Origin of the sequence: Vibrio sp. YMD68 (assembly GCF_029958905.1) — a bacterium.
Taxonomy (GTDB): Bacteria; Pseudomonadota; Gammaproteobacteria; order Enterobacterales; family Vibrionaceae; genus Vibrio.
The window spans coordinates 1,268,774-1,326,444 of the sequence record NZ_CP124613.1; the positions used below are offsets into that span (position 1 = coordinate 1,268,774).

The window sequence follows — 57,671 nt, forward strand, 5'->3', positions numbered from 1 at the left end:
GCACGAGAAAAATAGAGGTAGCAGGCCATGAAATTGAACTTTAATCTAGAAGATGCCAGCCAGATTTTTGTTGGCGCATTCGCGCTTGCTGTCCCGATTTCTTTTTCCGAAGAAGCGTGGCGACTAGGTGAAATCCTACCTTTCAAAAACTTACTGATGCTCTTTTCATTGTCGGTAATATTTTTAGCCTTATATACCTATGAAAGCGTATTTCAGCGAGATATCAAGAACAGAAAGATCGTCTTTCTTTTCCGTATTGTGACCGCCTATGTCATGGCGGCTTTCGTTGTTGCCTTAGTGCTGTATTGTATTGATAAGTTGCCTCTGTTCGTCGACCCTGGCATTGCTATAAATCGGATCATTGTGATTACAATGCCAGCATCAATGGGAGCTATTATCGTCGACAGCTTTGACAAAGAATGATCATGAGTAAGTCGGCGGAATCCATTTTAATACTACGTGCACATTCGTTGGCCGTTGACTTCTATAATGTTGAACGGTGTTTCGTATATATCCGCGAGCATATCCACCTGAATCACTTCTTTCACTAAGCCATTCGCGACGACTTTACCCTTCTTCAACGCAATAATACTGGAATAGCAGGCGGCAAAGTTAATGCCGTGAATAACGACTACCACCGCTTTATTCATCTCTCGAGCAAGCTTTTGAACATTACGCATGATATGTAACGAATGTTTAATGTCCAGATTATTAAGCAGTGAATACTGATTACTTACTAGCTTAATACTCACCAGTTTATAACTCACTAGCTTATAGTTCGCTAGCTTGTGATTCACGGCTAGCACCCTAAGCATACCAATACATTAAGCACTAACTTTATTGCACGCTAACTGTATTACGCACTAATGGTTAAGTTGTTTACCCATGTGCGTCGTAAGTATCGGTGGAAACACAAACCAAACTTCACGACTTCTTCCACCAGCATCAACGCAAACACAGATGCAAACGGCAGATCAAACACAAAAGCACCGATCGTGGTTAACGGAATACCGATCATCCACATCGAAATAAAGTCCATTCTTAAGCAAAACTGGTTTTCACCACCCGCACGTAATATACCGTTGATGATCACCATGTTTAGCATTCTCAGCCAGATGATCATCGCAAACAAACCCAGTGCCGGAGAAGCCAATGCGTATAACGTCGGATCATCTAGGTTCAACCACAGTATGACCTGTTCTTTTCCTAGAGTGATGGCCAAACTCACCGCCAAACCGACACTCAGAACAAACTTGATAAAAAACTGAGTCATGGCTATCGCTTGTTGAAAGTCATCACGCCCAAGGCTCTGACCTAAAAGTACCGAGCAAGCAGTAGAAATCCCAAAAAACGCCGAGTAACAAAGCAGTTCAAAAGGCCCCAACATACTGAACACTGCCAATTCCGTGGTGCCCATGTGCCCAAAAATCATTTGGTAGCTTAGCGTCCCCATTGCCCACAGTACGGCGTTGTACATAGTCGGAACCGCTAATGACTTGAACGAATTCATCAGTCGAGCGCCACAATCAAGTGTCTTTGCTGTTAATAACCAATGACGGCGACGATATAAGATGAAAACAAACATCGCGACTTGTAGAGCTCTGGATATACTGGTCGCCAACGCCGCACCTGCGACTCCCAACGCTGGTATACCAAAGCCGCCGTTAATCAATAAATAATTCAATGCAATGTTAATCGCAATCGTGATCGCCGCCAGTATCAGCGGTAGCATCGCATTTCCACTAGAACGTAAGCTTGATTCGATCACAATGATGATGTGAGTGAGCAGTAACACGGGCAATGCATACCATAAATATTCAGAGCCCAATTCAATCACACTCACATCCGTCGTTTGCAACAGCATAATTGAGCTTGAAAACAGAGTTATGATCACCGTCGCGGGCACAATCAGCTTTGCACCATATTTGAGCGCCATCACGGTCACGGTTTTAGCCGAAGAACGGTCACTTCTTCCCCAATATTGCGCCACTAATATTCCATTCGCCGAGCCAACGCCCGCTGCGATCATAATCGCGACAAACAACCATTTTGAGGCAATTCCCACAGCGGCTGTCGCTTCCATACCCAGATCACTCACCATCAAAACGTCAGCTAACGACAAAACAGCAACAAGTGCGCTTTGGATTGCTACCGGAAAAGCAAGCTTCGCCATGGTAGACATCATGTTGCTTGGTAATGAAGTGGAGTGATTTGTGTTGGTCGTGGTATGGTTCATAGTTATTCCTCATTCTGAGTAAGGAATATACAGTTCTAAGGAAAAATAAAACATGTTAGAAAGTAGCCAAAACCTGTTTGAATCCGTCATTGATCAAGATCACACTAAAAACAGTTGGCAGGATCAGGTTTATCTCTCAGATAAATGCCGAGAGCGTTTTCTGGGTCTTTCCGAAGTTCCTGAATTTGAGCCTATCGGTTTTTTCATGGCGGGTATGGCTAAGTTAGTGGATGGTTATATCGTTGAAAGAGAGCGTGTGGACGTGCACACACTCCTGTTCACGCTTGAAGGTGAAGGGCTGCTTACCTTGGCTAACCAGCGCCAAACCATCCCACCGAATTCATTGGTTATTTTACCGGCAGGGTTACCCTACCGTTTTGAACTCAGTAACAAGAGTAATGATTGGAAAATGGTGTGGCTATTGCTCTCTCCCAACGACAAATGGAAGTCGGTCATTGCTGGCGGTCAGGCCGTTGTGCCATTTCATCAATGTGAACAGGTGTGGTCGCTAATGAGCTTACTTCACCATGAAATATCCGGTCGTTCGAGTTACCGAAAGTTGCTCAGCAGTGAAATTGCTCGATTGTTGAGTCGAATGGAAGCGTCACCCTCGAACTCGACACTGCGTGTGCAAAGTGTGTTTAACCTGATCGAATCTCAACTTCACCTCGCATGGAGCGTGAAACAGATAGCGAAACAGTGCTTTTTAAGTGAAGAGCAGCTTAATCGTTTAACCAAAGCGTTGTTTGGTCAAACACCGCAAGAACGCCTGATTCATTTACGGATGGAAAAAGCCGCTGAGCTACTCCACCACAAAGAGTGGAGTATCAGTATGATTGCTCAACGGTTAGGGTATAAAGACCCGTACGCGTTTAGCCATCGCTTTAAGCGGTACTTTGGAGAGTCGCCGCGTGCGTACCGAAAACAACGCATTGCTAAACTCAACCCATAGCGGATGTTACTCAGTTACCATCACTTACACCTATTCTGATTCCGCCTATTTCGATTCCAGCGCTTATTTCGACTTCGGCTTACAGTGTCCAGTTCAACGTCTGCCAATTTGGGCGTCCAGCGTGCGCGAATAACTGAGTGCATGGATTCACCAGATATACCCTATCGGCACGCTCACATAACGGTAGATCGTTGATAGAATCAGTATAGAAATGGATGTCATCATAAGATGTCTCTTGTTCTAGAAGCCATTGGTTGAGACGTTCAACCTTACCTTCACGATAGGTAGGAATGCCTTCAATCTCGCTGGTGTAACACGGCCCCTTTACCACTAAATCAATGCCCATCGCCGTATCCACACCAATTCGTTTCGCCACCGCTTTAACGATGAAGTTGACCGTGGCAGAAATGACCATGGTTTTTATCCCATTGTCATTCAGCTGTTCAATAAGCGCTTTCGCTTGAGGATAAAAGCGCGGCATAATTTGCTGGGTCACACATTTCTCAACCAATTCATTCACTTTCGATTTATCCATATTGAGTAGTGGCGACATAGCAAAGGCGAGGTAGTCTTCCATGTCCAGTTCCCCTGCCGAATAGAGCGCCATCAAACGCTGATCTTCTTTAATAAAATCATCCGAGGAAACAATCCCTTGCTCTACAAGAAACGCATTCCACAACATAGAACAATCTGCAGCAAATAGCGTCTCATCCATATCAAACACATACAAAGATTTCGACACGTTAAGCCCTCACAGGTTGAATCTCATTGAGATTAAACAGTAGCTCTAACTGGCTTCCATCGGCAAATAATCGTTCCGATGACCGGTTAAGAAGATCGACCGTCAGCTCACAACGATTAATATCAACTTGGTAACGGATAATGTTGCCAAGCAACTGATGATTTTTGACCGTCGCTCGTTGCGGGGCTGAAATATGCGAGCCATATTTTCTTCCCAATTCTTTGACGTAAATCGATTCAGGACGAATCGCGACTTTCTGTTCTACGTCTAAATCGAAGAGGCTTTTGGCCGTCGTCGCATCGACCAAGTTGTAGTGCCCCATAAATCCGGCCACAAATTCGTTGGCTGGATGAGTATAGATCGACTCAGGTGCGCCTTGCTGAACAATTTCACCTTGATTCATCAAGAAAATTCGATCGGACATGATCATCGCTTCTTCTTGATCGTGTGTGACAAAGATCGTGGTCAAGTTTAACTCTTTTTGAATGTCTCTTATCTGCTGTCTTAAGTGCTTGCGGATTTTTGCATCGAGCGCAGATAAAGGCTCATCCAATAGCAATATTCTCGGTTTAACTACTAAGGCTCTTGCTAAAGCAACACGCTGACGTTGCCCCCCTGAAAGCTGGTGAGGATACTGCTTTTCTTTGCCTTTTAGTTCTACAAGCTCAATGACATGAGCAACTTCTTTGGTGATATCGGCTTTTCCCATGTGTTTCATCTTTAAACCAAAAGCGATATTGCCTTCAACCGTCATGTTCGGGAACAGGGCATAAGACTGAAACACCATACCGATGCCACGTTGCTGAGGAGCAAGATCGGTTATATTTTCACCCTCAACCCATATCTCTCCCCCTTCCACCGAATTAAGACCGGCTAGGCTTCGTAACAATGTCGATTTCCCACAGCCACTTGGGCCAAGCAATGTGATGAACTCCCCTTTTTCGACTGAGAAATCAATCCCTTCAAAGACAGTAGTGTCTCCAAATCGCTTTGTAAGTTGCTTAACGCCGACATAACTCATTGCTGTTCCTCACCCTGTTTTCTGTTCAATCGGCTCGCGAGCCATGTCAGTAAAAAAATAAATAAAAAGTAAGTCATCACTAATGCTGAAGTGAAATGTCCACTGGTTTGGCGCATGTTATAGAGATAGATTTGTAACGTTTCAAAACGTGTTCCTACAAGAATATTGGCAAAGACAAATTCACCGAGTAAGAACGAGAACGAGAGAAACAATGACGCAAGTAACCCCTTTTTAAGATTGGGGACAACCACCAACAAAAACGCTTGGGGGGTACTGGCACCTAGCAAGTGAGCGGCGTCCATCAAATCATTGAGGTTTATCGCTTCAAAGCTATTCGCAATCGCTCGATACATGAAAGGCAGAGCAATAGTGAAATAGGTGCCAATCAGAATCCACGGTGTTCCAACAAGAGGCACACTGCTGTCAGCATAGAGTTGTAAAAGCCCAACCGATGACACCACAGGTGGTACAGCGAATGGTAATAAAATCAGAATATTGAGTAGCTTATCCAGCTTAGGGAAATAGTAAAAGACCACAAAAATCGTTGGCAAGACCAACACCACACTCAAGGCCAACGCAGAGAAACACACAAACAGAGATCGACCGAATGCCGCCAAAAAACGAGGATCTGAGATCAGCTTGAAATACCAATCTAACGTAAAGCCATCAGGTAAAATGGTGGCGCCCCAACTCGATGATAGTGAGTACACAAGTGTCGCTAAGATCGGGATCAGCATAATGCCGACAATGGAATAAACTACAGTCTTGTGGTAGAGCATATTTGAATTACTTTGCAGCATGATAGCTCCTTGAAAGTAACCACTGATTGATCACCGTGATAAACGCTAGAATAGCAATGAGTATGGCCGAGATTGCCGCGGCGAGATTGGGTTCGAGGAAGAGATCACCAGACACCAGGCTCGCTATTCGTACCGTGATGACATTGTAATTACCGCCAGTCAGAGCATACACGCTGGCATACGCCCCCATGGCATTGGCAATCAGAATGATCAAGGTGCCTAACAACGCAGGAGAAAGAACAGGTAACGCAACTTGAACCCAGTACTGCCATGTCTTCGCCCCAAGAAGCGCCGATGCAGCTTGCCAATCATCACTTAAAGCATCGAAAGCAGGATAAAGCAACAGCACGCCCAACGGGATTTGAAAATAGACATAGATAACCAGTAACCCCCATTGGCCATAAAGATTGAAATCATCAATCAAGCCGTATTGCTTTAGCAGCAAAGTGACTGCGCCATTCACACCTAAAATAATGATGAATGAAAAAGCAAGGGGGACACCAGAAAAGTTGCTGCTCATATTAGTAAAAGCAATGACACCATCGCGAATTTTGCTATCCACTCTTCTTAATGATGTCACCAAAAGCGCAGAAACAGCTAACCCAATGATACTCGACCAGATAGATAACCAAAGACTGTTACCAAACGCTTGCAGCATGAAACTTGAATCCAACACATCAAGATAGTTTTCAAGGCCAAACGACTCTTCATAGATAAAGCTATTGATGAGTACCCAAACCATGGGTGCCAATTGAAACAAGTAAAAGAACAGTGCAAACGGGGCAAACCACAACGCAGGTTTTAATTTGCGCCATAATGTTGTTTTTCTTGTTGTTACTTTAATCTCTGTAGAATCAGGCTGATGGGGTAGGACGGTGTGACTCATAATGCGAATACTTCCGGTGAAAATGATTGGAGCAGCTCTTGGCAATAAGTTCTTAACGATAAGTGCTTAACGATAGGTTTTTAAAAAATAGCTTCTTAACAATAGTTTCTTAACAAGAATTTCTTAACAATAGGTTGTTGCTGTAGGCAGTCGAGGAGAAAATTAAGCACCAATACAAACCTTGGCAACAAACCATGGCACTTCACGCTTTGCAGGTAAAATACCACCATGAGAACAACAAGGAACACCTTGTTGTTCATGATGATTGTTTGCTGTTTCATTAAGGCTTACTGCTGGTGAATTAGGACATTTTCTTGCCATTGACGTGGCAATTTACGTGCGGATTTTTCCCACGCAGTAAAGTCGCTGACTGGGTGCACATTGCTGTACTGATCATTCGGTATCAGCTTGTCTTGTACCGATTGAGGAAGAACAACCGATGAACGAATAGGACGTGCATAGCCTTCAGCAAGGTTAATTTGTCCTTTGTCACTGAAGATATGTTCACGTGCTAATTTCGCAGCATTGGGGTTTTTCGCAAATTTGTTGATGATGGTGGTATAGCCAGAAATGACAGAACCATCTTGTGGAATATTTACCGAGAATCGTTCACGGTTGATTTGATCACGGTAATTGAGTGCGTTGAAATCCCATAAAATCGCCACTTCAACTTCCCCTTTCTCTAGATTAGCAATGCTTGGGTTGGTAAAAGACAGTCGGCCTTGTTTAGCCAGCTTAGAGAAAAACTCTAACGCGGGTTCCAAATTCGTCTCATCACCACCATTGGCAAATGCCGCCGCGAGTACTGCGTTATTTGCTTGCGCTGCAACACCCACATCACCAACAGTGACTTTGTAATCTCCTTTGAGAATATCGTCCCAAGACGTTGGCGCATTTTTCACAAGGTTGTTGTTTGAAATGAAAGAGATCGTACCGGTATAAGCCAAAGCCCAGTGCCCTTCTTTGTCCTTAGCCCAATCAGGAATGTCATTCCATGTTGTTGGTTTATAAGGCTGTGTCACCCCTTTCTTAACCGCAACGCGAGCAAAGGCAAAACCAACATCACCGATATCCGCAGTTGCGTTTTTCTTCTCTGCATCAAACTTTGCGATTTCCTGCGCTGAACTCATGTCTGTATCTTGGTGTTTAAGCCCGTAGTTAGCACTGATATCTTGCCAGGTATCTTTCCAGTTTGCCCAGCTATCAGGCATGCCGACACTGTACACCGCGCCTTCTTTTTGTGCGGCTTTGATAAGCTGTTGTACATCAGAGTCGCTTGCTAAAGCGGGTACAGAAACAAGCGTTGTCGCTAGTGCTAATGTCGTTGCGGAGGTAAACATCGTGTTCATTGTCGCTATCCTTATGGACTAGGTCAGTAAATTCGTTTTCATACTATTAAGTGAATGTTACAAATTCGCTTAGTTATAAAGACGCTTTTGTTGAGCTTATATGACGTTTTAATTTCACAGAAAGAAACGTAGGATAGGAACATTAATGGACTATTAGGAAATATTCTATGACATACAATGACGTTCTATTATTTTGGTTTGATGAATTAGGCCCATCTAAATGGTGGGTAAAAGATACGCAAATCGATACTCTGATCACGAGTCGATTTTTGTCTCTTCATGAACAAGCGGTCAAAGGAGAACTGTTCGAATGGCGATCCTCAGCAAAAGGACGTTTGGCTGAAATCATTGTGTTAGACCAGTTTTCTAGAAACATGTTTCGAGACACCGCTAGATCGTTTGCCTCTGACTCACAAGCCCTAGCATTGGCACAAACCGCCATTGAACTTGGTCAAGATCGTGAACTAAACGCGATCGAGCGAAGCTTTCTCTATATGCCCTACATGCACAGCGAGTCACTGGCGATTCATGATATTGCCGTTGAGTTATACAAAGAAAATGGTATTGAAGCGAATTTTGAATTCGAAATAAAGCATCGCGATATTATTGAAAAGTATGGCCGCTATCCGCATAGGAATGCCATTGTCGGTCGAGCATCAACCGAGGCAGAAGTCGAGTTTCTTACCCAGCCTAACTCTTCTTTTTAGTACGTTCTTTTTAGTGCATTAGTTTCGTTCGCGTTCCGTTTAATGTCGTTCCAGCTTAGTGCGGTTGACTCGATGTGTCAGATCTCATCAGAACGAATACAGATTAGCATTGAAAACCAAGCCTATTTTTGAAGTCATAGGCTTGGCATTTTCAATACTTAGAAGAAATCGATAGAGTGTCGACCACTTTTGTCGTCTTTGGTTTGCGTTGGTTGCTCTGCTTTTTGGCTTTCCGTTTTTTTACTGCCTGCTTTTTTGCTATCAGCTTGTCCACTGACCGAACGATTGCTCATTGACAGACTGCTACTGGTCTCTTTCTTCGCTGGCTTAGGCGATTTTTTCTTAGCTTGGGCCTTGTTCTTATTTGAACTGTGACTCGCTTTTGACTCTGCGGCTTTCTCTTTTTTGTCTTTTTTCTCTTGAGGTTCAGTGACTGGCGCATCACACACCACCACATAATACTCTTGGTTGAATTCGAAAAAATCACCGTTGTACATTTTACGACGTTTACGGGTTTCTAATTCACCATTAACGGCCACATAACCTTCCGAGATATAGTGCTTTGCTTCACCACCACCACCGACTAAGTTAGCAATTTTGAACACTTTATATAGCTCTATTGGATGAGAAGAGACATCAATCCCGATCGCTTCTATTTCAATTTCCTCACCGTCATACTCTTCTTCGTAAGAAGCATCATCTTCGTAATCAGGTTCTTGATAGTTTGGAGCTTGGTCGTGTTGGTCATGATTCATAGTGTGATCGCTAAATTAATCTGGTTGTCTTTAAATGATATGATCGGCAGTGTATACGTTCGCTTTGAACAAATAAACTAAAGTTACTTTCAGCGCTATTCAAGCCGTCTTATGGAATCATTTTATGCTTACTCCCATCGCAGTTAGGTTGACTCAAGGAACCGACTTAAAACACGCCGTTAAGCAGCTTATCACCCAACACAACATTCAAGCTGGTAGCATCGCTTCGTGTGTGGGTTGCTTGTCGTCTATTCATCTTCGTTTGGCTGGTGCAACAGAAACACTCCAAATGACAGCACCGTTTGAAATCGTGTCTCTTATGGGGACACTGACGCCCGACCACCAACATATTCATATTTCAGTCTCGGATAACACAGGGCAAGTGTTAGGTGGGCACTTACTCGATGGAAACATAATTGACACAACCGCTGAGCTCATCATTCATCACTATCCGAACCTTTCATTCACACGGGAAGAAGATGCCAACACAGGCTTCACTGAATTGGTGGTTCATAACCGAAAATGAAGAACTGAAAGCGACAGACTGAAAATGAATAGCTGAAAACGAATAACCCAAAGAGAATAACCCAAAGCGATTGATCTAAAACTGAGCGTGGGACGTACTAATAACAAACCTACCGCCATATGAGTGATCACAGTGAAACACATTAATACGCAGCAACTTACCGAAATGAACAACCGGTACAGAGCCCATTTAATCAACAGTTTATCGGGTTTTAAAAGTGCAAACCTCATTGGCTCGGTCAACGCACAGGGGCAAACCAATGTTGCTATGTTTAGTTCAGTGATTCACCTTGGTGCTTCGCCTGCGTTAGTGGGCTTCATTATTCGACCAGCCAGTGTTTCTCGCCATACGCTTGATAATATTTTGGAAACCCAGCAATACACCATCAATCAGGTCAGCGAAGAGTTTTACATACAAGCGCACCAAACCTCGGCTCGGTATTCTAGAGAACACAGTGAATTCCAACAAACAGGATTACAAGAGCAATACATCAACGGCTATGACGCCCCATTCGTTAAAGAGAGCATGCTGAAATATGCGCTAACGTTAAGAGAGATAGTGCCCATTACGCTGAATGATACGCAACTTGTGATTGGAGAAATTACCGACATTTTGTGCCCAGAAACCGTCATTAAAGAAGATGGTTACATCGACATAGAGTCACTTAAAACCACCAGCATATCCGGGTTAGATAACTACCATACCAGTCAGCGACTCTCTCGTTTGAGTTACGCGAAGAAAGACAGTATACCTCGATCCATTGCGCTCGATGGCGCCAAAATAGCAACCACGAGTTAGAATAATTCGACCGGTGACACCGATTAGGGAAGCGAACATGTTAACGATTTTTTATGACGGGCACTGTCCGATGTGTACCACAGAAATGCGCCATCTGAAACAACACGATACGGATGATCTCATCGAGCTTGTCAATATCCACCAAGACAATTTTGCATCTTGTTATCCCAATATTGAATTTTCAAAAGCAATGAAGATTTTGCATGGTACGTACCAAGGCGAACTTTTACTCGGTCTCCAAGTCACCCACCGCGCATGGACGCTAGTGGGGAAAGGATTTTGGGTCGCTCCGTTGAACTGGCCTGTCATCAAAACAGTCAGTCACTGGGTATATTTGGCTATTGCAAAATACCGTCATCAGGTGTCTGCTGTTTTGTCGAGACTGCCTGGCGTAACCGCTGAACAATGCTCAACGAACACCTGTTACGGTAAGTCGCCAAATCGTAAGGAAAGCCATCATAAAGAGCAGTAAGCAAAAGTCACGAACCATTAACTCGTTACTTTTCTAAATAGCCACTCAAGTGGGCCGGCATCAAAGCGTTTTAACCAAACCACGCTAAACAGAATGCTAAAGTCGATAAAGAGTAATGTACTGAAAAACACAACCGTCAGGGATGGGTTATCAAATAACCCCAGTATGTCTAATAACCCTAAACCCAAAACAATATGCCCAATATAGAGTGACAATGCTAGGCGTCCGGTTTTCGCTATCCATTCAACGACTATGCTATTTCTTCCTGAGTCAGCAAGCTGTAAACATGCCACTAATACTATTAATGCGCTGGCGCTGCTTGAGATAATGTATTGCGGCATCGGAGGTATCATTTCCCTACTGAGCAGCAGCAAGAGTTCTTGAATTTCTAATTCGGATAAATGTTCACCCGCCCCCATCACGAGTTCACGTAGCATGAAGAAACCGACTTCAACTGCGATTAATAGCGATAATGAAATAAACAGTATCTTCTTTCTTAGGGTCTTATCAAATAAATCGAATCGCCCTAAGTACATACCGAGTAAAAGAAAAGAAAACCAAGGAAAAACCGGATGAAAACCGTTAAAAAACAGTTGTTTTAGAAACCCATCGAAGGACCAAAAATTCACATAGGTTAAACTCGACCAATCCCAACCCTCGTCATAGTTGAACACCATCAATAAAACTGGAAACAAGACAATACAGACAACACTCATAGAGACTAACTGCCTGTTCGTTAAGGTAAAACATAAAGCAGAAAAAATAAAATAAGCACCATAAAAATGCAAAATGTCGGCAGGCCAAACTAGGCTAAACATAAGTCCAAGCACTATTAACGCCATGCCTCTTTTTACTATACGTATTCGGGCTTGTTTTAGTGCATGACCGTCCTTTGATTTGCGGGCCTTATTGGTCGCGACAGTGATACCAATACCCGCCAAAATGACAAATAAAGCCGCGGCTCGACCTTCAAAAAGAGCACTCAATGACAGCATGAATGGATGTCCGAACTCTACCTCCATGGCCACTTTATAGTTAACAAAAATCATCACAAAAACAGCCACTGCCCTAGCTAAATCTAACCCTGTATTCCTGGCTTTCATGCTCACTCCGTTGATCAGTCAATTCGATAACAAATAGAGTAATACAAAGCATCCACCGATTTTGTAAGGCTCTGTAAGTGACGGCTTACAGAGCCTTACTGAACAATTGAATTGGACTGCCTAAGATAATTCACATTATTTAAGGAGCCAGCGATGAAGATGAAAAATTGGATTATGACAGTGGGGATGACCGGTTGCGTTTTATGTTCCGCAATACTTAATGCAGCAGAGAAAAAGCAACAAAATGCAGGGACAGGGGAACTCATCGTGATCATCAATAGCGCCCGAAACGATCAAGGCCATATTGAACTGCACTTAATGAACAGTGCTGACCAATTTAACAATAAATCCCCTTCCTATTCGGTTTGCCATACAGTAATTAATAACCTAAAAGCGCAGTGTTCTTTTCAGTCATTACCCTACGGTGACTACGCTATTTTTGCCTTTCACGACCAAAATTCAGACCAAACATTAAATTATAACTTTCTAGGTTCTCCCACAGAAAAACTAGCGTTCAGTGCGGTCGACCTCGCAGACAATAACCAACCTACCTATTTACAAAGCCGATTTGAATTTAGCAGCCCCAAAGCTCAGCTGTTTCTCAATCTGCAATAGGAGTGATCAGCATGTTCAAATATCTCTTTCATGTAAGAGTCCGACAAGTTCTGGCTTTTTTAGGGGCACTGTTCATATTACTGATGGTATTGGATGACCTCGAAAAGTCGGTTGCGGCTCCTGCGCCCGCGCAAAACACAACCATCACTCCTTTGGTTTCACCAGTGGCGATTGAACCTGTTACTGATATGCCAACATTGCAACGCTTGGCGTTTGTTGAACCGGTAAAAGTCAGCCAAATTACCCCGCAAGTCTCGGGTACCATCATCGAAATATCAGAAGCGTTTAGAAAAGGCATGGTGTTACCGAAAGGCAAGACGCTGTTAAAAATTGATCCACTGCCTTACCAAATCACGTTGGCACAAGCTCAATCTGGCCTAATTGACGCAGAGATCGCGTTAAAAAATGCGGGCACACGTTTTGTCCCTGGTAGCTTAATGATCAAACAAGCGGAAGCACAACTAGAACTCGCCAAAATACGCTTTAAACACGCCCAGAAAAATCTGAACGCCACCTCGGTACGGTTGCCTTTTTCTGGTGAAATAAATGAAATTTCAGCTCGATTAGGGGAATTCATCAGTGTTGGTAGTAGTGTCGCCAGCGTATTAGCCGCCAAAGATAAAGAGATAAAAGTCCAAATAAGCAGTGATGACTTTGCTTTGTTAAGTCATGAGCTAAGACAACAAACGATCACCTTAGACAGTTTAGACGGCCAGCAACAATGGTTGGCAAAAATCATTGGCGTTAGCCAACACGCGAATAACTTGCAAAGAACACTCTACTTACAGGTCGCTAACGCGACATCGCCCATTTATGGCCAGTATTTATACGCCCATTTACCCATTCAAGGTTGGCACCACACCGTTAGCCTGCCAGAAAGTGCATTGACGCTAAAAGGTGAAGTCTGGTGGATTGATCAACATCAGCGCCTGAGTAAATCCTCATTAGAAAACTACTTAATTAATAACAAACGCGTGTACTTCTCTGCTGCTGAAGGTGTTGCTAAACATGCTTTGCTGTACCCAAGCCGTTCTTATACTAAGGGCATGCAAGTGCGCCTCAATGCAAAATTATAGGAGGTCATCGTGATCACTTGGTTTACACGTCACCCGATCGCTGCAAATTTATTGATGATTATATTATTAGTCGGTGGTGTCTTGTCTGCGAATAATATGCGTAAAGAGATCATCCCTAAATTACCCGCCAGTGAAATTAGTGTTACCGCATTTTATGAAGGACGCAATGCACAACAAGTTGATGTTGAAATAACCCAAAAAATTGAACAAAGCTTACAAGGTATCGCGGGTATTAAAGATATTCGGTCTTCGTCATCACAAAGTAGCGCTTACGTTACCATTAAAAAGCAGCTGGATTACCCCATGCAAGTGTTACTCGATGATATCAAGTCTGCCGTGGATAACCTCTATGACTGGCCTGAGCTTGCAGAAAAACCCCAGGTGCAAAGGAAAGAAGACAGTTTTGATGCCTTAATTGTGCAGTTATCAGGGGATAGCGATAAAGACAGCTTAATTAAAGTGGGGAAAGAGCTTAAACGAGCCCTCCTAGCCAACCCCAAGATCCATAAAATTGAGGAATATGGCGCGAACCAGTATGCCATTTCAATCAATATCAACCCACACAAAGTCCGTGAATTAGGGCTTACTTTCGATCAAATAGCACATGCCATTCGCCAGCAATCGACTCGAAATAAAGATGGGTTATTAAAAACAGACAATGGACAGATTTTACTCTACACCAGTCATCTAGCAACCCATCAACGAGAGTTATCCGAGCTCATCATTAAAACCTTTGATCCTGAAAAAGAAGATAATGGACAAAAAATTCGCCTCGAAGATGTCGCAACCATTAACGATGGTTTTGTTGAGCATGACAGTAAACTGCGTTTTAACAACCAATTAAGCCGTGCGTTTGCCATCAAGATGTCGGCAAAAAGCGATGTATTGGAAATATCGGAGCAGGCACACCTTGTTGTCGAACAATTTAAAAAAAGTTTACCCAATAATCTGCACATTACCCTTTGGTTTGATGCCAGCCAATACGTTGAACAACGCTTAGACCTGCTTGAAAACAGCGCCCTACAAGGGTTTATTTTAGTGTTCATTATTCTTAGCTTGTTTTTACAAATACGCTTAGCACTTTGGGTGGCATTAGGCTTACCCATTGCCATTTCTGGCGCTTTTATCGTGCTTGGGCCTCTCGGTTTTCAATACACGATTAATGAAGTCACCACCTTTGGGTTTATTTTAGTGTTAGGCATTTTAGTTGACGATGCTGTCATTGTCGGTGAAAGCATCTATTCCCAGAAACAAAAAAGTACAGACTTCTCACCAGCGACGAATGATTGGCAAGCGACCATCGATGGCGCTAAAAAGGTCGCGCTACCCACTATTTTTGGCGTCTTGACCACAATTGCAGCGCTGGTTCCTATGACCTTTTTCCCTTCAGAAACGGGACGTCTCTTTGCAGGTTTTGCATGGGTAATGATCATCGCATTGCTTTTTTCATTACTGGAATCAAAGCTTATCCTACCGGCTCATTTACGTAACATTACCGTCCCTAAAACGGTCAATAACAGCCAGATAAAAACACATCTTCAGCGACTCCGGTGGTTACCGCAAACGCTCTTAACTACGTTTAATCATCGTATTTATTCTCGGCTTCTCACCCTAAGTTTACGCTATCGTTATGCCTGGCTAACCGGCTTCATTGCACTGTGCATCGCTGTGTTAGGTGCACTCTATCAAGGAAAAATCCGTAGCGTACTGTTTCCCGATGTGCCTGGAGACCTCATTATTTTCTCTGTTGAATTAGAGAACAATGCTCCCCTTACTTTAATCCAACAAGCGCAATACAACATTGAAGCGGTTAGAGACCAGATTAATCAGAATTACCAGTCTGACTATGACCTTCAGGGTAACGTGATCGATAAAAGCTTATTAGTGATGGACGAACAAGGCAGCATCACTGTTTTTGCACAGCCTTTAGACAGAGAACAACGGCCAGGAACCAGCCTCAAAAGTATTGCAGAGGCTTGGCGAGCCCCTATTCGTTTGTTAGAAGGGGTAAAAAGCAGTGAAGTTATGATTTCTTTAAGTGGATCAGGCGATAGTGCTACCTCAATCGTTCTACAACACCCCAATAAAGACATACTCAAAGAAATATCAACACAAGCCAAACATTGGTTTAAACAACAACTGGGGATGACCAATGTCAAAGAGCAACAAGCTAAGCACATGCCACAGCTTATGTTTTCTCTCAAAGAACAAGCACTCACCTTAGGTTTCACGCACAAATCACTGGCCGACCAGTTAGCCGCGGCTTATGGCGGCTTGGAAGCGGATCGTTTTTACCGAGATGGTCATAACATCAAAGTGACTCTGCAGTTAGATCGCGCCTTAAGAGACTCTCGCAGTGATTTTTCACAGATGCTCGTTTTCAATGATCAAGGAGAAAGCTTCCCACTTCTTGCGGTAGCAGAGATAACACCTCACTACATTAACAACTCTATTCAACGTGTTAATGGGTTGCTAAGCCGCAGCCTTTTATTGGAAATCGATAAATCAGTGACGTCGCCAGAGCTGATTTACCAACGTTTTGAGGAACAATTTGTTCAAAGAATAAAAACGTCATACCCACAATTCAACAGTAAACGTTCGGGGCAATTAGCCGAGACACAAAGCGCGAACAAAGGTCTCACCCAGGCTTTCATTATTGCTCTACTGGCCATTTATGTTCTGTTAGCTTTGCCGCTAAAGCGTTATGGTCAGCCTCTGATCATCATGGCCGCCATTCCCTTTGGACTTGTGGGCGCGATTCTTGGTCACCAGTACCTCGGTTTAAGCGTTAGTCTCTACTCTTGGCTAGGCATGCTTGCTCTATCCGGTGTTGTGGTTAACGACAGCCTGCTTATTGTTAACGCTTATAACCAGCACCGCCTGCGCAATGATGTCCAAGATAATGCTCAAGATAACACTCTAGCCCATCACTTGTGTTCTGCTTGTCAAGAACGCTTTCGAGCCATTTTTTTAACGACGTTGACCACATTTGCAGGTTTGTACCCGTTACTGAGCGCTCAATCTGAACAAGCTCAGTATCTCATTCCCGCCGCTGCATCAATGGCTTACGGATTGCTATTTTCTACGCTCATCTCGTTATTTCTTATTCCGATTCTATTGCTTATCAGCAGTGATCTTAAACATTTTCTAATCGGCCCAACTGTTCGCAAAGTACCACTTGGCAGAACACCTCTTCCAAAAGCAGCACTTAGCAAGTCACCACTTCGAAAAGCACCATTAAACCATAAGGAAACCCAATGAAACTAAGCGTACAAAATAGCGGTCAATGGTTACTCGTTGCCGTACTCAGTAGCCCAGTAACAACGCAAGCTGAAGGCGTCTTCAGTCTTGGTCTAGGCGCCTTTAAAGGCGCCAGCGAATACAAGCAAACAAAAGGTAAAATTTATACGATTCCTTTTGTTTCTTATGACAGCGAGGCATTCTCAGCCAGTACTCTCTCTGCCAGCTATCACATGCCTTTGTCACACTCCTTTTGGTTTGATGCAACCGCTGCCCTGCGTTTGCAAGGGTTTGACGAAACATTAAGCGCTTATACCAAAGGATTGGCGGAACGAGACTCTAGTATTGATGCGGGTTTTGCCGCAAACTACCTAAGCCAACACTTAGGGCTTGTTCGGCTCCATGTTATGCATGATATTAGTGATACTCACCAAGGGTATGATGTGAAACTGTCTTACCAGTACCCTTTGAATCTACAAGAATGGGAAATTACCCCCTCCATTTTTGTACAGCATGAAAGTGATAAATTAGTGGATTACTATTATGGTGTCAGAAGCAGTGAAGCAGAAGCTTGGAGAGTATTTTATCAGGGCAGATCTGCGCTACGTTATGGTGCGGGTATCAATATCACGTACAGTTTCGCGCAAAATTGGTCACTGTTTATGATGGCAGACATTGTTCAATTTTCAGAGGGCATTACTGATAGCCCTCTGGTGGATACTGATACTACTTTGTACTCAGGCCTTGGGGTTTATTACAGCTTTTAAATACCACCATAAAGCACGCACCGCCCAGTGAGCTATCTTTGATGGTTAACTGGGTATTGTGTTTATCCAAAATGCTTTTAACGATGGCAAGTCCTAGCCCAAAACCTTCATTATTTCGGCTGCTATCAAGCTTCACAAAAGGTTGCATGATCTGCTCTTGCGACTCTTTTTTTATGCCTATTCCATCATCTTCAATCAACACCACACATTGCTGATTTCGATTAATCAAACTAATTTTAATCTGGCTGTCAGCAAACTTAAACGCGTTGATAATGAGATTTTCAAAGCAACGATTTATCAGTTGCGGATCGCCATCTATCCAAGCAGGTTGCAAATCTAAACTGCATTCAATACATGGGTATAGCACCTTCACTTTGTTGACGGTGTTGATTAACAATTCGCGGAGTTGCAGGTTTTCCGTATCGATTGCGGGTTGGCTGCCCATTTGTGCATAAAAAAGCCACTCATTGACCAAGCTATCCAGCTCATCTAAATCTAAATCCATGTCCTGTAGCTTGTCTTGGTATTGCTCAACCGTTTGGCACCCCCGACTCATATCGAGTGCAAAGCGCAAACGTGCGATGGGAGTACGTAAATCGTGAGATACCCCATGAACTAATGTCCGTTGTTCTTGCAACAGAGCTTCTATTTGGCTCGCCATTTGGTTGAAGGTGTTAGCCAGCAAAGAATAAGGCGCTGCGGTTGTGGTGTCAGCACGAACACCAAACAAGCCCCTTCCATAAGCCTGATACACCTTGCTGAGTTTTCTTACCTGCTTTTTATGTTGATAAACATAACAAAAAATAAATACAGCAATACACATTATGACGATGCCTAAAAAACTCAGCAGGTACTTGTGAAGCAATCCATGGCTGCCGTAATTCTTTGTCATGATCAGGTAGCAATCACAACCTGAATGATGGTAATACAGATTAATATTATCAATAGCCCAACCACTGCTAATGTCAGCAAATACCTCACTGCCCTTCAATTGTTCTAGCATTGGCTCTGGTAAATCAATATCAGCGTACGTCTTTAAAGAAAATCGGTAACTAAAACGTTCAGCCCAATAACTTAAGCGAGCTTTTTTATCTTGGTGGTTAAAGACATCCTCTGAAACAACTTGGTTAATACCACGCGTATAGGCTAGCTCGTCTTGCTTAATCGCCTGAATGTACAATGGGTCTAAAACAATAGCGGCAAAAAAAATAGCAAACACAATGGTGGCGGAAAGGTACATAAAAAGGGAACGAAACATAGTTAGACTGACCTTTAATACTATTCTTGTACCAAGATATAACCTTTAGCACGCACGGTTTTGATGTATTTATAAGGAGGTTGGCTATCCTTGAGTTTTCTTCGCAAAGAGCTAATGCGCATATCAATCGAACGGTCAAAGCCATCGTATTCTAAATTGCGCACTTCGCTGACCAGCATATCTCGGTTTAACACCACGCCAGGATGATGCATAAAGTAACTCATCATTTCCAACTCTGCCGCACTAAGCTGAAGACTTTCATTCGCTAAACAAAATTCACGAGAATTAACATTCAAGGTAAGATCTTGCACTTTCAGCAGATTCTTATCGCTGACGGTTTGAACGTGGTTATGGTTAAGACGAGAAAGGGCACGAAGTCGAGCCGACAAAATATGGGGACGAAGTGGTTTGGTGATGTAATCATGAACACCAAGATTTAGAGCGGATACCTCTAAAAACTCATCTTTTTTTGCCGTGATCATAATAATGATGCCTAAAAAATCAGGAGAGATTTGTTTTAACACCTGCAATCCATCGCACCCCGGCAGCATCATATCTAATAATACGATATCAGGTGTCACTTGATTGATTTGTTGAATAGCCTGTAGGCCATCATAAACGCAGCTGACTTGATAAGATTCTGCTTTCAACATATCGGCCATCATGTGACTTAAGCGCTTATCATCTTCAACGATCAAAACATGTGTATGAGATAGATCCATGCCCACTCCCAGTAAAAACTGACCTTATAACCCATTATGCATAATTGACAACCATACATCCAAGCCATTATTTGTGGAAACAACATACTTTAAATCTATAGTGACAGTACTTGAGTATATAATTTTTCGAGCATGAGGAATGTAAGCCTATGTAAGCACGGTGTACCTCCACAAGATGTTCAAAATCGCCTCGTTATCCACCCCAAAAATGGTCGTCCAACTGATTATCAACGTGTGCACTTTAACCTATACATTTAGGGGAAAAGCCTATTTCCAACCCATACGCCATTCATTGTTTGATTTCAGTTCGCGCCAGTCTATTTCGTACTCGTTGTTGTTCATAACAGCTTCAATAACGCATTTGATGACGCTCTGGTTTTCATCAAACTCCACCATTGTCACCATAAAGTGTTTTTCTTTATTGCTCACTTGTAGATGCGTCCATTTGCTGTTCAATAGTGTTTTAGGGCTAATTTTGTTCACTGGTGGCCTCGTCTAAGTGATAACGCGAATAAGTTGATTGATTTGATTAGTTGATTAGTTGATTAGTTGATTAGTTTGAAAATGTGGCTGAAAACAGATCCAGAGTGAAATCATCCTCACTTTTTTTCTTGAATAAAAACCCAATCTCTTCGATGTTTTCCGATCTGAGATCGGGAGCATTGTCTATTTTTCTTCCTCGAAAAGTGGCTTGAAAATCGCTCAAATTAAAAGTCAGCGTTTGTCGTTGGTTCTCTTGAGTATCAAATTCATGGGCGTAATGAATGCGCTCTTCGCCAAAATTGCCCTTACGCTGGTTAGCGATGACTCTTACCTGATAACGCTGACCGTCTCCTGCTATGTCGAGTGATAACTGGTTAAGATCTGCATCAATGACATCAACCTTATGGAAAACAGCACTGAAGCCGCCGTTATTCTCTAAAGAAATGGCGCCTGAAAATCGAGTCTTCTCTGAGGTTAACACCACCGCGCCTTTTGACACTCCACCCATAACATTGTCGTTACTGACTCGCCAAAGATGACGATTATCTTGATTCGTAAAATCAATCATATAATTATTAACGCTCTGCTTTGATTGTTCTAAACCCATTCCTGACACCGAACGTATGCCTCCGCTCTCTTGGGCATACAGAGGATGTGCTAGTGAAGTGAAGATACCTGCAATCGCAACCTTTGTTAGAACACGGGATGTCAACATACTGAACTCCAACTGGCTACGGATCTATAAATAACTCTAGGCTCAAATATTTGTTTTCGAATAAATTCAACGAACAACTATTTAGCTATTCAGCTATTCAGCTATTCAGCTAACGATAGATAACGAAAGATAACCGAGAGCGTTTAACCACTCTCTTTTGCTAATCTCTCGTTCTCTTCATCCAATAATAAACCGGAAACTTTGCTTAGAAACACCTTGAGAGTGCTCTCTTCTTGATAATCAAAATCGTATAAGCCATGGAACACAAGAGATACGGTGAGATCTTGGTACATCAACCAACAGGTATAGCCATCAAAATCATGGGAAGCCCGAATACCACCAAACTCATAAACGCCATCTGATTTGGTGCCTTTTCTTGTGATTAGATTAAAGGCTCTGAGCAACTTTTGTTTTGTTACTTGATCAATTTTCATCGCGTATCCACGTTTATCCATTTATTGGTTTTATAGATACGCCACGAAGGAAGAGTTAGATCAATCGGCAAGAGATAATTCACGATAGTGAGGGCCTCTATTACATTGAACTAACAAGTAGAAAAGTCGGAAGGTTAACGATTACCCGTTAACCTTCCTCATTTAAAAACTCGACAAAGACACCAACTGCTGTGTATAGCTTTGTTGAGGATGACTGAACATTTGTTGTGTTTCACCCTGCTCTATAATCTCACCGTTTCGCATCACTATCGTGTAATGGCATAGCGACTTAACAACGTTAAGGTCGTGGCTGATAAACAAATAGGTTAAGTTATATTTCTGCTGCAATGATTTGAGCAAATCCAAGACCTGCGCTTGAACGGTTCTATCCAATGATGATGTCGGTTCATCGAGTAGAATAAATTCAGGTTTTAGAATCAACGCTCGCGCGATGGCGATACGCTGCCTTTGCCCACCGGAAAATTCATTGGGATAACGGAATCGTGTGTCTGGATCCAGATCCACCTCTTTCATTACATCACAAATCATTTGGTCAAGCGTTTGCTCATCGAGTGCTTGATGAACGGTGAGCCCCTCGCCTATCACTTGCGCGACTGACATTCTTGGGTTTAGCGCGGAAAATGGGTCTTGAAAGACAACCTGCATTTTACTGCGAAACGGTAACATCGCTTTCCGATCTAACCCTTGAAGTTCATGCCCTTCATAGGTGATAGAACCTTGAGAATTAACCAGTTTTAAAATCGCCATACCTGTGGTCGATTTACCTGAACCGCTTTCTCCTACTAGCCCAATAGAATGTCCTTGTTTTAACTCAAACGCCATATCAGTTACAGCTTTGACATGAGAGGTGACACGTTTAAACAATCCACTTGTTATCGGGAACCAGACCCGTAGGTTGTTAACATTGAGCAACGTTGGAGCCGTTTCTGAAACCTCTACCGGTAAACCTCTTGGATCTGAGTTGATGAGCTTGAGCGTATAAGGGTCTTTAGGCTCAGAGAAGACGGTTTTACTTTCACCCACTTCGACTAGCTCACCGTCCTTCATGACAGCAACACGATCGGCAATGCGACGCACAATACTCAGATCGTGGGTAATGAACAGCATTGCCATACCGAGTTCTTGTTGAAGCGCTTTCAAAAGATCGAGGATCTGCGCTTGTACCGAAACATCTAATGCGGTTGTAGGTTCATCGGCAATAAGAAGCTCGGGCTCGTTGATCAAGGCCATTGCAATCATTACTCGCTGGCGTTCACCACCAGACAGCTCATGAGGGTACGATAATATCTTTTGCTCTGGGTACCGAATCCCCACTTTGGTTAACCACGATACCGCCAATTCTTCGGCTTTTTTCTGTCGCACTCCTCGATGAATCGTCAGCGTTTCCACTAACTGCTTACCAATTTTGTGCAATGGATTCAGTGATACCATCGGTTCTTGGAAAATCATCCCAATTCGACCGCCACGAATCCCACGAAGCTCCCTTTCAGAGCAGCTTAAAATATCAATACCGTTAAAATTAATACTGCCACCAATATAGTGGGAAGATCCCTTTGGTAACAGTTTAAGGATTGAATTAGCGGTAACCGATTTACCCGATCCACTTTCTCCAACCAGGGCCAAAGTCTCGCCTTTATTAATGGTAAGCGACACCTTGCTAGTCACTTGCTCAATCTCCGTCTTTCGGCCAAAACCAACCGAGAGATCGTTGATCGTCAGAACGGTTTGAGGCGCATCGACTGTAGATTCGTTAGTCATGATTAACGACCTCCCTGAGCATGTGGGTCGAAGGCATCGCGAACCGCTTCCCCAACAAACACCAGCAGCGTTAACATCAACGACAACACCACAAAAGCAGAAATACCCAACCAAGGTGCTTGAAGGTTCGCTTTACCCTGCGCGAGAAGCTCCCCTAACGAAGGCGACCCTGCGGGTAATCCAAAACCAAGAAAGTCCAAGGAGGTCAGTGTCGTAACGGAACCGGACAAGATAAATGGCATCATGGTTAACGAGGCAACCATCGCATTCGGCAGCATATGACGGAGCATAATTCGCTTGTCATCCACGCCCATCGCTTGAGCCGCTCGAACATAATCAAAGTTGCGACACCGCAAGAACTCGGCTCGCACCACTCCTACCAAGCTCATCCAACTAAAGAGAACCATAATTCCCAGCAGCCACCAGAAATTCGGCTCAACAAAACTCGATAGAATAATCAACAAAAACAGTGTTGGCATACCAGACCAGACCTCGATAAATCGCTGCCCCATAAGATCAATCCAACCACCATAATAACCTTGAGTTGCACCCACGATGACGCCAACAATACTGGAGACAATCGTCAAGGCAAAACCAAACAGCACTGAAATTCGAAAGCCGTAGATAATTCTCGCCAATACATCTCGTCCTTTGTCGTCGGTGCCAAGCCAATTAACCGAATCCGGCGCTGAAGGAACACTACCTGCAATATCAAAGTTAATCGTATCGTAGCTAAAGCGGATAATTGGCCAAATAATGTAGCCTTTCTCTTCAATCAAATCGGTGACAAACGGATCGGTGTAATCGGCTTCTGTTTCAAACTCACCGCCAAACTCGGTTTCTGCGTATGGCTGAGCAATGGGGAAATACCAACCGCTGTCATAGTTGACCATTAGAGGTTTGTCGTTCGCAATCAATTCGGCAAACAAGCTTAAAAAGAACAGAACCCCAAACGCCCACATTGACCAGTAACCACGTTTGTTGGCTTTAAATCGAAGCCATCGTGCTTTATTCAGTGGATTCGCGCGCATTTTCTTAATCATGCTGTCTTGATTTTTAGTCATTGTGCCTTGTGCTTCATTCATATTATCGAGCCTCAAAATCGATTCGAGGGTCAACCCATGTATAGGTCAGATCGGAGATAATGCTCAAGACTAGCCCCAATAGCGTCATAATATACAAAGAACTAAATACCACCGGATAATCACGCTGAATGGTCGATTCAAAGCCAAGTAGGCCAATCCCTTCTAGCGAGAACATCACTTCAATAAGCATTGACCCGGTAAAGAAAATACTAATGAATGCGCTAGGAAAACCCGCAATAATGATCAGCATGGCATTACGGAAAACGTGTTTATACAAAATGGTATTTTCATCCAGCCCCTTCGCGCGGGCAGTGACGACATACTGCTTGTTAATTTCATCCAAAAACGAATTTTTGGTCAGCATGCTTAATGTGGCAAATCCGCCAATGACCATTGCAAACGTCGGCAACGCTAAGTGCCAGAAATAATCGAGAACTTGCTGATACCACGTCATTTGGTCAAAGTTGCTCGATACTAAGCCTCTGAGTGGGAACCAGCTGAAGTAATTGCCACTGGCAAAGACGATGATCAGAATAATCGCGAACAGGAAACCAGGAATGGCGTAGCCAATGATCACCAGTGCGCTTGACCAAACATCAAATCGGGAGCCATGATGGATTGCTTTTAATATGCCAAGTGGAATGGATATCAGATAAATGATTAACGTGCTCCACAGCCCAAGGGAGATAGAGACAGGCAAGCGTTCCACAATAAGATCGATCACATTGCCGCCTTTGAATAAGCTTTCACCAAAGTTAAACATGGCGTAGTTTTTTAGCATTTCAAAATAGCGAACATGGATCGGCTTATCAAAACCAAATTGACGTTTTATCTCTTCAACGACTTCAGGGTCAAGCCCTCGTGAGCCTTTGTAGCCCGAAGCTGTATCATCGGTTCCGGTAGTGAGTTCAACTTCGTTACCCCCACCAGAAAATCGCTCCATGATGCCAGAGTTGTGGCCTTCTAATTGCGCAATAGCTTGCTCAACCGGGCCACCTGGCGCAATCTGGATGATAAAGAAATTAATCGTAATGATCGCCCACAAAGTGGGGATCACCAATAATAAACGCCTAAATATATACGCAGCCATTGAACCCTCTTTTAACGACGTTTTTCAGGGAGTTTGGCGGCTTTCTCTTCAGATACCCACCAAGTATCTACCCCCAAATCGTATTTAGGCATCACAGCTGGTCGTTCAAATTTGTCCCAAGTCGCCACTCGATATTGACCAATATGCCACTGAGGAATGATGTAGTAATTCCACTGCAACACTCGATCAAGTGCACGGCCCAACATTAACAATTTGTCTGGGTTTTGCTGATTGGCAGAGATTTCACTGGTTAAGTGATCTACCACAGGATCCATAACCCCTGCGTAGTTGTAACTCGAATCAATGTAATTTGAGTTCCAAATGATCATTAGGTTTGGGCTTGGGTATGGGTTAGCAGAATATGATGCTGAAACCATATCAAAGTCGCGATCACGCCACCTTTTGACGTACTGAGTCGTATCAATAGTGCGGATTTTCATGTTGATACCCATGCGTTTCATGTTTTTTTGCACTGGAATCGCAATTCGCTCTGTGGTTGGGCTATAAATCAACAACTCGAATTCAAATGGCTGACCAGTTTCGACATTCGTCATTACCTTATCTTTTAATTCCCAACCCGCTTCTTTGAGTAATCGAAACGCGGCTCTCATTTCACTGCGAATTCGGCCAGAACCATCCGTTACTGGTGGCTGGTATTCGTCAGTGAACACGCTTGGGGAAATACGGTCTTTAAACGGTGTTAACAATGCTATTTCTTCTTTTGACGGCAACCCTTTCGCTTCGTAATCGGTATTTTGGAAATAGCTACGGGTTCGAGTGTATTGTCCGTAGAACATATTTTGATTCATCCATTCAAAGTCCAACGCATAATTTAACGCCTGTCGAACTTTAGGATCTTTAAAAATATCCCGCTGTGTGTTGAACACGAATCCTTGAGTAGATTGGGGACTTTGATGCGCAATCTCTTCTTTTTTTATGAAGCCTTTATCGAAATTTGTGCCAGTGTAAGAATTGGCCCAAAACTTAGCGGAACTCTCTTGTCGCAGGTCAAACTCGCCCGCCTTAAAGGCTTCCAGCATCACAGTATCATCACGGTAGTAGTCATACTGAATTTGCTTAAAGTTATTACGCCCAATATTCACAGGAAGATCAGAACCCCAATAATCATCGATCAATTCGTACGTGACACTCTGCCCTAATTTAAACGACTTAATTGCATAGGCAGAGCTGCCTACAGGAGGCTCAGAAAGGGGCTCAGAAAAGTTTTTATCTTCCCAAAAATGTTTCGGCAGAACACTCATGCCTTGAGCAAGGCTGAACAGTTTTTCTCGATTGGGTGTTTTCATCTCAATGCGAGCCACCAAATCACTGACGGCGGTGACTGATTTGACATCCTGGTAGTAGACTCGGTATTGCGGCACCCCTTCTTTATTGAACTTATCAAAAGTAAACGCGACATCATGAGCGGTTATGGGCACTCCATCATGGAATCGAGCCTTAGGGTTTATATCAATTTCTAGCCATGTATAGTCATCAGAATAACGAACTTTAGACGCAATCAAAGGGTAATACGCATCAATTTCATCGCTTGGGGAATACATCAACGTGTCATATAGCTCACCCGATTTTGCCGCAGGGACCCCACGTGATGCGTAGCGGTTAAAGTTGTCATAGGTACCAATTTGGCCATAAGTCACTTTACCAACTTTGGGGGCGTTTGGGTTTACATAATCAAAATGAGTGAAGTTCTCAGGATACTTTGCTTCCCCAAAGCCGACCAAGCGGGTTGTTTCAATAACGTTTGCTTGGACTCCCGTCCCCATCATCATCAGAATCAAACCTAAAATAAGACGCTTTTTCTGTCGCATGACCTCTCCCTTTGCATTCCTTGGCGCTTGTTACTATATATACGCTGCTTACTCGAGCGAATACACCCATCATTAATATCTATTAATAATTCAGTTACTTGGATAAGTATATACCCAAGCCTCATCAAAGCGAGGTTTTGTTCTGTCGAGTTTGGCTCGTAAACTCAACAGAACTGTTTTTAGAAACGCGATGGGCGATAGAAACGCGATAGTTAGATCGAAGAGTTCTCTAATTTTCTTCCACTCAACATCGATTAACGCCACAGAAACTGAACTAAGATCACAAAAAATTAGGAAATCAGATGCATTGCAACCGTAAACATCGCTATTTCTAGAATTGCGACTAAGGTTTGTATGTTGAATAAAAAATCAATCAATATTCACTAAACGTCAGTCTCCAGCTACGTAAACCCTATAGAAAATAATAACGGCTTATATCTCCAATTCTGCCTCGTACACGGTACGAGGCTTTTTTTTCTGCTTTGTCTATCTTTCCTAACGCTCAGCGGAATCTGAAATTATGAAATAGATATGAAAAAACCGCTGATACTTCAGCGGTTTTCATTAGTTCGTATTTTCATTTCACTTTTTGACACTCAATCAAGAGGTTAATTGACATCAATGACAATCTTGCCCCGGGTGCGCCCAGATTGGCTTTGTAAGTGCGCATCCACTATTTGTTCAAGAGAAAATCGATGTTCAATCAATGGTTTTAGAAGGTCAGCATCAACAAGTTGATTTAACGCTTTCAAAATTCGGCTACTTGGCTCAATAAAGACAAACGCCGAACGAACCTTATGCTCGTTTGCCACCGCTTCGTCAGGCTGATCAACCACAGACACGAGAATTCCATTTTCCTTCAACAGTGCCCAAGACGTCTTCTGAACATCGCCACCCATAGTGTCTAAAACAATATCAACGGATTCAATTTGCTCAATCAACGGGGCTTTCGCATAATCGACCGCTTGATCGGCACCTAATTCTTTCAACAAATCTAAGTTCACCGATGACGCGGTTGCAATCACCGTTGCCCCTTTTGCTTTCGCGATTTGAATGGCCAAGTGACCAACCCCACCCGCACCCGCATGTACAAGAACTCGTTGACCTGGCTGTACATCGGCAACATCCACTAAGCATTGCCATGCTGTGATACCTGCTAACGGTAACGAAGCAGCTTGCCCAAAATCAAGTTTGGTCGATTTCAGCACGGCCTCATCCGCTTTCACTGCAATGTAATCGGCGTAGCTTCCATTTCGAGTGATATCAGGGCGGCTAAATACCTCGTCACCGACGCTGAACTCTTTTACATTGCTGCCAACTTCAGCAACCACTCCAGCCACATCCCAACCTAACGTTAACGGAAGTTCGTAAGGGATAAAGCTTTGCAAGTATCCCTCTCGAATTTTCCAATCAACAGGGTTTATTGAAGCTGATTTTACAGAAATCAAAATATCATCGTCATTGATCTCAGGCTTATCTACATTCTCTAGTTTTAATGTCTCTGTGCCACCATATTGGTGAATTCGAACAGCGCGCATAAATTATTCCTATTGATGACTTGTTAGAAGCTCAGGCCCAAAACAATCCGCTCAGAACCTGTATCGTTAGTTATGATGGTCAAATGTCAGTGGTGTATCGCGAGTAATTATAGCTCAGCACCATTTACGGTTAACTGAACATCAATATTCCCACGTACCGCATTTGAATACGGGCACACTTGGTGAGCCGTTTTCACCAATTCAACCGCTTGGCCTTGTTCTAAATCGAGCTCTACCGACAAGCTTACCGTTAGTGCAAATCCACCGGTTTCATTTGGGCCAATGCCAACGGTTGCTGTGGTCGGGGCCGCTGCAATAGCCACCTTTGTTTCGCGGGCTACGTGTAAAATTGCATTAGAAAAACAAGCTGAATACCCCGCAGCAAAAAGCTGCTCTGGGTTGGTCGCTTCACCGCTTCCGCCCATTTCTTTTGGGTAGCTCAGAGCTAAAGACAGTTTATTGTCGTCAGTAGAAACTTGACCGTTACGGCCAGCGAGTGCGGTTGCTGATGTTGTGTAGATAGTTGTCATGATCTGAATCCTTTTATTTTCAATTGTTCTGGTCAGTATTTGTTTAAGTCGTTAGTGGCTTAATTTTTATCGGCTCGGTCTTGATTGGCCTGGTCTATACGTATTCAAACTGCTTTGGGTTCACTTTGAATACAATTTAAGTTGATGGCAATTAAATTGTGCACAACTTGATTTTCAACAATACTAATTGAAACAATCCAAGTGCGCAAGTATATTGTGCACAATTAAATTATTGAGATGGATCGTGAACATGAAGGAACCCAACGAAGAGAGCTACCTTACTCTGGATAACCAAGTCTGTTTTGCACTCTACAGCGCCTCAAATGCAATGGGGCGAGCGTATCAACCTCTCTTAAAGGCACTGGATCTCACTTACTTGCAATACATAGTGATGATGGTGTTGTGGGAAGAGAACGTCGTGAATGTAAAAACCCTAGGGCAAAAAACCCACTTAGACTCTGGAACACTGACCCCTCTTTTGAAGCGTTTAGAAACAAAAGGGTACGTGACTCGTACTCGCAGCGAAAAAGACGAACGCGTACGAGTTATCTCCGTCACAGAGTCGGGTACCCATTTACGTGAACAAGCCAAAAGTGTCCCTACTGAAATGATGTGTTTGTCTAAAATGAAGGTGGATGAGCTACTTAAACTCAAGCACGACTGTGAGAAGTTACTGGATAATCTCACCAAGTAGAGGGGGCATCTCGTTCACTCAGTTTCGCGGATCTAGCGCACTTGATGTGCACATAAAATCAACATTTGAGTGTACCTTGGCATCCAATGTTGCGACAAGGTTAATTAAATGGCCCAATACACTGTTAATATTGAGAAAAATCGGTATAGTTCTCGGCCAAATTCTTTAACCTAACTTTTACATGTACAACGCCCTATTTCGTCGAGCCATGATCTTATCTAGCCTATTGAGCTGGATGTTGATTGTATTGATGCCAGTGATTAATGCTCACGGTCAGTCGGCGGGCGTGTGGGCAACACTGTGTACGGCAAATGGATTTGAGAGAGTATTCATCCCTTCTCCCTCAAACGACCATGAGTTCGGTGCTAAAAGTAGCGGTGACAGTAGCGTTAGTGGCAGCGACCATGCTGGCTCACCTTGCCCTGCCAGTCATTTTTCTTACGATACTGATCCTTGCATCACTCCATTCTTAGTATCATTGCAAGTACGCCTAGCCAAAGTTCAGCTTTACCAAACGATCCAAATCTTCAATCACTCTACCCCCCTTTTACCTCGAGCCCCACCTACGTTCTTTCTTCCTAGTTAACCCCCGTTTACCTATACCAATATTTTATTCACAACACGCTTTGCGACTCGAGTTTTGTCGATGACTACTCGTCGCACTCGTGTTCAATGTGATCAATAAGGAAGAATTAATGTCTGTTCATTCAGAAAATAAAAATATGGAAGCTCAACAACTAAAGTCTCGCTACTTTTTAACTTGGCGATGGCATTTCTACGCCGGATTATTTGTTGTCCCATTCTTACTCATGCTCAGCCTTACGGGCTTAGTCATGTTATTTGACCAGGAAATTGAAACTGCCCGTTATGGCGATATTATTAAGCTATCTCCCGAGACGATTTCGCATGAAACATCAGCCAATACACTCTCTACAACATCGCTTGCTAAGCTGTCGTTATCTGAACAGCTTAATATCATTCAGCAAGCATTCCCTACCCATTCGGTCACTCAATTTATTCCGGCAAAAACAGCGGATGTTGCCAACCGATTTTCTATAAAAGACACGGATGGCAAGATTTTATTCGCCACGATTAATCCATACAACGGAGAGGTACTTGGCACCATTGATCGCAGCGACAGTTGGTATCAGTTAGCCAACGACATACACGGCACATTACTGATAGGCGATTGGGGAGACCATCTCATCGAAGTTGCGGCTAGCCTATGTATTTTGTTATTAGTCTCCGGTATATACCTATGGCTTCCGTTCGATAACGCCTCCAAAGCGGGTTTTCTAAAAATTCGGACAAGTAACGGTCCACGTATTTTTATGCGCGATCTACACGCAAACCTTGGCGGAACTTTATCGTTCGTTTTTCTGTTTTTCATTCTTTCGGGTCTCGCGTGGGCTGGGGTTTGGGGTGGAAAGATGGTACAAGCTTGGAGCACATTCCCTGCTCAGAAATGGGATGATGTGCCACTGTCAACACAGACGCATCAGTCACTGAACCACCTGGCAGAAGAAGAGTTGCCGTGGAACTTAGAACAAACGCCGCTGCCCGCCTCCAATCACGACCACAGCAAGATGGGAACAGATCATGCTTCTTCCCCAGCAGGACTGCAGATCCTCGATCGCCTCGAAGCCACTATCCATCAATTAGGATACACGCACTACAAACTGCATTTCCCTCGCGGGGTGCAAGGGGTGTTTACTGTGTCAGCCAATACAATGAGTGGTGACATTATCGACCCAACCCAAGATAGAACCACGCATATTGACCAGTATTCCGGAGAAATATTGGCCGATGTCAGCTGGGACGACTATGGTGTGATGGCCAAAATGATGGCAGCAGGCATAGCACTGCACCAGGGCGATATCAGCATCCTAAATAAAATCTTTAACGTTCTTTTTTGTGTCATGTTCATTGTTATTTCGGTAACTGGGGCGGTTATGTGGTGGATTAGGCGACCAAAAAATCGGGCCCATCTAGGTGTACCTCCAAGATTTACTCATCCTGGCACTTGGAAAACCGCAGCAGTAACACTTTCTCTGATATGTCTGGCGTTTCCGTTGGCAGGGGTGACCATCGTACTCACGCTGCTGCTTGACTGGTTTCTTTTTAGTCGATTTAAGTCTTTCGCTGCTTTAAAGAACTAACGCTGTATTTCACAGCTTACCACACTTAAAGCTCACCGCTGATTAACGAGAGATACTTATCAATATGGGAGCCATACAATCGTGTAATGCTCCCCAATTGGTATACTGCTCACTCGATCAATACTGAGGATAATGATGATATGTCGAAGACCGCAAAGATCCTTAATGAAGATAAGTTGGTAAAAAAGGCGTTAGACGTCGGTTTTAAGATGGCAAAACTGCAAGGGCTAAACTTGCCAAGCTCCTCACAACCCATCAAGATCAAAGCCGTGTATTTGTTCTTGGTTGAAGTTAACCAAATAACTCCGCTTCCTGCCGATAAGCTCGACGGAGCGAATATTAAAAAACGGTTAGCACTGTGGCTGCATAAAGCCCTTCCAGACAACGACCCCTTAAAATAAACAGGGCGTCAAATTATCCCAAAACCTCAGCGTTGCTCTTTGCAACGCTCTTAACTCGCCTTCAACCTCAATTCACTCTAGGAATGAAATGAATGTCTAACTATTCAGCAACGGTGCGCTGGGTTCGCGGGAAAGACGAACCCTTCAGTGATAATCGATACAGTCGAGCGCATCACTGGGAGTTTGATGGCGGCATCACTATCCCTGCCTCACCATCACCTCATATTGTACCTCTTCCCTACTCTGTAGAAGAAAATGTCGATCCCGAAGAGGCCTTTATTGCGGCTTTGTCGAGTTGCCACATGCTGGTCTTTCTTTCCATTGCTGCTAAACGTCAATACGTCATCGAAAGCTACGTAGATAATGCGGTGGGTATTCTAGAAGAAGATTCGCGCGGTAAAACATCCATAACAAAAGTAACGCTAAGACCGCACATCATCTTTTCAAATGATCGGATTCCTACCCTCAAACAACTTGAAAAAATGCACCATATGTCTCATGAGAACTGTTTTATCGCCAATTCGGTGAAGACTGATGTGGTGACGGAGATCATCACCTAAAGCTTTAACGTAATGAGAAACCTACTTTAACGAATGCCTGCTCTAAACAGCAGCCCGCCAATAATGGAGGTAAATAATGTTTAAGATTGATTTCACTACCGGTGATCTAGATACACTGACACAAGCGGAATTGACAGCCGGTTTTGAGTCCCATAGCCAGACACAGATGGCACCACCTTACAGCAAAGAGCGTTTGAATTGGACGGCTCAGGATGAACACGGCAAGCTCATTGCTGCACTCACCGCCGATCTACTGTGGGAATGGCTCTATATCGACGAACTTTGGGTCGATGAAAGCTGTCGTGGAACCGGATTAGGTAAACAGCTCATGAAAAAGGCGGAAGAGTTTGCAAAGGCTCAAGCTCTATCCGGTTTATGGCTTTGGACACAAAGTTGGCAGGCACCTGTTTTTTATGAACGTTTGGGATTTAAAGAATTCACCCGTTTTGAGAATTTCCCAACGGGACACAGTCGAATTGGTCTCAGAAAATACGTGTCAAAAATAGAGGAATAAACCGACCGCGACCCGAATTAGAACGAACAGGCAAAAGAAATGGAAAAGATGGCCCCATCTCTTGTGACATTTTTCGTTTGGCTAACATCGATGCACCACGGTCTGACGTTAACCACGGTCTGACGTTAACCGCACTCTAACGTTAACCAAAGTCTAACGTTAACAATAATCGCCTTTCATCAGACAAAATAGTCGGTGAACGATGGACCAGCCCCCTACTTTCGTTTCCACTCCAGCGCTCTCCTTTTAGAAGTGCAACATCACCACAAGCGAGTTGCTGAATATTGGAATCTTGAAGATACAATCCAGACATAGAGTCAGATTGACCATGACTTCCCCGTCCTAACTTTGAACGGTCAATAACGTCATTGGGTAGCCACTGTGTTGCAATACCTTGGTAAGTCGTGACTAAGCGGCAAGGTACTTGATCTACGTGAAAACGCGGGCACATCGCGTCATCCAGCGCCGCTAAACGAAAACCTGCTTTTTTTAAGTCGAATAGGCAGCAAAACATATCGACAAGCTCCACCATATTCTCTAACAGCAGTTTAGGCGCAGTCCCATCTGTGGCATTTTCTAGTTCGGCGTACGCCGTTTTCGGAGAAAGTGTCATAGACTTTCTTACGTTCTGGTTAACAGATATAAATTGACTGACGGCATCCGTTAGCTCTTCACTAAAGCTTCTTCGCCAAATCGCGATATTAATGTTGTCTTCGTATATTCCTGTCAAAATTGTGGGTTGCTTTCCTACTTTGAAACTGTCTTGTTCACTGAACTCATTGCCAGTTTTAGAGCTTGGCGATTCCGTTAAAACAGCGCCCATTACGTAACCTCCTATATTGTTATTGGTTTGTCGTCTCTCATGCAGCCTTGAAATGTATGATGTGCCACGAATCGACAATTGAAATGTTATAACATAGCAATTAGTAAACAAAAACAACTTTGCTAGAAAATAAACCCGCTAAGACAGCGGCACATCTATTCATCCGATGACAAGATTTGTTCAGATGGCGCCAGTGGAGTACGAGTTGAGACAGCATTTAAACGAGTGTTGGCCAGGTTCATTTTTGGAACCGTGGCGAGAGATGTATTAGAGCTCGCTATTGAATCCGTTATCAAAACCACCTTCTTGTCAAAATACAGGTAAAGAACCAGTGACCTGTATCTGGCAAGCTTTGACAATGGTAAACTCGCTTTCCAAACAGGGTATTTGGAATTCGTTGAGTGAATGTGAAAAAGCAGTCTTCACTTTGCTAATAATGCCCGTGGCTAACAATACCTGCTGCTAACAATATCCGTTACTAGCAGTATCCGTTACTAGCAATGCCCTTTTACATTGCACCGCTAATCGAATAATTGTGCAACAAATATGGCGCAGCGCCTTTAAACAGAATACCATGCACCGGATTAACGGTTGATCATGATGTGATCGTGTCAGCCTCCATCCATGCTATGATTATGCTACAACAACGAGTCTCGCAGAGGCCCATATGAAGCGGTGTCGTCACTGCTCAAAGCAAGACATTGAACCAACAGAGGATAGTGTGGCATACCTTTAACGTTGCCACTGGTGTATACCCCATGAAAACAGAAAGACTTAACGCTGAACTTCCTGCCGATTTCCAACGCGCAGGAGAACTGTTAACCGCTGGCGAACTCGTCGCAGTACCGACAGAAACCGTCTACGGATTAGCAGCAGATGCGAGTAACCCAGAAGCGGTGGCGAAGATTTTTGAGGCTAAACAACGCCCGAAAAACCACCCACTGATTGCCCATATCGGCAGCTTTGACCAACTTTCCCGCTGGGTAAAAGATATTCCAGACTGGGTTACGCCTCTGGCAGACGCTTTTTGGCCGGGGCCACTGACGCTAATTTTCGAACGCCACCCTAACGTTTCTGATGTCATCTCTGGCGGGCTGACCAGCATTGGGGTCAGAATGCCTGATCACCCAGTACTGTTGTCACTATTACAACAATTCGATATTGCCGTTGCCGCGCCATCCGCCAATCCCTATCAAAAACTCAGCCCAACCAGTGCCGAACAGGTATTGAGTGGCCTGGATGGAAAAATTGCCGCGGTACTCGATGGTGGACGTTGTGGTGTCGGTACGGAATCGACCATTTTACGAATCAGTGATGATAAAGCCGAGATTTTACGTAGCGGTCCACTCTCAGCAGAGGATTTACAGCCCTACTTGCCATTTCCGGTTGTGACACCACAAAGCCACCAGGAAGCTGTGTCTGGAAATAAAAAGGTGCATTATCAGCCCAATGCGAAAGTGGTGATCTGCCCCACTCACGAACTCGAAGCTCAATTAAAAACAGAACAAGATCACACCGGTGTGCTGGTCTATTCGGCGTCTCTACACAATATTGATTGTGATCACCGTGTCGTCCTACCCGACGATCATCACGGCTATCGTCAGGCACTGTACGCCTCTCTGCATGCACTTGATGGTAAAGGAGTGAAAAAGCTTTTGGTTGAAGCTCCACCCCGCATTGAAGCATGGGCCGATATATGGGATAGATTAAGCCGCGCTGCCGCTGAATAACTCGTCATTGGCTGCACCCGCAGCCAATACTTTATTTTATGACTAACCGATCAGCCAACCGATCAGCTAACCAAGTAAAAGCACACTGCCCAAACCTAAGAAAGTCACAAAGCCGACGATGTCCGTCACTGTCGTTAAAATCACCGAGCCAGATAACGCAGGATCGATGTTGAGCTTGTCGAGTATCACGGGAATAAAAATCCCTGATATCGCCGCGCAAATAATATTAGCAACGATGGCAATACCAATCACAACACCCAGCATTGGGTTTTCAAACCAGTAACCGGCAACAAAGCCAATGACGACTGCCCATAACACACCGTTCAGCGCACCGACTTTCACTTCTTTCGTTAATAAAGGTTTAAGGTTAGCTTTAGATATTTGCCCAAGTGCTAACCCCCGAACAATCAACGTCAATGTTTGGCTACCCGCTATTCCCCCCATTGAAGCGACAACAGGCATTAACACTGCCAATGCAACCACCTGCTGCAACGTCGCTTCAAACAAGCCGATAAACCACGAGGCTAAAAACGCCGTCATCAGGTTAATGCCTAACCAAATAGCTCGATTTTGTGCGCTTTTGCGTACCGAGGCAAAAAGGTCTTCATCTTCACCAAGACCCGCTTGTGCCATCAATTGAGATTCCGCTTTCTCACTTTGGAGTTTGTAGGCGGTGCCCATGTCTAAACGGCCAATCAATAAGCCACTTTCAGTAATAACGGGTAAAGAGGATTCGCCACTGAGTGACACTTTATTGGACGCGGAATAAATGTCTTCCTTTGCATCGAGTGATGGAAAATCATCTTCTGACAGTTCTGAAATTCGCAGTGTCGGTTCAACGTCAAACAAACGATTGATGCGCACCGTTCCTGTCCAGTTGCCACGGCTATCGACCAGATAAATCACGTGACTATGTGGCGGAAGGTTGCGGCGCAGCAATCGCATGACCACTTTGATTTTGGTTTTTGCTGGCACCACTAAAGGCTGGTGATCACACCAGTGGCCTACTTCTTCATCGTCAAATTGTTGTGCGGCAGAATAGCGATTTTGCTGCTCTTCATTCATCAGCCCAAGTACGTTTTCGAGCAAATGATCAGGAATGCTGTCTTGCAATTCGAGCAAGGTATCAGCATCTATCCCGGTAAACAGAGCCAGCAATGTACCGTCGTCTTGATTATCTAGGATCGACGTGCTGGCATCTGCACGCATCTCAACCAGCACAGGCACTTTCATCGTATCTGAAAGTTGCTCCCATGTACCTAAACGCTCGGTAAGCGGGAGAGATTCGAGTAGCAGCGCAACATCGACAGCCGAGTTATCTTGCTCCCACTGCTCTATCACGGCTTGTTGCGAGCTGGCATCACCAGAATCAGTAAGCAACTCACTGACCACATCCTGAATGGTGTTATTTTCCATGTTTTTTCCTGAGGAGACAGAGACTTGTCAGAATATAGGGGATAATCTTAAAACATCAATGAAAAGATCAACGAAACAATAGATGAAGAGCCTATGGCTGAGCAGGAAGGGCGTACCACTCCAAAAACCATTAGGCACTTCATGATGAGTGTGTTTAAAGCTCTATCGTTTGGTCAATCCTTTCCCATTCAAGTAAGGAAGAATGTGTGGGCGTGATTCCCCAGAAAGCTTCCCTGTTATGTCTTGTGACCAGCTCGTTTGTTTCTGGTTACTTGAACGATTGGCGTAGTAACTTTGCATGGAATCGTCATAGTTTTTAATATCGTCCAAACTCAGCGGCTGATACTGGTTCTCGTGCAGAATGACATGAGCAGGTAAACGAGGCTTCAGCTCAGGTTGTTGATCCGGGTGCCCCAAACACATGCCAAAAAGTACCGCGCTATTTTGAGGAAGCCCGAGAAGTTCATCAACCTGTTGAACGTTATTGCGTAATCCGCCAATGTACACGCCACCTAACCCTAATGATTCGGCGGCCAATAAACAGTTTTGCGCCATGATTCCAGAATCAACAGCGCCAATAAGAGTCAGCTCTGTGAAGTCAGCTTGGACCTGTGGATTTATTTCAACGTGGCGTTGGTAGTCGATACAAAACACAAGAAACTCAGCAGCACTCTCTACATACGCTTGATTCCCCGCATATTGAGCCAGCAGTTTTCGCTTATCTTTGTCTGTCACTCTGATGATAGAAACAACCTGCAACATGCTGGACGATGAAGCGGCTAAACCCGCTTGAATGATCGCCTCCAACTGCTGTTTTTCTATTGGCTGCTGTGTATATTTACGAATGGATCGGTGACCTAAAATGGTTTCTATTGTGCTGTTCATGAGTCTCAGACAATCCTTGTTGTTATTATGATTCACGAATTACAGTAACGATATTTGCTGTTAGCGTAAACAAAAAAGCCATGATCAACGGTCTGATTTCTGTACAAGCCAATTTCCGTACATGAATGCAACCGAGTCGACTTTCTATGTTGTCGCTTTCTATGTTGTTGCTTTCTTGCTGCTTTCGTTCTTGCTATTTTCTTTTTAACCGCTTTAATTTTTAACCACGCTATTTATAACGGCTTTCTTTTTAACTGCTTTCACTGAGTGCGAATTGAATTTGTTCTGAAGAATACCCTTTTCGGCTTAGCATTGCGTACGCTTTGCTGCGCTCTTTATGAATATTCAGATCGTACGATTTCTTTTCCAACTGCTCTAAACACGCGCTATAAAAATCGATTTCTCCTGAGTCAACGAGCTTGTCGATCAAGGCGTCGAGATCCGTCACGTCTATTTTTCGCTGACGTAGTTCTTGACGAATCACCGTTAACCCTTTGCCTTTACGAACATATTTCAGCACTTCCTTCTCAAGATCGGCTTTTTCAGCTTTGATTTCTAGGTTTGAACGTAACTGAGCAAAACTGGGATGCTGCCGAAGGCTTTCGTTAATTTGAGCGTAACTGAAACCGCGTTTTTGTAGCGCGGCCACGAGCTTTTCTTTGCTCATGGTGAATTCTTGATAATAGTGATTCACTCGTTCGGTCAGTATCGTCTGTTCATCGATTTGTCGCTCTTGCTTTACTTTCTCGATGGCCTCCTGGATCAGCGCACCAGCTATGCCTTTCTTCTTCAATTTTTCCAGAATATAACCCGAGCCGTACTCACTGGAAAAAGCGCGCTCTGCAAACTGTTCAGCGAATTCATTATCTGGCTTCAGATAATCTAACCGGCGCAGCTTTTCTATTGTCTGAGTGATCCAATCTTCGTTATCGGTTTTGATTCGAAGCTTGTTGATCAACTCGCTTTCGGTCAGATCGCGCTGGCCCAAATGCCACATGGCTGAGTTCATGACACTTTCTATGCGTGTTGCCTTTTTGACTCGATTCTGATCAGTATGCAAATGACGGCCTCTAAAATTTCACGTTTGTCTGTTTGTTTATTTGTTTATTTGTTTAACGAGCGAACAAACAAAAATAACTCTCCACCGAAATGCGGTGGGTTAAGTCAACTGGAAGTGTGTCAGGGATACCAACCTTTGTAAATTGGTATTCGGTCGTCAATCTCCCAACCCTACCATGAAAAAAAGGACATCAATGTGATGTCCTTTGGTGTCAGATTTACTCTACATTAAAATCATTCTTTCATTCAGTTACAGCCGAATCGACAGGGCTTTTGCAACATTTCTAGACGTCATTTCAATATTAAATGCGGCCTCTTTTAGCGCCGTTGGTAGATCCGTAGCGCCAAGAACAACGCTGTAGACCGCATCAATACCATGCTCATAAACCACGTTGCAATCTGCTGCTGTCGACCCAGCGATCGCGATGACAGGAAGCTTAAACTGTTTTGCGACACGCGCGACGCCTATCGGGGTTTTCCCATGAATGGTTTGGCTATCGATACGGCCTTCACCCGTAATAACCAGGTTCGCGCTCTTTACCACCTTTTCAAGGTTTACCGCATCCATAACAATGCTGATCCCGGGCCGTAACGTGGCGTTAAACATCCCAATGAGTGCGGCACCTAAGCCTCCTGCGGCCCCAGCGCCTGCAACGTCTTTAATGTCTTTACCTGTGGTTTCAGCGATCACTTTTGCATAATGCGCAAGGTTAGCGTCTAAGGTATCAATCATCTCAGATGTTGCCCCTTTTTGAGGGCCAAACACATGGGAAGCCCCTTTTATGCCACACAATGGGTTGTCCACATCGCAAGCAACTTCGAGAGAAACGCTTTGTAAACGCGGATCGAGTTCGGTTAAATCAATGCTCACTAAGTTCTTGAGTGCGCCACCACCGTAGGCCAAGTCGTTGCCATGTTTGTCGATAAGCTTTGCACCGAGAGCTTGTGCCATGCCTGTACCACCATCGTTGGTCGCGCTGCCACCTAAACCGATAATGATGTGTTTTACCCCTTTGTCGAGCGCACCTTTAATCAGCTCGCCCGTACCATATGAAGTGGTTAATAATGGATTGCGTTTATTGCGTTCAACAAGGTCAAGCCCTGAAGCGGCTGCCATTTCAATGACAGCCGTCGAGCCATCACCAACCAAGCCAAAGAAACCCTCAACCCTATCACCCATTGGACCGGTGACTTGCTGTTCAACAATGATTCCTCCCGTCGCGTCAACAAGAGATTGAACGGTTCCTTCTCCGCCATCTGCCATCGGTAACTTAACGTATTCCGCATTGGGCATCACTTGTTTGAAGCCACGTTCAATCGCACAAGCCACTTCCATTGCTGTTAAGCTTTCTTTGTAAGAATCCGGAGCAATAACCACTTTCATAGAGATTTCCTAATTTTTATTGTTATAAAAGGACAAGGCTTAAGATATACACCAATGTCATTGCAGTAATGCCCTGTACTAACGTCGCCATCGTTTGTGCTCGGTATGCTAAGCCGACTGACATGCGGCTGAATTGAGACACGACCCAGAAGAAGCTGTCGTTAGCGTGTGACACGGTCATTGCACCAGCGCCTATCGCCATCACGGTCAATACACGGCCCATTTCCGAATCAAGCCCTAATTGCGCTAGCATCGGAGCAACCAAGGCAGATGTGGTCACTAGAGCAACGGTCGACGAACCTTGCGCCGATTTTAGCGCCGCAGCGACAATAAATGGCATGAAGATACCCACACCCAGTGCCGATAATGTCGTACCAAGGTAGTCACCGAGCGGCGTCGCTTTTAGTACCGCACCAAACGCACCACCTGCACCAGTGATCAATAGGATTGGCGCAGCAGACAGAATACCTTGATTAATGCGCTCGCCAAACTCTTCAATTTTGTTACTGGCTTTAAGCAAACGAGTCGCCAGTAGTAAACCAATAAATAACGCTGTTAACGGCTGACCTAAGAAATTCAAGACATCGTAGACGACCCCTTCACCGAGAGGCAGGCTTGGGAAACGGGCAATGGATCCAAAACAGATAAGCAAAATAGGCACAAAAATAGGGGCGAATGCTTGGGTTGCCGTTGGTAATTCACCGTAAGAGGCTTTTAGTGTTTTCCAATCTTGACTTGCTGCTTCAAATTCTTCAGCTTTTACATCTGGCTCTACGTCTTTAAAACGATTTGCCCATAACATACCCGCCAAAGATGCAGCCGCGGCGACAAAGATACCCACACCAATGACTAAACCTAGATTAGACTCTAATCCCAGATTACCCGCAGCCGCAATTGGGCCTGGCGTTGGAGGAATGAAAGTATGCGTAGCATAAAGACCCGCAGCCAACGCCACGCTCATAGCAACACTGGAGGTTTTTAACCGGTGAGCTAAAGACTCTTTCAATGAATTTAAAATCACGAAGCCCGAGTCACAAAAAACAGGAACGGAAACAATGTACCCAATGATCGTCATGGTCAGTGTTGGGTACCGCTCACCCAGTACTTTAATGACGGTGTCTGCCATGGTGATGGCAGCGCCGCTTTTTTCTAGTATCACACCAATGATGGTGCCGAGGACAATAACAAGACCAATATAGCCGAGTATTCCACCAAAGCCTGAGGCGATGGTTTTCGCAATGCTGTCAGCCGGTAATCCGTAGGCAAAAGCGGCAATAAATGCAGCTAGAATCAATGATAAAAATGGGTGTAGTTTGTATTTGGTTGTAGAGAGGACGATGAATGCTATCACCCCCAATAGTATGAGAACTAGGGTCATGGTAATTCCTTTTTTGTTATGTAATTTGTATCCAGTACTTGATGACTGCCGATACTGGGTTTGCCTGTAGGGGACGTCGTTATTATCAAACGAACTCAGTCAGTTTCCTTTGGGCAAGCGTACAAATTATTCACACTATCAATATTTTATTACTGTGCACTTGCACAATTAACAGCCGGGTATTACTGACTTTTCAAAGCGAGATAGAGCTCAATAGAATCATCTAACTTATTGATATTTAAACCTGTAATCTCTTCAACTCTGTCTAATCGGTATCTCAGTGTATTCCTATGAATATGTAATAAACGACAAGTTCGAGCTAAATCACAGTCTTGAGAAAAATAGCAATTGAGCGTTTTAATCAATACTCCCTTGCTGTCTTTTTCATTCAATCTATTGATTGGAGCCATCAATAATTCTTTTTTCCAAGCGTCCTGTTTTATGCTGCTTATAAAGACAGACAGCTTGTGATCATCAAAAAACAGGGTGCTTTGGGCCGTTGGTACACTGGAATCCAATGTGGCTTTCGCCGTTTCATAGGATCTCGCGAGGCCAAGTAAACCAGGGAAGTAACCGCCAACAAATATCTGGATGGTAAAATCACACTCTTTTTTGGCCCGTCTAGCCAGCTTTTTGACCCGTTCTTTTTCCGCGTCTATACACCACTGATCCTCTTTAGTCGTAATGGGTTTAAGGACTACCACCTCATTTTGGGATACGGAAACAATACCGACGATATTGTCTCTGGCTGGGTACTCCAATAAATCAACGAGCTTTTGCAACTGCTCTTGTGTCACCGATTGATTCGGCTTTGGAACCACTTTCACCAGCGCCGCCACTCTCGGTTGGGTAAGGTCCAAATCCAAACGCTCTGCAATCGACATCAGTTGATTGTCACTTAAACTCGATCCTTCAATCAGTTGGCTTAGCAACTCCTCACGGTGTCGATTGTTCCATTGCATCTGCGCCATCATTGCGGCTTGTTCAATGATTAACTCAGCCGTCATTTGAACCAGTTCACCAAAACTTCTCACATCATCAGGGACACCAGAAACCCCCACCACGCCGATGACTTGATCCTGATACAGGATGGGGCAGTTAATCCCTTCTTTGACACCATTTAATGTACTCGCCACGGTTTTGTTGATTTCTACGGTCCGATTGTCATGAATCGCTAACAGCGCTCCTTCATGAGTACGATGTAATCGAGCCGGATCGCTTGAACCGATGATTTGCCCATTTTCATCCATGACGTTGACAGGGTATTGAATGATCTTACTGGCTCTTTCTACAATCTGACGTGCGATCAGTGAATTTAACTGCATGGTGGAAGCTCTTAAGGTTAACTGACATTCAGTATATCCAAACTGCGCTTATGTTTTTGTACTGAATAGAAAATATTCCAACCCACTCTTATTTCTTTCCGCATTTCACCTCATTTTCATCAACATGCATAAGGCAAGTGACGAGGCCCTAAAATATTGCTAACGTAATGCAGCCATGCCTTTTTACCTTCGTATTTTCTAGAGGAACTGTATGTTCGAGCAAGTGATTAATATCTTATTTCCCGTCTTTGCTCTTGCGTTCGTTGGCTTTGCTGTTGGTCGATGGTTAAAACCAGATTTCAAACCGATCAATCAAATCAATATGAGTGTTTGTATCCCCGCATTAGTATTTGCCTCGCTGGCGACCATGCCTCTTGATACAGAACAGCTTCCCCTCATTTACGCCTCTTTGGTTGCGATCCTGGTACCGGGCCTGCTCATGATTCCGATCTGTAAATACCTGGGTCTAAATTTCAAAGCATGGGCGCCGCCTCATATGTTTCGTAATAGTGGTAATCTGGCCATCCCACTTTTTACTTATACCTTTGGTGATGCGGCTTTAGCTCCTGCGGTTTTACTGTTTGTTATGTCGGCCTGTGTCCACATTAGTATTGGCTTAGCGTTGCTTAGCGAGGGAAATCCTTTTAAGCAAATCTTCTCCATGCCCGTATTTTTAGCGGCCGCACTTGCGATGTTTCTCAACCTATCAGGGATCGTTGTTTGGAACCCGCTCATCGAAGCCACTTCACTTCTGGGGCAGGCCGCGGTTCCCATTATGTTGCTATCTCTTGGTTCTCAAATGGTTAATCTGCGCTTTAGTGGGCTTAAAATCGGATTACTCAGTACACTTCAATCTTTAGCGACTGGGGCGGTCGCATTTGCAATTATTTACTGGTTGATCCCACTGCCAACGCTTCACCTACAAATGATGGTGCTATTCACTATGCTTCCACCTGCTGTGATGAACTATCTCTTTGCGGAACGGTTTGAAGTTGAACCTGATAAGGTTGCGTCGATGGTTTTGTTTGGTAACTTTCTCAGTGTGGCCACGTTACCCTTGCTGCTGATTTTTGCACTCTCCTTGTAAATTTTCACCGAGGCTGACGGAACTTCAGTTATAGGGGGCTAGAAAGAAAGGGAAGGAAATTACAAATAATGAAGAAGATAAATGAGCAAACAGCCGCTGTTGGTCCATTGAACGAAGCACACGTAACGACGGCTTGATTACGTGCAGGAAAAGTAAACATTAGAGGGTTAAGGGAAGCGATTAACTGCGAATATACGTCAGTAACTGCTGACTCAACCGGCCAAGAGATCCCGCCACTGGATGGGTATACGAAAAAGTCCGGATACCATAAATACCCATGACTAAAAACTGCGACAATTCCTCACAATCTTTATCTTCGGATATTTCTTTATCTTGCTGAGCTTGGCGGAGTTTTTCAGTAAAGGCTTGCTGCCAATCATTGAGCATTTTACTGATGATGTTTTCAACTTCTTCATCTTGATCGGCCAATTCATTCAAGGCCTTCTGCAGCAAGCAGTGCTTAATTTGAGCTCTTTCACACTCTTCTACTACGCTATCAAGGTACGCTTCCAATCCTTCCATGACGGTAGTTTTGCTGTCGAACACAGCCATAAATTCATTGTTTCTTTCTAGACGATATTGATTAAGCGCAGCAACCAGTAGCCCTCGTTTATTTTCAAACGCGCAATAGATTGAGCCCGGGTGCAACCCTGTGGCTTTTTTCAAATCTTGCATACTGGTTTTACTGTAACCCTTACTGATAAAGGCATCCATTGCTGACCGTAGTACTTTTTCTCGATCAAACTCTGCACTGCGCATATTCATTCTCACCTTTGCTGACTGTCGCTCATACTACCCTATTTTGAACAATCATTCAAAATAGTACTTGAATGATCATTCAACTTAGTCTAATTTGAATGGGCATTCAAGAAATAGACACTCAGACCATAAGGATCAGCATGGAAAACTTATTTGAACCGCTAAGCCTCAACGATACGATTACACTGAAAAACCGTATTTTAATGGCGCCACTCACTCGCTGTATGGCCGATGAGAACTTAGTCCCTACCCAACAAATGGTGGATTACTATGCTCGCCGTGCTGACACTGGGCTGATCATTTCTGAAGCTGTCATTATTCGACCAGATGGACAAGGGTATCCAAATACACCAGGCCTATTTAGTGAAGACCAAATTAGCGGTTGGAAAAAAGTCACCGATGCCGTTCATAGCAATGGTGGAAAGATTTTTGCTCAACTTTGGCATACAGGGCGTGTCGCGCACCCACATTTTTTCGATGGCGACTTTGTACTAGCCCCCTCTGCCATCGCGGTTGAAGGATCGGTACCCCGAATGCGTGAACTCACATACACCGTACCAAAACCGGCATCGAGAGATGAAATAGAACAACTGGTCAACGACTACAGCCAAGCCGCAGAAAACGCGATTGAAGCAGGCTTTGATGGCGTAGAAATTCACGGTGCCAATGGGTATTTGATTGATCAGTTCCTGCATTACAGCAGTAATGTTCGTGATGATGAATTTGGTGGGAACCCTATCAACATGGTTCGTTTCCCTCTCGCGGTTATTGATGCCATTAGTGCTAAAATCGGTGAAGATCGCACGGCTCTGCGTGTCTCTCCTGGGGCATATTTCAATATTGATAGCGATGATCGCGATAGAGATGTCTTCGATCACTTACTGACTGAGCTGGAAAAACGCAATCTTGCTTATCTTCATGTTGGCATCTTCGATGACTCCATGACATTTGATTATTTGGGCGGAAGCGCTTCCAGTTATCTGCGTGCAAACTACTCGAAAACATTAGTGGGCGTTGGAAGTTATACCGCCGAAACGGGCAGTGAAGCGATTAAAGCGAATAAGTTTGATTTACTTGCTATTGGTCGCCCTCTTATAGCCAACCCTGATTACGTTGCCAAAGTAAAATCTGGCAAGGAAATTGTCACCTATTCAGACGATATGCTGATGACGCTCGTTTAAGCTAAATTTCAATCCATCCCTGTCTAACTTTTGATCCATTTTTTCTTGAGCATTACTTTGCCGTCAATACTATTGACGGCATTTTTTATTTACCTCAAAGACCGTGCACGCAATGTTCGTTATTCAAGGTTTAGTCACTCAAGGTTGAGCAGCTCAGTATTCAGAGAATCAAGGTTAGCTTGTTCAAGCGCCTTACATTGACAACACAAAAGGCCTATTCACGCCACACTCTTGCACAAACTCTTCATCGTGACTGACTATGACAAACGCGCCTTGATAACGATTAAGAGCTCGGGACAATAGCCTTTTAGAATCGAGGTCCAGATGGTTATCCGGCTCATCAAGAAGTAACAGCGGATGCTTGGTTTGATGGCTTACCACGAGCATCGAGAGCTTCATTTTCTCACCACCACTGAGTTTATTTGCTAAACGATGAACATCATCTCGACGAAATCCAATACCCGCCAGTAATGTTCTTGCTTCACTGTGTTGCACTCCGTCACAAAGTAGACACACATTATCAAGCAGAGAGAGTCGCTCGTTCAACAGCCCAAAGTGTTGGTCTAAGTACATCATTGGCGTGTTGATGGACCACGTCCCTTCCGCATATTTTTCATGGCCTAACAGCACTTTTAATAAAGTCGACTTTCCGCTTCCATTCCCTCCTTGAAGATGCAATTTGATGCCACGACTTATCTGTAAATCAATAGGTTCACAAGAGCCAAAAGGAAGTAAACCATTGACAATCGACACCAAATTTTTCGACCGGTTAACCCCATCTGAAAGATAAACTTTTTGCTCTTTTAACTGCTCTTGCCTCGCTTGCAATAAGCTCGCCTTGTCTTGTAACAGCTCTCGCCGTCCACCCTCATTTTTCATTCGATTCGACACGTTGGCGGTCGCTCGACTGCGAAGCTGGTTAAGTACGATTTTTGGCATTCCTCCTTTTACACGAGTTTGGTTTCCTTTTGCTGCTCTTTGGTCAGATTTTTCTTTATTTTTTTGAGCCTGTACCTCTAAGTGCTTTTGTTGTTTTGTCACGCTCGTAAGCTGGCGATCTATGGCCATGGATTCTTGGTGCTTTTGTTCTACATAGAAGTCAAAATTTCCACCATACTGAGTCAAGCCTAAAGTCGATAAAGCCCAAATTCTGTCCATATGTCGAAGCAATTGCCTATCGTGGCTGATCAACAAAATACCTCCTGAATACCGGCTCATTTGCTCGACTAACCACCGTCTACCTTCCCTATCGAGATGATTCGATGGCTCATCTAAAACAAGCAACCCAACGTGTTCATTAAAAAGCTGCCATAAACGAAGACGAGCCAACTGCCCTCCGCTTAACAAATGGCACGGGAAGTGAACATCCTTAGGCAAACCCAGCTTGATAAGCTGCTGTTCTAGATCGAGTTTGGCCGTCCAACGCCCTTCAACCAGAGCAAAGAGATCGGAACCACATTCTCCGAGTTCAATGCTTTCCAACGCCCGAATGATGTCATCGAGCTTCAGGTATTGAGCAATCGTTGTGTCACTTTGAAGCAAAGTGGAGGGCAGTTGATTGTAACTGGCGACGGTAGTGTGCAGATCTACGTTCCCAGAAGAAGGAGCTCGATCTTTTATCAGCAGTGAAGCCAGAATGGATTTCCCGACTCCGTTGCGTCCAACTAAACCCACCCGGCGATGAGTAAACGTGCAAGAAATATTATCGAATAAGGTCTGGCCATTATCGAATCGGTAGCTGAGTTTATTCGCTTGAAATAATGGTTGTAATGTTAGGTGTGGCATAAATAGCCTCCTGTTAGACAGGGGCGTAAAGCGTAGCGGGGTCAAAATCTCAAGAAAACCCTGGATAGAGACCAAAATAGACAGCAGCAATATGACGGCCACATTTTTTAATGGCAAACATAAATGGCATGCGTTCTATTATTCGTGTGGTGTGCAGGAAATCGCGCTCGATACGAGCGATAAAGCTACGCCTACTAACCCTGTGGATCCAAAAAAGTGATGTAAATGGATGACAGGCATTAGTTCTTCATATTGGCGTAGACTCCTTGAGATGCGTTGAGCAAATTGTAACCGCATCGTGATGGAAATTGCAACTCTTAACTAGAACGACGACCAAACTTAGCACTACAACATGTTAGCTATCTGTTCCCCTAACCGCCTGATCGCACACTTCACTGAATCAGTCATGTCCAGCGAAGCATTGAGTCGAAAGCCATGGGTAAACTGCTGATCCGGGGCAAACATTTCTCCTGGTGCAATACTGATATTGTCTTGGAGCAAAACTCTATATAAGTCGGTCGTATTCACATGCTCGGGAAGGGTGACCCAGATAAAGTAGCCACCGGTTGAATAATAAGCATCACAGCCGTTAGGAAGACTTTGTTGCAAAAGCTGCCAGGTTTGAAATTTTCTTTGTTCCAATGTTCTTCGCAACTGACGCAAGTGGATTTCGTAGTGTCGAGTTGATAGGTAATTAGCCAGCGCAAGTTGTACTGGAGCACTGGTTGACAAGGTACTCATCAATTGAATCTTTTGAATCGGTAAGGCACGGTTCCCTGCGGCCACCCAACCAATCCGAAAGCCCGCCACCAGCGATTTAGAAAATGACGAACAATGCAACGTCATTCCTTGAGTATCAAACGCTTTTGCAGGTAATGGTTTCGACGCGCCATAATAAAGTTCGCCATACACATCGTCTTCAATTAGATAAACCTTATGCTCGGTCAACAATGCCACGAGGCGCTTTTTCTTCTCGTCAGATAAGGTAAAACCAAGCGGATTTTGGAAATTCGTCATTAGCCAACAGGCTTTCACATCGTGCGTTTGAAGGGCTTTTTCCAATGAATCTAGGTCAATCCCTTCCGTGGGATGTGTATTGATGGACAATGCCCGTAAGTTCAATCGTTCCAACGCTTGCAGTGCGCCATAGAACGCAGGGGATTCGATCACCACCCAGTCGCCCGCTTTAGTGACCGATTGCAGACTCAAGTTGAGTGCTTCTAGTGCGCCGGCGGTAATCACGATTTCCTCAGGGCTAATGTTCATCCCTTGAGCGGCATATCGCTTTGCAATGATATTCCTTAGCGTTTCATTCCCCGGAGGGAGATTATCCAGTGCGTGTGAAGTCGGCATATGACGAGCAGCCTGAACTAAGGATCTATTCACTTTATCTTGCGGGTAAAGCATGGGATCTGGATAAGCGAACCCAAAATTAACCACCGCCTTTTTCGTTCGACTGGCTTGTAGAATATCAAACACGAAGTCATTGATATGCACAGATTCTGTTATATGTAAGCGCCTAGCAGGCTGTGACGTGGTAACGCTATGAACAGGGGGGGCAACAACATAGCCAGAACGAGAATGGGAGACTACCCACCCTTGAGTCTCTAACAGTCGATACGCATTCACTACGGTCATCAAGCTTAACCCTGATAACTCCGTTTGTTTTCGTAGTGATGGCAACTTGCTACCAATAGACCAAACATTACTTCTAATTTGACTTTTAATTTGTTCCGCTAGCTCGACATACTTGGCCACTGACATTACCCAGGTAGGTTAAAACGCATGCACTATACCATTATAAATCACAACTGTTATACACAATAAGTTAAAAACTGTATCTATTATAGCAAGGGCGCCGAAAGTACAATGAGTTCAGATTAGCCATTAATTATTATTTAAAGATCATTGTGTTAGTAAATTCATCTGGAGCCATAACTGTGAACTATGCCAAAAAAGAGCTGTACCTAGTGACCATTGCTATTGCCTTAGCGCTATTGAATGTTGGAGCACACTTACTCGGGTCCAAAATGTTTTTCGAGCTTCCTTTAGCTGAAATAACCCTCGCTTTAACGCCCATTTCGATGATAGCTCTGGCCATTGTGGGAATAAAAATCGCGCAAAAGGAATAATACTTCAGTGGCAACAGTGACGTTAATCGTCAGATTCCCAATACGGTGTTTCTCCAAAGTAGTCGCTAAGAAAATCGATAAATACTCTACTTTTTTGAGGCAGATAACGTGCTTCAGGAAAGACAACATACGCATTGAAAGGAGCCGGGGTATAACTCGTAAGTATCTGTTTCAATGCCCCACTCTTTAACTCTTTCCAGATGATAAACTGGGGTAAATAAGTAATCCCATGCCCAGAAACTGCCATGCTTTTTAAAAACTCACCATTATTGGCATTGTGCGCAATATTCAACGACACCGTGACTTTTTCTCTTTTTGAACCCGCTTTCTTTTCGCCTAAAAGAGCAAGCCCTGACGGCGCCATTTGGCTGTATCGAAGAAACTGATGCTCACTCAGATCATCGGGTGTTTGAGGCGTCCCAAATTCGTCCAGATAAGCAGGGCTGGCACACAGTAAATGACGAATGGGTGTAATCGCTTTGGCTCGCAGTGTCGAGTCGGTAAGCTCTCCAATTCTCACCGCCAAATCAAATCCATCGCCAATAAGATCCACTTTTCGATCTGAAAAATCGATGTCTAGCTTAAGATCCTTATGCTGTTTAGAAAATTCATCCAATGCAGGAACCAAATGTTCAACTCCAAATGAGAGAGGCACCGCCAGTTTTAGCGTTCCCACAAGATCTTTCCGGTCAGACGATATTTGGCCATTGAGTTCATCGATTTCCTCTGCGATCAACTTACTCTTCTGGAAATAAATGAGCCCTGCTTCCGTTAGGCTCGATTTTCGAGTGGTGCGATTGATCAGTCGCGTTCCCAGTTGCTGTTCTAATTCACTCAATCTTTTGCTGATGGCCGATTTAGCCAAACCGAGCTGTTCCGATGCTTTGGTGATACTGCCCGTTTCTACCACCTTAATGAATATTCTGATGCTCTCTAGTTGCCCCATCTCAATCCCTTTTATCTGTTCTTAATTATTCTCAAATTGAGAACAATAATTTCTCATTGTGTATGTTTATTGTTTTTTCATCAACAACTACTATCAGTCTTAGAACGTAATGAGTAAGGACTCAGCCATGAATGTTACCCAGGAAAAGACGTCGTACCGAGCTTTGACACGTGTGTTCAAAGGAATCAAAACATCAGATGGTGATGGCGTAAAACTCACTCGTATCATCGGTACCAACGAGCTAAACATGCTTGATCCCTTCCTTCTACTCGACTGCTTTGAAAGCGATCAAGCCTCTGATTACATTGGTGGATTTCCGACTCACCCGCACCGAGGGTTTGAGACCGTTACCTACTTACACCACGGTAACATGCGTCACAAAGACAGTGCGGGCCATGAAGGTGTTATTCGGTCAGGTGGTGTCCAGTGGATGACCGCAGGTAAAGGGATATTACACTCTGAAATGCCAGAACAAGATCACGGGCTTCTGAAAGGATTTCAGCTGTGGGTTAACCTTCCTCAAACCGCAAAAATGGTGGAGCCGGATTATCAAGAATTTTTACCGGAGCATACGCCTTTAGAGCAACGTAGCGATGGCGTTTCGGTCCGTGTTATTTCAGGCGAGACTGACCACGGGACAAAAGGGCCGGTTAACAACACCTATACATCGCCACTTTTTCTGGATGTCACGCTGCCACAAGGCGGACATTTTGAGCAACAAATACCCGCGGGACACAGCGCGTTCATTTACGTGGTAGAAGGCAGCGTCAGGGTGAAAGAGCACGCCGAGAATCAAGCAAGTAGAGAGCTAGGCGGCGATCATGCGACTCAGGTGATCAACAAAAAATACATTGGTATTTTAGGGGAAGGCGAACAGGTCTTTATTGAAGCGCACCAGAATGCGCAGTTTTTACTGCTCGCTGGTAAACCGTTGAACGAACCCGTCGCACGAAGCGGCCCGTTTGTCATGAATACCCGAGAAGAGCTTATGCAAGCATACCAAGATTATAACAACGGCCTATTTTCATAAATAATATGGCTTATAAATGATGAGTTTTGTAAATAATGTGGCTTCTTAAACACAATTATTTTTACTAATGATTTTAGTTAGAGATACGGAGAAAATGATGGGACTTCTAGTAAACGGTAAATGGCACACCGACTGGTACGATACCAAATCAACAGGTGGTAAATTTGAACGAAAAGAGTCGAGCTTTCGCCATTGGGTAACCAAAGATGGCAGCGCAGGCCCTACTGGTGATTCTGGGTTCAAAGCAGAGCCGAATCGCTACCACCTTTATGTATCACTCGCCTGTCCATGGGCTCACCGTACGATTATTTATCGTGCCCTTAAAGGGCTAGAAGATATGATTTCAATGTCCGTCGTCAACGCATTTATGGGCGACAATGGCTGGACATTTGAGCCCGATGACGGTGTGATCTCTGACCCGATTAACCACGCTCAGTTTGCTCACCAAATCTACACCAAGGCGGATGCTGACTACACTGGTAGAGTCACGGTGCCTATCCTTTGGGATAAGAAAACCAGCACCATTGTCAGCAATGAGTCGTCTGAGATAATCAGAATGTTCAATGAGGCATTTGACGATGTAGGCGCGACGCCACTCAACTTGTACCCAAGCGATCTAAAAGAAGAGGTTGACGCGCTCAATGCCTACATTTACCCGACCATCAATAACGGTGTCTACCGAGCTGGATTTGCCACCACACAGACAGCTTATAATGATGCCGTAAAAGAGGTTTTTGAGGCTCTTGATACGATAGATACTCGTTTGGCTAGTAAACGATATCTCACTGGCGATACCATTACCGAAGCAGACTGGCGCTTATTTACGACATTAATACGGTTTGATGCCGTTTATGTCGGTCACTTCAAATGCAACATTAGACGCATAGCGGATTACCCGAATATCAGTGGCTATCTTCGAGATTTGTACCAGGTACCTGGTGTGGCTGAAACCGTCAACATGCACCATATCAAAGCACACTACTACGGCAGCCACGACACCATCAATCCAACATTAATTATCCCTAACGGGCCTGACCTCGATTTCTTAGCACCACATAATAGAGAGAATAAAGGCTAATCATGAAAGGGGAACAAGAGGTTCCCCTACCGCTTTAATTTGGCTCTTATTTAAGCAAATTATCGCACAAAACTGTCGCAGCCTTTCTCTCCACGACAACAAGATAAATAGCGGAATAACCTCCCATACGGCTACTTCTCATCTACACTATTTAGGTGTGCCGATCGTTAATGTGGAGGCAAAGTGAGCCGACTAATTACCTATTCAGATGACGCTTCAGAAGAGCTCGCAGCCAATGGCGAGCAGGCAACGAGTTTCTACCATCAACTGTTTCAACTTCATGAAATATCTATCGAGTTATCTCGAGCAAATTCCTTGGACGATCTTTATCGTCTAGCGGTCACGGCTTGCCTCAATCATCTAAAAATCGACCGGATGGGCATCCTAATGATCGATAAAGAGCGAGACTGGATGATTGGTACATGGGGAACGGATGAAGAAGGCAATGTAAGATCGGAATCGGACTTTGCTGCGCCAATGCTTGATGAAGTAAAGCAAGTAATCCAAGAGATGTCGACCAAAGGCAAAGTGTGTGTTTGGCATGACAAAGAGCTTTATGAGTTTAGTGAAGGCCAAGGAGAACTCAGTACCGTTGGTCTAGGGTGGAACGCGGCTTTAGCAATATGGGACGATGACGAAGTAATCGGTTGGATTGCCTGTGATAACTTACTTAACCAGCAACCCTTTCAAACCTATCAAAGTCATACACTGAGGCTATTTGGTTCACTTCTCGGAGAATTTATTAAGCGTAAACATGCCGAAGAAGCAATTAAAAACATCAACAGTGAGTTAGAAAGTCGGATTTTTGAACGAACACAAGAGCTTTCAAAAGCTCAGAAAGAATTAGAAAAAGCCAACACTCTACTCGAACAAAAAGTGATGGAACGGACGGCTCAACTCAATGAAAGAACTCACCATTTACAAACCGTATTGGACGATCTTAAAGAAACACAAACCCAACTGATAGAGGCTGAGAAGCAGAGCTCCTTAGCTCAACTGGTTATGGGGATGGCCCATGAATTGAATACGCCACTGGGTAATATCAATGTCGCAATCAGTTTACAACCTGAGCTGTTCAATGGCCTTAAAAACGATTTGGAGACGGGCTCAATATCAAAGAGTTCACTGACTGAGAGCATTGAGTTAGGTTTGCAGTCCTGTGAAATTATTGAAAAGAATACCAAAACAATGGCAGAGCTCGTGGCTCAGTTTAAACGCCTTTCCATTCACGAAACACAACTTGAACCGCTAGAGCGTATTGATCTACAAGAGTGGCTGGAAAACACCGCGAAACTAGCATTAGAACACTATAAAAAGCCCTATACAGCGCAAATCGATATTCATGTTATGCCCCTTGGCGCGACAGCAAACTTCAATACTTGGCAATTAAGTCAGATAGTAGAAGATCTCATTTTTAACGCCCTTGAACACGGTTTAACGAACGCCCCAACTGACAACATCCTTATTATTGCGAATGTACTCCACGACGAGCTAGAGCTGAGTGTAGAAGATAACGGTAAAGGTATTTCCTCTAAAGTGTTGGATCATATTTTCGACCCATTTGTTACGACAGCAAGAGGAAAAGGCAATAAAGGGCTGGGGCTGAACCTCGTCTATAATTTAGTGACTCAGGGAATGAAAGGCAGCATACATAGCTATGCGCCACTAACAGGAGGCTTTGGATTGGCCATTTCATTGCCGTTAAACCCAGATTAAACACGACAGTGAGTACAGAATTGTTGACACTTAAAGAGCGTGCCTCAACGTTTAAAAAATACTTACAGTGCTAAAAATAAGCGTTTAAAATAAACAAGTTAACAACAGAAGCGAAATTTTCATTTATCCGCATTAACGTCACAAGCCATTCAATAAACGAAAAATAATCTTATGATTCGTGAAAGTTTTTATCATACACGCGGTCTATACATCGAGCGTTAATATTCTCGCTTGGCGTTTCACGCTATAATGTCAAAACTGTCACTAACTAGTATAAGTTTTTTAAATTCCTCGTTCCATAAAAGGCTGTTAATGAGTAAAAATTTTATATCGAAAAACATTCGATGGGTAGGTTCTATTACAGCTGTTATCGCTCTGTTTATTTTCACCATTGACGTTTTCCTTTTTCGATTTGACGTGGCATCTACACCCATTGAGCCATTCACCCTAAGCCCGGAAGAACAGTTGGCAGACAGCGCTATTGGACGAGAATTGGTGAGTATACGTCCCCTTATTGATGAGTCTCCAGCACTGGCAACAAAAGCAATTCACGCGTTGTTGCTGTCCAATAAAAACCAAAATCTAACGACGATCGAGCAAATTTATGTGCATTTGCTGCGCAGAGACATCGCAATATCAGAAGGACAGAAATTAGCCGCTGCTGAATTTAATCAACAGTTATCGCACTTAGCCAATCAGCTAAATATCCCATGGCTTCAGGCGCAATTGGAAATTGAACAGGCTGAGAAAGCACTAAAAACTGACCAAATAGAGCAAGGGATAGCTCAAATTACTAACGCAATTGATATTGCTGAGTCTAATCATGCCGAGTTTTTGCTGTTAAGAGCCTATAACACGGCTGGCGCTCTTTATAATGCTTCCAACCAACTCAAATCCTCTCAATTGTATTTTTACAAAGGCATTAAACTAGGCAAAAAATACCCTGCTGATGAATACAATGGCCGATTCTATAACAACCTGGGACTACTCCATGCTCACCTTGAACAGTGGGAAAAAGCGTTGGAACACCTAAAGCTCGCAGACAACCAATTTAAAGTCAGTGACAACGTGGCAGATGAGCGATTAATGGTGGTTTTGTTAAATCAGTCCTATGTGTATACCAAACTTGATAAACCCAAAGCGGCCCGCAATGCTTATGAGAAAGCGCGCTCTTACTTACACCTTGATTCAAAAAGCTATTATCAAATACTCGTGCTCAAAGCGAAAGCCCGATTGCTGATGGTTGAAAAGAACTACCAGCAAGCTGTCCTAGTCGCAACACAGTGTCGTGATTTTACTCAGCCCGTCGTTTACCGAAAGCAAAGCGCTATCTGCGGATTCATATTGGCAAAAAGCCTTATTGGCCTGGAACAATATGATGACGCAATGGAACACCTCAATAGAAGCATTGACACTTTTTATCACATTGATCATCAACGTTGGTTAATCCGTACCTACCAGACAAAAGCTGAGATATATGAACAGTTAGGAGATACAGCCCAGGCGCTCAGCATTTATAAAGAATATAATGCGAAAGAACGAGCGCAATTTACCAATGAAATTTATGCTCTGGAATTTGCTTTCGGAACACAAGAAGTACAACAAGAACGAGATTTATTAAACGTACAAAACCAGCTCAGTGAATTACAACTCAACGAAGAAAAACTGCGTTTTAAAATACTGTTCATATGGATTGTCATCGCGATTCTCGTTCTCGCCTTTGTGATACGTAGAACCATCGCCATCAAAAACCATAATATTGAATTGCAAAACTACTCTTATCTAGACCCTCTGACTGGTGCTAATAATCGCCGCTACTACCAAAAGGAAATTGAATCAGGCTCAGTGCTAAACCGTTCGTCTCAATATCGAGTGGTTTTAATCGACCTAGACTGGTTCAAAAACACCAATGATCAATATGGGCACGATGTTGGCGATCAAGTGCTGATCAAAACAGCCAAACGCTTGAAAAAACAGATTCGATCGGATGAATTACTGATTCGCTGGGGTGGCGAAGAATTTTTGTGCCTATTAAAAGAATCCGATGATATTCATATTCGTGTTGAGTCGTTGCTTAAAGTTGTCAGTGACTCTCGCTACTCAACCGATGCTGGGGAACTA

General features: G+C 43.9%; 54 protein-coding genes and 1 pseudogene (1 of these 55 cut by a window edge). 24 read left to right on the forward strand and 31 right to left on the reverse strand.

Annotated elements, in window-relative coordinates; translation table 11 throughout:
- Positions 1-27: 27 nt before the first annotated feature.
- A complete protein-coding gene (locus tag QF117_RS05625) occupies positions 28-423 on the forward strand; it encodes a DUF2391 family protein (protein ID WP_282385262.1) in 396 nt (131 codons plus the stop codon).
- A 32-nt stretch (positions 424-455) separates the two neighbouring features.
- Here QF117_RS05625 and vctC read toward each other — a convergent pair.
- Together vctC and QF117_RS05635 are read right to left on the reverse strand one after the other, a co-directional pair.
- Positions 456-716, reverse strand: a pseudogene (vctC, locus tag QF117_RS05630) (iron chelate ABC transporter ATP-binding protein VctC); the annotation flags it as partial.
- Between the two features lie 140 nt (positions 717-856).
- Positions 857-2,236: an MATE family efflux transporter gene (locus QF117_RS05635; protein WP_282385263.1), complete on the reverse strand. Its 1,380-nt coding sequence runs from the start codon at positions 2,234-2,236 to the stop codon at positions 857-859.
- A 52-nt stretch (positions 2,237-2,288) separates the two neighbouring features.
- On the opposite strand from QF117_RS05635, the gene QF117_RS05640 reads away from it, so the two are divergent.
- Positions 2,289-3,188 carry an AraC family transcriptional regulator gene (locus QF117_RS05640; RefSeq protein ID WP_282385264.1) on the forward strand — a complete coding sequence of 300 codons (900 nt, stop codon included), beginning with the start codon at positions 2,289-2,291 and terminating at the stop codon, positions 3,186-3,188.
- A 79-nt stretch (positions 3,189-3,267) separates the two neighbouring features.
- Here the strand turns inward: QF117_RS05640 and QF117_RS05645 are convergent, their stop codons facing one another.
- The 5 genes from QF117_RS05645 to QF117_RS05665 form a co-directional block, all read right to left on the reverse strand.
- Positions 3,268-3,903: an HAD family hydrolase gene (locus QF117_RS05645; RefSeq protein WP_282386163.1), complete on the reverse strand. Its 636-nt coding sequence runs from the start codon at positions 3,901-3,903 to the stop codon at positions 3,268-3,270.
- Between the two features lie 28 nt (positions 3,904-3,931).
- Positions 3,932-4,951, reverse strand: coding sequence for an ABC transporter ATP-binding protein (locus QF117_RS05650; protein ID WP_282385265.1), 1,020 nt, complete (start codon positions 4,949-4,951; stop codon positions 3,932-3,934).
- Positions 4,948-5,751, reverse strand: coding sequence for an ABC transporter permease (locus QF117_RS05655; RefSeq protein WP_282385266.1), 804 nt, complete (start codon positions 5,749-5,751; stop codon positions 4,948-4,950). The genes QF117_RS05650 and QF117_RS05655 overlap by 4 nt, the downstream gene beginning before the upstream one ends.
- Complete coding sequence (locus QF117_RS05660; protein WP_282385268.1) at positions 5,738-6,637, reverse strand: ABC transporter permease subunit; 900 nt, start codon at positions 6,635-6,637, stop codon at positions 5,738-5,740. Before QF117_RS05660 ends, QF117_RS05655 begins: the two co-directional genes overlap by 14 nt.
- Positions 6,638-6,924: 287 nt before the next feature.
- Positions 6,925-7,986 (reverse strand): ABC transporter substrate-binding protein, encoded by a 1,062-nt coding sequence (locus QF117_RS05665; protein WP_282385269.1) that lies wholly within the window; start codon positions 7,984-7,986, stop codon positions 6,925-6,927.
- 167 nt (positions 7,987-8,153) lie between these two features.
- Between QF117_RS05665 and QF117_RS05670 the strand changes: the two genes are divergently transcribed.
- Positions 8,154-8,693, forward strand: coding sequence for a DUF924 family protein (locus tag QF117_RS05670; protein ID WP_282385270.1), 540 nt, complete (start codon positions 8,154-8,156; stop codon positions 8,691-8,693).
- 158 nt (positions 8,694-8,851) lie between these two features.
- Here the strand turns inward: QF117_RS05670 and QF117_RS05675 are convergent, their stop codons facing one another.
- Positions 8,852-9,448: an RNA-binding S4 domain-containing protein gene (locus QF117_RS05675; protein WP_282385271.1), complete on the reverse strand. Its 597-nt coding sequence runs from the start codon at positions 9,446-9,448 to the stop codon at positions 8,852-8,854.
- A gap of 124 nt (positions 9,449-9,572) precedes the next feature.
- Here QF117_RS05675 and QF117_RS05680 point away from each other — a divergent pair, with 124 nt between their 5' ends.
- From QF117_RS05680 to QF117_RS05690, 3 genes are all read left to right on the forward strand, one after another.
- The gene (locus QF117_RS05680) at positions 9,573-9,974 is read left to right on the forward strand and encodes a PPC domain-containing DNA-binding protein (protein WP_282385272.1); all 402 of its coding nucleotides are present in this window, start codon (positions 9,573-9,575) and stop codon (positions 9,972-9,974) included.
- Positions 9,975-10,106: 132 nt separating this feature from the next.
- Positions 10,107-10,772 (forward strand): flavin reductase, encoded by a 666-nt coding sequence (locus tag QF117_RS05685; protein WP_282385274.1) that lies wholly within the window; start codon positions 10,107-10,109, stop codon positions 10,770-10,772.
- 37 nt (positions 10,773-10,809) lie between these two features.
- Entirely contained in the window at positions 10,810-11,244 is a 435-nt protein-coding gene (locus QF117_RS05690; RefSeq protein ID WP_282385276.1) for a DUF393 domain-containing protein, read from the forward strand.
- A 17-nt stretch (positions 11,245-11,261) separates the two neighbouring features.
- Here QF117_RS05690 and QF117_RS05695 read toward each other — a convergent pair whose 3' ends face one another.
- Positions 11,262-12,347, reverse strand: coding sequence for a DUF418 domain-containing protein (locus tag QF117_RS05695; protein WP_282385277.1), 1,086 nt, complete (start codon positions 12,345-12,347; stop codon positions 11,262-11,264).
- A gap of 153 nt (positions 12,348-12,500) precedes the next feature.
- Here QF117_RS05695 and QF117_RS05700 point away from each other — a divergent pair, with 153 nt between their 5' ends.
- From QF117_RS05700 to QF117_RS05715, 4 genes are read left to right on the forward strand one after another with little or no spacing between them, the layout of a single operon-like run.
- On the forward strand, positions 12,501-12,962 hold the full coding sequence (locus QF117_RS05700; RefSeq protein ID WP_282385278.1) for a DUF2141 domain-containing protein: 462 nt from the start codon (positions 12,501-12,503) through the stop codon (positions 12,960-12,962).
- Positions 12,963-12,973: 11 nt separating this feature from the next.
- Entirely contained in the window at positions 12,974-14,038 is a 1,065-nt protein-coding gene (locus QF117_RS05705; RefSeq protein WP_282385280.1) for an HlyD family efflux transporter periplasmic adaptor subunit, read from the forward strand.
- Positions 14,039-14,047: 9 nt separating this feature from the next.
- On the forward strand, positions 14,048-17,299 hold the full coding sequence (locus QF117_RS05710; protein WP_282385282.1) for an efflux RND transporter permease subunit: 3,252 nt from the start codon (positions 14,048-14,050) through the stop codon (positions 17,297-17,299).
- Complete coding sequence (locus QF117_RS05715) at positions 17,296-18,045, forward strand: MipA/OmpV family protein (protein WP_282385283.1); 750 nt, start codon at positions 17,296-17,298, stop codon at positions 18,043-18,045. Before QF117_RS05710 ends, QF117_RS05715 begins: the two co-directional genes overlap by 4 nt.
- On the opposite strand, the gene QF117_RS05720 is transcribed toward QF117_RS05715, so the two are convergent.
- The 11 genes from QF117_RS05720 to QF117_RS05770 form a co-directional block, all read right to left on the reverse strand.
- A complete protein-coding gene (locus tag QF117_RS05720; RefSeq protein ID WP_282385284.1) occupies positions 18,005-19,303 on the reverse strand; it encodes an ATP-binding protein in 1,299 nt (432 codons plus the stop codon). The two genes, QF117_RS05715 and QF117_RS05720, sit on opposite strands and share 41 nt — an antisense overlap.
- Before the next feature lie 20 nt (positions 19,304-19,323).
- Positions 19,324-20,025: a response regulator transcription factor gene (locus QF117_RS05725; protein ID WP_282385285.1), complete on the reverse strand. Its 702-nt coding sequence runs from the start codon at positions 20,023-20,025 to the stop codon at positions 19,324-19,326.
- Between the two features lie 267 nt (positions 20,026-20,292).
- Positions 20,293-20,508, reverse strand: coding sequence for a TIGR02450 family Trp-rich protein (locus QF117_RS05730; protein WP_282385286.1), 216 nt, complete (start codon positions 20,506-20,508; stop codon positions 20,293-20,295).
- A 70-nt stretch (positions 20,509-20,578) separates the two neighbouring features.
- Positions 20,579-21,223, reverse strand: a complete 645-nt coding sequence (locus QF117_RS05735) for a CIA30 family protein (protein WP_282385287.1) — start codon at positions 21,221-21,223, stop codon at positions 20,579-20,581.
- Positions 21,224-21,366: 143 nt separating this feature from the next.
- Positions 21,367-21,657: a DUF3081 family protein gene (locus tag QF117_RS05740; protein WP_282385288.1), complete on the reverse strand. Its 291-nt coding sequence runs from the start codon at positions 21,655-21,657 to the stop codon at positions 21,367-21,369.
- A gap of 162 nt (positions 21,658-21,819) precedes the next feature.
- Positions 21,820-23,436 carry an ABC transporter ATP-binding protein gene (locus QF117_RS05745; RefSeq protein ID WP_282385289.1) on the reverse strand — a complete coding sequence of 539 codons (1,617 nt, stop codon included), beginning with the start codon at positions 23,434-23,436 and terminating at the stop codon, positions 21,820-21,822.
- A gap of 2 nt (positions 23,437-23,438) precedes the next feature.
- Positions 23,439-24,467 carry an ABC transporter permease gene (locus QF117_RS05750; RefSeq protein WP_282386164.1) on the reverse strand — a complete coding sequence of 343 codons (1,029 nt, stop codon included), beginning with the start codon at positions 24,465-24,467 and terminating at the stop codon, positions 23,439-23,441.
- A 55-nt stretch (positions 24,468-24,522) separates the two neighbouring features.
- Complete coding sequence (locus tag QF117_RS05755; RefSeq protein ID WP_282385290.1) at positions 24,523-25,611, reverse strand: microcin C ABC transporter permease YejB; 1,089 nt, start codon at positions 25,609-25,611, stop codon at positions 24,523-24,525.
- An 11-nt stretch (positions 25,612-25,622) separates the two neighbouring features.
- Positions 25,623-27,401, reverse strand: a complete 1,779-nt coding sequence (locus tag QF117_RS05760) for an extracellular solute-binding protein (RefSeq protein ID WP_282386165.1) — start codon at positions 27,399-27,401, stop codon at positions 25,623-25,625.
- 647 nt (positions 27,402-28,048) lie between these two features.
- Complete coding sequence (locus tag QF117_RS05765; protein WP_282385292.1) at positions 28,049-28,978, reverse strand: NADP-dependent oxidoreductase; 930 nt, start codon at positions 28,976-28,978, stop codon at positions 28,049-28,051.
- 107 nt (positions 28,979-29,085) lie between these two features.
- On the reverse strand, positions 29,086-29,508 hold the full coding sequence (locus tag QF117_RS05770) for an organic hydroperoxide resistance protein (RefSeq protein ID WP_282385294.1): 423 nt from the start codon (positions 29,506-29,508) through the stop codon (positions 29,086-29,088).
- Positions 29,509-29,758: 250 nt separating this feature from the next.
- On the opposite strand from QF117_RS05770, the gene QF117_RS05775 reads away from it, so the two are divergent.
- From QF117_RS05775 to QF117_RS05800, 6 genes are all read left to right on the forward strand, one after another.
- Positions 29,759-30,202 (forward strand): MarR family transcriptional regulator, encoded by a 444-nt coding sequence (locus tag QF117_RS05775; RefSeq protein ID WP_282385295.1) that lies wholly within the window; start codon positions 29,759-29,761, stop codon positions 30,200-30,202.
- 235 nt (positions 30,203-30,437) lie between these two features.
- Entirely contained in the window at positions 30,438-30,788 is a 351-nt protein-coding gene (locus tag QF117_RS05780; protein ID WP_282386167.1) for a hypothetical protein, read from the forward strand.
- Between the two features lie 109 nt (positions 30,789-30,897).
- Complete coding sequence (locus QF117_RS05785; RefSeq protein WP_282385297.1) at positions 30,898-32,361, forward strand: PepSY domain-containing protein; 1,464 nt, start codon at positions 30,898-30,900, stop codon at positions 32,359-32,361.
- Between the two features lie 140 nt (positions 32,362-32,501).
- Positions 32,502-32,762, forward strand: coding sequence for a DUF5062 family protein (locus QF117_RS05790; protein WP_026026777.1), 261 nt, complete (start codon positions 32,502-32,504; stop codon positions 32,760-32,762).
- Between the two features lie 92 nt (positions 32,763-32,854).
- A complete protein-coding gene (locus QF117_RS05795; RefSeq protein WP_282385303.1) occupies positions 32,855-33,322 on the forward strand; it encodes an OsmC family protein in 468 nt (155 codons plus the stop codon).
- A 76-nt stretch (positions 33,323-33,398) separates the two neighbouring features.
- Entirely contained in the window at positions 33,399-33,836 is a 438-nt protein-coding gene (locus QF117_RS05800; RefSeq protein ID WP_282385304.1) for a GNAT family N-acetyltransferase, read from the forward strand.
- A 142-nt stretch (positions 33,837-33,978) separates the two neighbouring features.
- Here QF117_RS05800 and QF117_RS05805 read toward each other — a convergent pair whose 3' ends face one another.
- Entirely contained in the window at positions 33,979-34,659 is a 681-nt protein-coding gene (locus QF117_RS05805; protein ID WP_282385305.1) for a DUF1826 domain-containing protein, read from the reverse strand.
- Between the two features lie 758 nt (positions 34,660-35,417).
- Between QF117_RS05805 and QF117_RS05810 the strand changes: the two genes are divergently transcribed.
- Positions 35,418-36,389 carry an L-threonylcarbamoyladenylate synthase gene (locus tag QF117_RS05810; RefSeq protein ID WP_282385306.1) on the forward strand — a complete coding sequence of 324 codons (972 nt, stop codon included), beginning with the start codon at positions 35,418-35,420 and terminating at the stop codon, positions 36,387-36,389.
- 66 nt (positions 36,390-36,455) lie between these two features.
- Here QF117_RS05810 and QF117_RS05815 read toward each other — a convergent pair whose 3' ends face one another.
- From QF117_RS05815 to QF117_RS05840, 6 genes are all read right to left on the reverse strand, one after another.
- Positions 36,456-37,805, reverse strand: coding sequence for a magnesium transporter (locus tag QF117_RS05815; RefSeq protein WP_282385308.1), 1,350 nt, complete (start codon positions 37,803-37,805; stop codon positions 36,456-36,458).
- A 162-nt stretch (positions 37,806-37,967) separates the two neighbouring features.
- Positions 37,968-38,690 carry an oxygen-insensitive NADPH nitroreductase gene (gene nfsA / locus QF117_RS05820; protein WP_282385310.1) on the reverse strand — a complete coding sequence of 241 codons (723 nt, stop codon included), beginning with the start codon at positions 38,688-38,690 and terminating at the stop codon, positions 37,968-37,970.
- A gap of 250 nt (positions 38,691-38,940) precedes the next feature.
- Positions 38,941-39,699 carry a RecX family transcriptional regulator gene (locus QF117_RS05825; RefSeq protein ID WP_282385312.1) on the reverse strand — a complete coding sequence of 253 codons (759 nt, stop codon included), beginning with the start codon at positions 39,697-39,699 and terminating at the stop codon, positions 38,941-38,943.
- A 300-nt stretch (positions 39,700-39,999) separates the two neighbouring features.
- On the reverse strand, positions 40,000-41,133 hold the full coding sequence (locus QF117_RS05830; protein ID WP_282385314.1) for a glycerate kinase: 1,134 nt from the start codon (positions 41,131-41,133) through the stop codon (positions 40,000-40,002).
- 22 nt (positions 41,134-41,155) lie between these two features.
- Positions 41,156-42,511: a GntP family permease gene (locus QF117_RS05835; protein ID WP_282385316.1), complete on the reverse strand. Its 1,356-nt coding sequence runs from the start codon at positions 42,509-42,511 to the stop codon at positions 41,156-41,158.
- A 182-nt stretch (positions 42,512-42,693) separates the two neighbouring features.
- Positions 42,694-43,836: a sugar diacid recognition domain-containing protein gene (locus QF117_RS05840; protein WP_282385318.1), complete on the reverse strand. Its 1,143-nt coding sequence runs from the start codon at positions 43,834-43,836 to the stop codon at positions 42,694-42,696.
- Between the two features lie 211 nt (positions 43,837-44,047).
- Between QF117_RS05840 and QF117_RS05845 the strand changes: the two genes are divergently transcribed.
- Positions 44,048-44,923 (forward strand): AEC family transporter, encoded by an 876-nt coding sequence (locus QF117_RS05845; protein WP_282385320.1) that lies wholly within the window; start codon positions 44,048-44,050, stop codon positions 44,921-44,923.
- Positions 44,924-45,103: 180 nt separating this feature from the next.
- Here the strand turns inward: QF117_RS05845 and QF117_RS05850 are convergent, their stop codons facing one another.
- A complete protein-coding gene (locus QF117_RS05850; RefSeq protein WP_282386168.1) occupies positions 45,104-45,682 on the reverse strand; it encodes a TetR/AcrR family transcriptional regulator in 579 nt (192 codons plus the stop codon).
- Between the two features lie 140 nt (positions 45,683-45,822).
- Here QF117_RS05850 and QF117_RS05855 point away from each other — a divergent pair, with 140 nt between their 5' ends.
- A complete protein-coding gene (locus QF117_RS05855) occupies positions 45,823-46,863 on the forward strand; it encodes an alkene reductase (protein ID WP_282385322.1) in 1,041 nt (346 codons plus the stop codon).
- 192 nt (positions 46,864-47,055) lie between these two features.
- Here the strand turns inward: QF117_RS05855 and QF117_RS05860 are convergent, their stop codons facing one another.
- Both QF117_RS05860 and QF117_RS05865 read right to left on the reverse strand, forming a co-directional pair.
- Positions 47,056-48,648, reverse strand: coding sequence for an ATP-binding cassette domain-containing protein (locus QF117_RS05860; RefSeq protein WP_282385324.1), 1,593 nt, complete (start codon positions 48,646-48,648; stop codon positions 47,056-47,058).
- A gap of 345 nt (positions 48,649-48,993) precedes the next feature.
- Positions 48,994-50,406, reverse strand: coding sequence for a PLP-dependent aminotransferase family protein (locus tag QF117_RS05865; RefSeq protein WP_282385325.1), 1,413 nt, complete (start codon positions 50,404-50,406; stop codon positions 48,994-48,996).
- A 182-nt stretch (positions 50,407-50,588) separates the two neighbouring features.
- Here QF117_RS05865 and QF117_RS05870 point away from each other — a divergent pair, with 182 nt between their 5' ends.
- Positions 50,589-50,780: a hypothetical protein gene (locus QF117_RS05870; protein WP_282385327.1), complete on the forward strand. Its 192-nt coding sequence runs from the start codon at positions 50,589-50,591 to the stop codon at positions 50,778-50,780.
- A gap of 22 nt (positions 50,781-50,802) precedes the next feature.
- Here QF117_RS05870 and QF117_RS05875 read toward each other — a convergent pair whose 3' ends face one another.
- Entirely contained in the window at positions 50,803-51,726 is a 924-nt protein-coding gene (locus QF117_RS05875) for a LysR family transcriptional regulator (protein WP_282385328.1), read from the reverse strand.
- A gap of 127 nt (positions 51,727-51,853) precedes the next feature.
- On the opposite strand from QF117_RS05875, the gene QF117_RS05880 reads away from it, so the two are divergent.
- From QF117_RS05880 to QF117_RS05895, 4 genes are all read left to right on the forward strand, one after another.
- Positions 51,854-52,756: a pirin family protein gene (locus QF117_RS05880; protein WP_282385330.1), complete on the forward strand. Its 903-nt coding sequence runs from the start codon at positions 51,854-51,856 to the stop codon at positions 52,754-52,756.
- A gap of 97 nt (positions 52,757-52,853) precedes the next feature.
- Positions 52,854-53,834 carry a glutathione S-transferase family protein gene (locus QF117_RS05885; protein WP_282386170.1) on the forward strand — a complete coding sequence of 327 codons (981 nt, stop codon included), beginning with the start codon at positions 52,854-52,856 and terminating at the stop codon, positions 53,832-53,834.
- 183 nt (positions 53,835-54,017) lie between these two features.
- Positions 54,018-55,550 (forward strand): ATP-binding protein, encoded by a 1,533-nt coding sequence (locus QF117_RS05890; RefSeq protein ID WP_282385332.1) that lies wholly within the window; start codon positions 54,018-54,020, stop codon positions 55,548-55,550.
- 312 nt (positions 55,551-55,862) lie between these two features.
- A protein-coding gene (locus tag QF117_RS05895; RefSeq protein ID WP_282385333.1) for a tetratricopeptide repeat-containing diguanylate cyclase crosses the window boundary here: on the forward strand, positions 55,863-57,671 show its 5' portion. 141 nt of this gene lie beyond the right edge of the window; the window shows 1,809 of its 1,950 coding nt (coding positions 1-1,809); its start codon is at positions 55,863-55,865; the stop codon falls past the right edge of the window.

Coding starts and splice junctions, on each gene's coding strand:
- QF117_RS05625 (WP_282385262.1), top strand. CDS start 28: ATGAAATTGAACTTTAATCTAGAAGATGCCAGCCAGATTTTTGTTGGC.
- QF117_RS05635 (WP_282385263.1), bottom strand. CDS start 2,236: ATGAACCATACCACGACCAACACAAATCACTCCACTTCATTACCAAGC.
- QF117_RS05640 (WP_282385264.1), top strand. CDS start 2,289: ATGTTAGAAAGTAGCCAAAACCTGTTTGAATCCGTCATTGATCAAGAT.
- QF117_RS05645 (WP_282386163.1), bottom strand. CDS start 3,903: ATGGATGAGACGCTATTTGCTGCAGATTGTTCTATGTTGTGGAATGCG.
- QF117_RS05650 (WP_282385265.1), bottom strand. CDS start 4,951: ATGAGTTATGTCGGCGTTAAGCAACTTACAAAGCGATTTGGAGACACT.
- QF117_RS05655 (WP_282385266.1), bottom strand. CDS start 5,751: ATGCTGCAAAGTAATTCAAATATGCTCTACCACAAGACTGTAGTTTAT.
- QF117_RS05660 (WP_282385268.1), bottom strand. CDS start 6,637: ATGAGTCACACCGTCCTACCCCATCAGCCTGATTCTACAGAGATTAAA.
- QF117_RS05665 (WP_282385269.1), bottom strand. CDS start 7,986: ATGAACACGATGTTTACCTCCGCAACGACATTAGCACTAGCGACAACG.
- QF117_RS05670 (WP_282385270.1), top strand. CDS start 8,154: ATGACATACAATGACGTTCTATTATTTTGGTTTGATGAATTAGGCCCA.
- QF117_RS05675 (WP_282385271.1), bottom strand. CDS start 9,448: ATGAATCATGACCAACACGACCAAGCTCCAAACTATCAAGAACCTGAT.
- QF117_RS05680 (WP_282385272.1), top strand. CDS start 9,573: ATGCTTACTCCCATCGCAGTTAGGTTGACTCAAGGAACCGACTTAAAA.
- QF117_RS05690 (WP_282385276.1), top strand. CDS start 10,810: ATGTTAACGATTTTTTATGACGGGCACTGTCCGATGTGTACCACAGAA.
- QF117_RS05695 (WP_282385277.1), bottom strand. CDS start 12,347: ATGAAAGCCAGGAATACAGGGTTAGATTTAGCTAGGGCAGTGGCTGTT.
- QF117_RS05700 (WP_282385278.1), top strand. CDS start 12,501: ATGAAGATGAAAAATTGGATTATGACAGTGGGGATGACCGGTTGCGTT.
- QF117_RS05705 (WP_282385280.1), top strand. CDS start 12,974: ATGTTCAAATATCTCTTTCATGTAAGAGTCCGACAAGTTCTGGCTTTT.
- QF117_RS05715 (WP_282385283.1), top strand. CDS start 17,296: ATGAAACTAAGCGTACAAAATAGCGGTCAATGGTTACTCGTTGCCGTA.
- QF117_RS05720 (WP_282385284.1), bottom strand. CDS start 19,303: ATGTTTCGTTCCCTTTTTATGTACCTTTCCGCCACCATTGTGTTTGCT.
- QF117_RS05725 (WP_282385285.1), bottom strand. CDS start 20,025: ATGGATCTATCTCATACACATGTTTTGATCGTTGAAGATGATAAGCGC.
- QF117_RS05735 (WP_282385287.1), bottom strand. CDS start 21,223: ATGTTGACATCCCGTGTTCTAACAAAGGTTGCGATTGCAGGTATCTTC.
- QF117_RS05740 (WP_282385288.1), bottom strand. CDS start 21,657: ATGAAAATTGATCAAGTAACAAAACAAAAGTTGCTCAGAGCCTTTAAT.
- QF117_RS05745 (WP_282385289.1), bottom strand. CDS start 23,436: ATGACTAACGAATCTACAGTCGATGCGCCTCAAACCGTTCTGACGATC.
- QF117_RS05750 (WP_282386164.1), bottom strand. CDS start 24,467: ATGCGCGCGAATCCACTGAATAAAGCACGATGGCTTCGATTTAAAGCC.
- QF117_RS05755 (WP_282385290.1), bottom strand. CDS start 25,611: ATGGCTGCGTATATATTTAGGCGTTTATTATTGGTGATCCCCACTTTG.
- QF117_RS05760 (WP_282386165.1), bottom strand. CDS start 27,401: ATGATGATGGGGACGGGAGTCCAAGCAAACGTTATTGAAACAACCCGC.
- QF117_RS05765 (WP_282385292.1), bottom strand. CDS start 28,978: ATGCGCGCTGTTCGAATTCACCAATATGGTGGCACAGAGACATTAAAA.
- QF117_RS05770 (WP_282385294.1), bottom strand. CDS start 29,508: ATGACAACTATCTACACAACATCAGCAACCGCACTCGCTGGCCGTAAC.
- QF117_RS05775 (WP_282385295.1), top strand. CDS start 29,759: ATGAAGGAACCCAACGAAGAGAGCTACCTTACTCTGGATAACCAAGTC.
- QF117_RS05780 (WP_282386167.1), top strand. CDS start 30,438: ATGTTGATTGTATTGATGCCAGTGATTAATGCTCACGGTCAGTCGGCG.
- QF117_RS05785 (WP_282385297.1), top strand. CDS start 30,898: ATGTCTGTTCATTCAGAAAATAAAAATATGGAAGCTCAACAACTAAAG.
- QF117_RS05790 (WP_026026777.1), top strand. CDS start 32,502: ATGTCGAAGACCGCAAAGATCCTTAATGAAGATAAGTTGGTAAAAAAG.
- QF117_RS05795 (WP_282385303.1), top strand. CDS start 32,855: ATGTCTAACTATTCAGCAACGGTGCGCTGGGTTCGCGGGAAAGACGAA.
- QF117_RS05800 (WP_282385304.1), top strand. CDS start 33,399: ATGTTTAAGATTGATTTCACTACCGGTGATCTAGATACACTGACACAA.
- QF117_RS05805 (WP_282385305.1), bottom strand. CDS start 34,659: ATGGGCGCTGTTTTAACGGAATCGCCAAGCTCTAAAACTGGCAATGAG.
- QF117_RS05810 (WP_282385306.1), top strand. CDS start 35,418: ATGAAAACAGAAAGACTTAACGCTGAACTTCCTGCCGATTTCCAACGC.
- QF117_RS05815 (WP_282385308.1), bottom strand. CDS start 37,805: ATGGAAAATAACACCATTCAGGATGTGGTCAGTGAGTTGCTTACTGAT.
- nfsA (WP_282385310.1), bottom strand. CDS start 38,690: ATGAACAGCACAATAGAAACCATTTTAGGTCACCGATCCATTCGTAAA.
- QF117_RS05825 (WP_282385312.1), bottom strand. CDS start 39,699: ATGAACTCAGCCATGTGGCATTTGGGCCAGCGCGATCTGACCGAAAGC.
- QF117_RS05830 (WP_282385314.1), bottom strand. CDS start 41,133: ATGAAAGTGGTTATTGCTCCGGATTCTTACAAAGAAAGCTTAACAGCA.
- QF117_RS05835 (WP_282385316.1), bottom strand. CDS start 42,511: ATGACCCTAGTTCTCATACTATTGGGGGTGATAGCATTCATCGTCCTC.
- QF117_RS05840 (WP_282385318.1), bottom strand. CDS start 43,836: ATGCAGTTAAATTCACTGATCGCACGTCAGATTGTAGAAAGAGCCAGT.
- QF117_RS05845 (WP_282385320.1), top strand. CDS start 44,048: ATGTTCGAGCAAGTGATTAATATCTTATTTCCCGTCTTTGCTCTTGCG.
- QF117_RS05850 (WP_282386168.1), bottom strand. CDS start 45,682: ATGCGCAGTGCAGAGTTTGATCGAGAAAAAGTACTACGGTCAGCAATG.
- QF117_RS05855 (WP_282385322.1), top strand. CDS start 45,823: ATGGAAAACTTATTTGAACCGCTAAGCCTCAACGATACGATTACACTG.
- QF117_RS05860 (WP_282385324.1), bottom strand. CDS start 48,648: ATGCCACACCTAACATTACAACCATTATTTCAAGCGAATAAACTCAGC.
- QF117_RS05875 (WP_282385328.1), bottom strand. CDS start 51,726: ATGGGGCAACTAGAGAGCATCAGAATATTCATTAAGGTGGTAGAAACG.
- QF117_RS05880 (WP_282385330.1), top strand. CDS start 51,854: ATGAATGTTACCCAGGAAAAGACGTCGTACCGAGCTTTGACACGTGTG.
- QF117_RS05885 (WP_282386170.1), top strand. CDS start 52,854: ATGGGACTTCTAGTAAACGGTAAATGGCACACCGACTGGTACGATACC.